52 protein-coding genes, 1 other RNA gene and 2 pseudogenes (2 of these 55 cut by a window edge) are annotated in these 55,925 nt (G+C 60.0%); 33 read left to right on the plus strand and 22 right to left on the minus strand.

The genetic code is table 11. From position 1 onward, the window contains the following. Together pheT and ihfA are read left to right on the plus strand one after the other, a co-directional pair. A protein-coding gene (gene pheT, locus K5R89_RS05710) for a phenylalanine--tRNA ligase subunit beta (protein ID WP_217259221.1) crosses the window boundary here: on the plus strand, window positions 1-1,177 show its 3' end. The gene continues 1,211 nt to the left of window position 1, outside the view; the window shows 1,177 of its 2,388 coding nt (coding positions 1,212-2,388); its start codon lies beyond the left edge, outside the window; the stop codon is at window positions 1,175-1,177. A 4-nt stretch (window positions 1,178-1,181) separates the two neighbouring features. Continuing rightward, window positions 1,182-1,481 carry an integration host factor subunit alpha gene (gene ihfA / locus K5R89_RS05715; RefSeq protein ID WP_002909098.1) on the plus strand — a complete coding sequence of 100 codons (300 nt, stop codon included), beginning with the start codon at window positions 1,182-1,184 and terminating at the stop codon, window positions 1,479-1,481. A 52-nt stretch (window positions 1,482-1,533) separates the two neighbouring features. Here ihfA and K5R89_RS05720 read toward each other — a convergent pair whose 3' ends face one another. Genes K5R89_RS05720 through K5R89_RS05730 form a run of 3 tightly spaced genes read right to left on the minus strand, consistent with a single transcriptional unit; the run spans window position 1,534 to window position 4,101 of the window. Then, entirely contained in the window at window positions 1,534-1,887 is a 354-nt protein-coding gene (locus tag K5R89_RS05720) for a RidA family protein (protein ID WP_217259222.1), read from the minus strand. Next, window positions 1,884-3,149 carry a D-amino acid dehydrogenase gene (locus K5R89_RS05725; RefSeq protein ID WP_322965994.1) on the minus strand — a complete coding sequence of 422 codons (1,266 nt, stop codon included), beginning with the start codon at window positions 3,147-3,149 and terminating at the stop codon, window positions 1,884-1,886. Before K5R89_RS05725 ends, K5R89_RS05720 begins: the two co-directional genes overlap by 4 nt. Before the next feature lie 37 nt (window positions 3,150-3,186). Beyond that, on the minus strand, window positions 3,187-4,101 hold the full coding sequence (locus K5R89_RS05730; protein WP_023290110.1) for a LysR family transcriptional regulator: 915 nt from the start codon (window positions 4,099-4,101) through the stop codon (window positions 3,187-3,189). Window positions 4,102-4,377: 276 nt separating this feature from the next. On the opposite strand from K5R89_RS05730, the gene K5R89_RS05735 reads away from it, so the two are divergent. Beyond that, on the plus strand, window positions 4,378-5,811 hold the full coding sequence (locus K5R89_RS05735; RefSeq protein ID WP_023290109.1) for a H+/gluconate symporter: 1,434 nt from the start codon (window positions 4,378-4,380) through the stop codon (window positions 5,809-5,811). Between the two features lie 121 nt (window positions 5,812-5,932). Further along, window positions 5,933-6,910, plus strand: a complete 978-nt coding sequence (gene btuC / locus K5R89_RS05740; protein ID WP_023290108.1) for a vitamin B12 ABC transporter permease BtuC — start codon at window positions 5,933-5,935, stop codon at window positions 6,908-6,910. A 45-nt stretch (window positions 6,911-6,955) separates the two neighbouring features. Here btuC and K5R89_RS05745 read toward each other — a convergent pair whose 3' ends face one another. Continuing rightward, window positions 6,956-7,756: a MetQ/NlpA family ABC transporter substrate-binding protein gene (locus K5R89_RS05745; RefSeq protein ID WP_004203125.1), complete on the minus strand. Its 801-nt coding sequence runs from the start codon at window positions 7,754-7,756 to the stop codon at window positions 6,956-6,958. Between the two features lie 236 nt (window positions 7,757-7,992). Between K5R89_RS05745 and K5R89_RS05750 the strand changes: the two genes are divergently transcribed. The 4 genes from K5R89_RS05750 to selO all read left to right on the plus strand — a co-directional run bounded on the left by K5R89_RS05750 (window position 7,993) and on the right by selO (window position 11,396). Next, window positions 7,993-8,544 (plus strand): glutathione peroxidase, encoded by a 552-nt coding sequence (locus K5R89_RS05750; protein ID WP_004203124.1) that lies wholly within the window; start codon window positions 7,993-7,995, stop codon window positions 8,542-8,544. Next, window positions 8,544-9,293 carry a vitamin B12 ABC transporter ATP-binding protein BtuD gene (btuD, locus tag K5R89_RS05755; RefSeq protein ID WP_032453263.1) on the plus strand — a complete coding sequence of 250 codons (750 nt, stop codon included), beginning with the start codon at window positions 8,544-8,546 and terminating at the stop codon, window positions 9,291-9,293. Before K5R89_RS05750 ends, btuD begins: the two co-directional genes overlap by 1 nt. Before the next feature lie 81 nt (window positions 9,294-9,374). Next, a complete protein-coding gene (locus K5R89_RS05760; protein WP_002909082.1) occupies window positions 9,375-9,839 on the plus strand; it encodes an NlpC/P60 family protein in 465 nt (154 codons plus the stop codon). 114 nt (window positions 9,840-9,953) lie between these two features. Then, the gene (selO, locus tag K5R89_RS05765; protein WP_049014395.1) at window positions 9,954-11,396 is read left to right on the plus strand and encodes a protein adenylyltransferase SelO; all 1,443 of its coding nucleotides are present in this window, start codon (window positions 9,954-9,956) and stop codon (window positions 11,394-11,396) included. Between the two features lie 29 nt (window positions 11,397-11,425). Here selO and hemP read toward each other — a convergent pair whose 3' ends face one another. The 4 genes and pseudogenes from hemP to K5R89_RS05785 all read right to left on the minus strand — a co-directional run. Further along, window positions 11,426-11,605 (minus strand): hemin uptake protein HemP, encoded by a 180-nt coding sequence (gene hemP, locus K5R89_RS05770; RefSeq protein WP_023290103.1) that lies wholly within the window; start codon window positions 11,603-11,605, stop codon window positions 11,426-11,428. A gap of 155 nt (window positions 11,606-11,760) precedes the next feature. Then, a complete protein-coding gene (gene aroH / locus K5R89_RS05775; protein ID WP_032453261.1) occupies window positions 11,761-12,807 on the minus strand; it encodes a 3-deoxy-7-phosphoheptulonate synthase AroH in 1,047 nt (348 codons plus the stop codon). 154 nt (window positions 12,808-12,961) lie between these two features. Next, window positions 12,962-13,795: a pyruvate, water dikinase regulatory protein gene (locus K5R89_RS05780; RefSeq protein WP_002909061.1), complete on the minus strand. Its 834-nt coding sequence runs from the start codon at window positions 13,793-13,795 to the stop codon at window positions 12,962-12,964. A 147-nt stretch (window positions 13,796-13,942) separates the two neighbouring features. Beyond that, a pseudogene (locus K5R89_RS05785) lies at window positions 13,943-14,059 on the minus strand (hypothetical protein); the annotation flags it as partial. Window positions 14,060-14,134: 75 nt separating this feature from the next. Here K5R89_RS05785 and ppsA point away from each other — a divergent pair. Further along, a complete protein-coding gene (gene ppsA, locus K5R89_RS05790) occupies window positions 14,135-16,513 on the plus strand; it encodes a phosphoenolpyruvate synthase (RefSeq protein WP_004203115.1) in 2,379 nt (792 codons plus the stop codon). Between the two features lie 86 nt (window positions 16,514-16,599). Here ppsA and rprA read toward each other — a convergent pair. Continuing rightward, window positions 16,600-16,707, minus strand: an RNA gene (gene rprA / locus K5R89_RS05795) — antisense sRNA RprA. A gap of 189 nt (window positions 16,708-16,896) precedes the next feature. Continuing rightward, complete coding sequence (ydiK, locus tag K5R89_RS05800) at window positions 16,897-18,009, minus strand: AI-2E family transporter YdiK (protein ID WP_023290101.1); 1,113 nt, start codon at window positions 18,007-18,009, stop codon at window positions 16,897-16,899. A gap of 218 nt (window positions 18,010-18,227) precedes the next feature. Between ydiK and K5R89_RS05805 the strand changes: the two genes are divergently transcribed. The 3 genes from K5R89_RS05805 (at window position 18,228) to K5R89_RS05815 (ending at window position 22,143) form a co-directional block, all read left to right on the plus strand. Continuing rightward, window positions 18,228-21,284, plus strand: a complete 3,057-nt coding sequence (locus tag K5R89_RS05805) for an FAD-binding and (Fe-S)-binding domain-containing protein (protein ID WP_101989408.1) — start codon at window positions 18,228-18,230, stop codon at window positions 21,282-21,284. Then, window positions 21,281-21,691: a 1,4-dihydroxy-2-naphthoyl-CoA hydrolase gene (menI, locus tag K5R89_RS05810; RefSeq protein ID WP_023290099.1), complete on the plus strand. Its 411-nt coding sequence runs from the start codon at window positions 21,281-21,283 to the stop codon at window positions 21,689-21,691. Before K5R89_RS05805 ends, menI begins: the two co-directional genes overlap by 4 nt. A gap of 203 nt (window positions 21,692-21,894) precedes the next feature. After that, complete coding sequence (locus K5R89_RS05815) at window positions 21,895-22,143, plus strand: GlsB/YeaQ/YmgE family stress response membrane protein (RefSeq protein ID WP_004203110.1); 249 nt, start codon at window positions 21,895-21,897, stop codon at window positions 22,141-22,143. A 98-nt stretch (window positions 22,144-22,241) separates the two neighbouring features. Here K5R89_RS05815 and K5R89_RS05820 read toward each other — a convergent pair whose 3' ends face one another. After that, complete coding sequence (locus K5R89_RS05820; protein WP_064154444.1) at window positions 22,242-22,562, minus strand: hypothetical protein; 321 nt, start codon at window positions 22,560-22,562, stop codon at window positions 22,242-22,244. A gap of 598 nt (window positions 22,563-23,160) precedes the next feature. Between K5R89_RS05820 and K5R89_RS05825 the strand changes: the two genes are divergently transcribed. Both K5R89_RS05825 and K5R89_RS05830 read left to right on the plus strand, forming a co-directional pair. Continuing rightward, window positions 23,161-24,141 (plus strand): DUF1852 domain-containing protein, encoded by a 981-nt coding sequence (locus K5R89_RS05825; protein WP_087827113.1) that lies wholly within the window; start codon window positions 23,161-23,163, stop codon window positions 24,139-24,141. A 23-nt stretch (window positions 24,142-24,164) separates the two neighbouring features. Next, window positions 24,165-25,196: a methionine synthase gene (locus K5R89_RS05830; RefSeq protein ID WP_023290096.1), complete on the plus strand. Its 1,032-nt coding sequence runs from the start codon at window positions 24,165-24,167 to the stop codon at window positions 25,194-25,196. A 64-nt stretch (window positions 25,197-25,260) separates the two neighbouring features. Here the strand turns inward: K5R89_RS05830 and K5R89_RS05835 are convergent, their stop codons facing one another. From K5R89_RS05835 to K5R89_RS05855, 5 genes are all read right to left on the minus strand, one after another. Then, complete coding sequence (locus tag K5R89_RS05835; RefSeq protein WP_217259223.1) at window positions 25,261-26,493, minus strand: MFS transporter; 1,233 nt, start codon at window positions 26,491-26,493, stop codon at window positions 25,261-25,263. A gap of 11 nt (window positions 26,494-26,504) precedes the next feature. Then, window positions 26,505-27,266: an ABC transporter ATP-binding protein gene (locus K5R89_RS05840; RefSeq protein ID WP_023290094.1), complete on the minus strand. Its 762-nt coding sequence runs from the start codon at window positions 27,264-27,266 to the stop codon at window positions 26,505-26,507. Beyond that, the gene (locus tag K5R89_RS05845; RefSeq protein ID WP_032453250.1) at window positions 27,266-28,303 is read right to left on the minus strand and encodes an iron ABC transporter permease; all 1,038 of its coding nucleotides are present in this window, start codon (window positions 28,301-28,303) and stop codon (window positions 27,266-27,268) included. The genes K5R89_RS05840 and K5R89_RS05845 overlap by 1 nt, the downstream gene beginning before the upstream one ends. Continuing rightward, the gene (locus K5R89_RS05850) at window positions 28,303-29,301 is read right to left on the minus strand and encodes an ABC transporter substrate-binding protein (protein ID WP_032453249.1); all 999 of its coding nucleotides are present in this window, start codon (window positions 29,299-29,301) and stop codon (window positions 28,303-28,305) included. Before K5R89_RS05850 ends, K5R89_RS05845 begins: the two co-directional genes overlap by 1 nt. A 157-nt stretch (window positions 29,302-29,458) precedes the next feature. Then, window positions 29,459-30,370, minus strand: a complete 912-nt coding sequence (locus tag K5R89_RS05855) for a LysR family transcriptional regulator (RefSeq protein ID WP_023290091.1) — start codon at window positions 30,368-30,370, stop codon at window positions 29,459-29,461. A 96-nt stretch (window positions 30,371-30,466) separates the two neighbouring features. On the opposite strand from K5R89_RS05855, the gene K5R89_RS05860 reads away from it, so the two are divergent. The 4 genes from K5R89_RS05860 (at window position 30,467) to K5R89_RS05875 (ending at window position 36,456) form a co-directional block, all read left to right on the plus strand. Continuing rightward, on the plus strand, window positions 30,467-31,462 hold the full coding sequence (locus tag K5R89_RS05860) for an NAD-dependent epimerase/dehydratase family protein (protein ID WP_087827111.1): 996 nt from the start codon (window positions 30,467-30,469) through the stop codon (window positions 31,460-31,462). Window positions 31,463-31,559: 97 nt separating this feature from the next. Then, window positions 31,560-32,174, plus strand: a complete 615-nt coding sequence (locus K5R89_RS05865) for a TetR/AcrR family transcriptional regulator (protein WP_065805468.1) — start codon at window positions 31,560-31,562, stop codon at window positions 32,172-32,174. Between the two features lie 74 nt (window positions 32,175-32,248). Next, window positions 32,249-33,358, plus strand: a complete 1,110-nt coding sequence (locus K5R89_RS05870; protein WP_087827110.1) for an efflux RND transporter periplasmic adaptor subunit — start codon at window positions 32,249-32,251, stop codon at window positions 33,356-33,358. Then, entirely contained in the window at window positions 33,355-36,456 is a 3,102-nt protein-coding gene (locus tag K5R89_RS05875) for an efflux RND transporter permease subunit (RefSeq protein ID WP_217259224.1), read from the plus strand. The genes K5R89_RS05870 and K5R89_RS05875 overlap by 4 nt, the downstream gene beginning before the upstream one ends. A 49-nt stretch (window positions 36,457-36,505) precedes the next feature. Here the strand turns inward: K5R89_RS05875 and lldD are convergent, their stop codons facing one another. Next, window positions 36,506-37,690 (minus strand): FMN-dependent L-lactate dehydrogenase LldD, encoded by a 1,185-nt coding sequence (gene lldD / locus K5R89_RS05880; RefSeq protein WP_048297731.1) that lies wholly within the window; start codon window positions 37,688-37,690, stop codon window positions 36,506-36,508. Between the two features lie 290 nt (window positions 37,691-37,980). After that, window positions 37,981-38,070, minus strand: a pseudogene (locus tag K5R89_RS27365) (hypothetical protein); the annotation flags it as partial. On the opposite strand from K5R89_RS27365, the gene K5R89_RS05885 reads away from it, so the two are divergent. The 8 genes from K5R89_RS05885 to K5R89_RS05920 all read left to right on the plus strand — a co-directional run bounded on the left by K5R89_RS05885 (window position 38,069) and on the right by K5R89_RS05920 (window position 45,357). After that, a complete protein-coding gene (locus tag K5R89_RS05885) occupies window positions 38,069-38,266 on the plus strand; it encodes a hypothetical protein (RefSeq protein ID WP_004203090.1) in 198 nt (65 codons plus the stop codon). The pseudogene K5R89_RS27365 and the gene K5R89_RS05885 overlap by 2 nt on opposite strands. Before the next feature lie 480 nt (window positions 38,267-38,746). After that, window positions 38,747-39,124, plus strand: a complete 378-nt coding sequence (sufA, locus tag K5R89_RS05890) for a Fe-S cluster assembly scaffold SufA (protein WP_044523821.1) — start codon at window positions 38,747-38,749, stop codon at window positions 39,122-39,124. 2 nt (window positions 39,125-39,126) lie between these two features. Then, complete coding sequence (gene sufB, locus K5R89_RS05895) at window positions 39,127-40,614, plus strand: Fe-S cluster assembly protein SufB (RefSeq protein WP_087827108.1); 1,488 nt, start codon at window positions 39,127-39,129, stop codon at window positions 40,612-40,614. 16 nt (window positions 40,615-40,630) lie between these two features. Then, the gene (gene sufC, locus K5R89_RS05900) at window positions 40,631-41,377 is read left to right on the plus strand and encodes a Fe-S cluster assembly ATPase SufC (RefSeq protein WP_048335957.1); all 747 of its coding nucleotides are present in this window, start codon (window positions 40,631-40,633) and stop codon (window positions 41,375-41,377) included. After that, window positions 41,352-42,626, plus strand: coding sequence for a Fe-S cluster assembly protein SufD (gene sufD, locus K5R89_RS05905; protein WP_087827107.1), 1,275 nt, complete (start codon window positions 41,352-41,354; stop codon window positions 42,624-42,626). The genes sufC and sufD overlap by 26 nt, the downstream gene beginning before the upstream one ends. Then, window positions 42,623-43,843 (plus strand): cysteine desulfurase SufS, encoded by a 1,221-nt coding sequence (gene sufS / locus K5R89_RS05910; RefSeq protein WP_044523815.1) that lies wholly within the window; start codon window positions 42,623-42,625, stop codon window positions 43,841-43,843. The genes sufD and sufS overlap by 4 nt, the downstream gene beginning before the upstream one ends. An 11-nt stretch (window positions 43,844-43,854) precedes the next feature. After that, a complete protein-coding gene (gene sufE, locus K5R89_RS05915; RefSeq protein WP_023290073.1) occupies window positions 43,855-44,271 on the plus strand; it encodes a cysteine desulfuration protein SufE in 417 nt (138 codons plus the stop codon). Window positions 44,272-44,370: 99 nt separating this feature from the next. Further along, window positions 44,371-45,357: a L,D-transpeptidase family protein gene (locus K5R89_RS05920; RefSeq protein WP_023290072.1), complete on the plus strand. Its 987-nt coding sequence runs from the start codon at window positions 44,371-44,373 to the stop codon at window positions 45,355-45,357. 61 nt (window positions 45,358-45,418) lie between these two features. Here the strand turns inward: K5R89_RS05920 and K5R89_RS05925 are convergent, their stop codons facing one another. Together K5R89_RS05925 and pykF are read right to left on the minus strand one after the other, a co-directional pair. After that, window positions 45,419-45,655 carry a major outer membrane lipoprotein gene (locus K5R89_RS05925; protein WP_002908860.1) on the minus strand — a complete coding sequence of 79 codons (237 nt, stop codon included), beginning with the start codon at window positions 45,653-45,655 and terminating at the stop codon, window positions 45,419-45,421. A 314-nt stretch (window positions 45,656-45,969) separates the two neighbouring features. Beyond that, entirely contained in the window at window positions 45,970-47,382 is a 1,413-nt protein-coding gene (gene pykF, locus K5R89_RS05930) for a pyruvate kinase PykF (RefSeq protein WP_087827106.1), read from the minus strand. A 137-nt stretch (window positions 47,383-47,519) separates the two neighbouring features. Between pykF and K5R89_RS05935 the strand changes: the two genes are divergently transcribed. Together K5R89_RS05935 and fumD are read left to right on the plus strand one after the other, a co-directional pair. Next, window positions 47,520-47,651: a hypothetical protein gene (locus K5R89_RS05935; RefSeq protein WP_032428887.1), complete on the plus strand. Its 132-nt coding sequence runs from the start codon at window positions 47,520-47,522 to the stop codon at window positions 47,649-47,651. A 236-nt stretch (window positions 47,652-47,887) separates the two neighbouring features. Then, a complete protein-coding gene (gene fumD / locus K5R89_RS05940; RefSeq protein WP_004203074.1) occupies window positions 47,888-48,100 on the plus strand; it encodes a fumarate hydratase FumD in 213 nt (70 codons plus the stop codon). A 17-nt stretch (window positions 48,101-48,117) separates the two neighbouring features. Here fumD and K5R89_RS05945 read toward each other — a convergent pair whose 3' ends face one another. Continuing rightward, window positions 48,118-48,756 (minus strand): TetR/AcrR family transcriptional regulator, encoded by a 639-nt coding sequence (locus K5R89_RS05945; protein WP_023290070.1) that lies wholly within the window; start codon window positions 48,754-48,756, stop codon window positions 48,118-48,120. A gap of 126 nt (window positions 48,757-48,882) precedes the next feature. Here K5R89_RS05945 and K5R89_RS05950 point away from each other — a divergent pair, with 126 nt between their 5' ends. The 3 genes from K5R89_RS05950 to K5R89_RS05960 all read left to right on the plus strand — a co-directional run bounded on the left by K5R89_RS05950 (window position 48,883) and on the right by K5R89_RS05960 (window position 52,982). Next, complete coding sequence (locus K5R89_RS05950; RefSeq protein WP_087827105.1) at window positions 48,883-50,736, plus strand: bifunctional sugar phosphate isomerase/epimerase/4-hydroxyphenylpyruvate dioxygenase family protein; 1,854 nt, start codon at window positions 48,883-48,885, stop codon at window positions 50,734-50,736. A gap of 71 nt (window positions 50,737-50,807) precedes the next feature. Beyond that, complete coding sequence (locus K5R89_RS05955) at window positions 50,808-52,130, plus strand: MFS transporter (RefSeq protein ID WP_023290068.1); 1,323 nt, start codon at window positions 50,808-50,810, stop codon at window positions 52,128-52,130. A gap of 15 nt (window positions 52,131-52,145) precedes the next feature. Next, window positions 52,146-52,982, plus strand: coding sequence for a shikimate dehydrogenase (locus K5R89_RS05960; protein WP_032453232.1), 837 nt, complete (start codon window positions 52,146-52,148; stop codon window positions 52,980-52,982). Between the two features lie 87 nt (window positions 52,983-53,069). Here the strand turns inward: K5R89_RS05960 and K5R89_RS05965 are convergent, their stop codons facing one another. Then, the gene (locus K5R89_RS05965) at window positions 53,070-53,882 is read right to left on the minus strand and encodes a DNA-binding transcriptional regulator (protein ID WP_217259225.1); all 813 of its coding nucleotides are present in this window, start codon (window positions 53,880-53,882) and stop codon (window positions 53,070-53,072) included. A gap of 177 nt (window positions 53,883-54,059) precedes the next feature. Between K5R89_RS05965 and K5R89_RS05970 the strand changes: the two genes are divergently transcribed. Both K5R89_RS05970 and mhpB read left to right on the plus strand, forming a co-directional pair. Further along, complete coding sequence (locus K5R89_RS05970; RefSeq protein WP_072419993.1) at window positions 54,060-55,724, plus strand: bifunctional 3-(3-hydroxy-phenyl)propionate/3-hydroxycinnamic acid hydroxylase; 1,665 nt, start codon at window positions 54,060-54,062, stop codon at window positions 55,722-55,724. A gap of 1 nt (window position 55,725) precedes the next feature. Continuing rightward, on the plus strand, window positions 55,726-55,925 hold the 5' end (the start) of the coding sequence (gene mhpB, locus K5R89_RS05975; protein ID WP_023290064.1) for a 2,3-dihydroxyphenylpropionate/2,3-dihydroxicinnamic acid 1,2-dioxygenase. Its footprint extends 745 nt past the window's final position; only the first 200 of its 945 coding nucleotides appear in the window; the start codon lies at window positions 55,726-55,728; its stop codon lies beyond the right edge, outside the window.

Raw genomic sequence — 55,925 nt, forward strand, 5'->3', positions numbered from 1 at the left:
CACCATCACTCTGCGTCGTAGCAAACTGGATCGCCTGATTGGCCACCATATCGACGACGCGCAGGTCACTGATATTCTTCAGCGCCTCGGCTGCGAAGTGACGGTGGGCGAGGGCGAATGGCAGGCGGTGGCCCCTAGCTGGCGTTTCGACATGGAGATCGAAGAGGATCTGGTCGAGGAAGTGGCTCGCGTTTATGGCTACAACAACATTCCTGATGAGCCGGTGCAGGCGGATCTGATCATGGGTACCCATCGTGAAGCCGACCTGTCGCTGAAGCGCGTGAAAACGCTGCTGAATGACAAAGGCTATCAGGAAGTGATCACCTACAGCTTCGTCGACCCGAAAGTCCAGCAGCTGATCCACGCCGGTGAAGAGGCGCTGATCCTGCCAAGCCCGATCTCCAGCGAAATGTCGGCGATGCGCCTGTCGCTGTGGACTGGCCTGCTGGGGACCGTGGTCTACAACCAGAACCGTCAGCAGAGCCGGGTTCGCATCTTTGAGAGCGGTCTGCGCTTTGTGCCGGACACCAATGCGCCGCTGGGCATTCGTCAGGATGTGATGCTGGCCGGGGCGATCTGCGGCAACCGCTACGAAGAGCACTGGACACTGGCGAAAGAGACGGTCGATTTCTATGATCTGAAAGGCGATCTGGAAGCCGTTCTGGATTTAACCGGAAAATTAGCGGATATCGAATTCCGTGCTGAAGCGACCACCGCGCTGCATCCGGGGCAATCCGCAGCGATTTATCTTAAAGGTGAACGCATTGGTTTCATTGGGGTTGTTCATCCTGAGCTGGAACGTAAACTGGATCTGAACGGTCGCACTCTGGTGTTTGAACTGGAGTGGAACAAGCTCGCAGACCGCGTGGTGCCTCAGGCGCGCGACATTTCCCGCTTCCCAGCGAACCGTCGCGACATCGCGGTGCTGGTCGCGGAAAACGTGGCTGCCGCCGATGTTTTAGCCGAATGTAAGAAAGTTGGCGTAAATCAGGTAGTTGGCGTAAACTTATTTGACGTGTACCGTGGTAAAGGTGTGGCGGAAGGGTATAAGAGCCTTGCGATTAGCCTGATCCTGCAGGATACCAGCCGTACACTCGAAGAAGAGGAGATTGCCGCTACCGTTGCCAGATGTGTAGAGGCATTAAAAGAGCGATTCCAGGCATCATTGAGGGATTGAACCTATGGCGCTTACAAAAGCTGAAATGTCAGAATATCTGTTTGATAAGCTTGGGCTTAGCAAGCGGGATGCCAAAGAACTGGTCGAGTTGTTTTTCGAAGAGATCCGTCGTGCTCTGGAAAACGGAGAACAGGTCAAACTCTCCGGGTTCGGCAACTTCGATTTGCGGGATAAAAACCAACGCCCGGGACGTAACCCGAAGACGGGGGAGGATATTCCCATTACAGCCCGGCGCGTGGTGACCTTCAGACCCGGTCAGAAGCTGAAAAGCCGTGTCGAAAACGCGTCGCCTAAAGACAAATAATCTGAACTAATTAAAAAGGCCGCATTGCGGCCTTTTTCTTTTCTGTCGAATCTTACGCTTTAACGGCGGTGAGCATGATCTCCACCAGGATGTCTGGTCGCGCCATCTCCGCCTGCACGGCCGCGCGCGCCGGGCTATGGCCTTCCGGCATCCACTCCACCCACGCCTCATTGAACGCGGCAAAGTCACGCTTGATATTTTTCAGCCAGATCTGCGCGGAGAGAATGTGCCGCTTATCGCTCCCGGCCGCCGCCAGCAGGGTGTCGATTTTCTCCAGCACTTCGCGGGTCTGCAAGGCGATGTCCTCCTTGTTGCTTTTCGGCGTCTGTCCGGAGAGGAACAGCAGATTGCCATACGCAACGCTGGCGGAAAGACGAGGTTGAGGATGATTGCGAATGATTGTCATGCGGTTTGTTTCCATGTGAGACCTTCTAAAGAAATGTCTGGCATCTGATTGTCGATTAACGCGCCCAGCACCACCGCGCTGCCGGCGGCGAGGGTAAAACCGAGGCTGCCCTGGCCGAGATTCATCCACAGGTTGGGGTAGCCGGCGCGTCCCAGTAGCGGTGGCCCGGCTGGCGTTGAAGGACGCATGCCGGTCCAGGCTTCGGCCTGGTCCAACCCCTCGAGTTCGGGAAAGCTGCGGGAGACGATTTTTTTCAGCGCCTGAATGCGGCTCTCGCGCAGTGTGTCGCCGTCGTAGCCGATGTCCACCATCGCCGCGATGCGCAGCTGCTGGCCCAGGCGGGCATAAACGATTTTGTGCCCGTAATCGGTGACGCTGATGTCCGGCGCAATGCCCGCCTGCTGCGGATAGGGAAGGGTCAGGCTGTACCCCTTCAGGGCGCAGAGCGGCACGCGAACGCCCATGTGCCCCAGCAGCGGACCGCTGCCGTTGCCGGCGGCGACGACGTACTCATCGCCGGTGATGGTCCCGCGACTGGTCTCCAGGGCGCTGACGCGTCCGCCGCGCCTGGCGAGCCGCTGCACCTCACAGTGGGTCAGCAGGCTGAAGCGGCTGCTGGCGGTGAGCTTGTCGATCAGCGCAAGGCAAAACTGATGGCAATCCGCCGTTTCATCCCCCGGCGAATAAATTCCGCCCTGCAGCGAAGGGCTGATATGTTTTAGCGCCGGTTCCAGCTGCAGGCAGGCTTCAGCATTCAGCGCCTGCTGATACTGAGGATCGATCCCTTTTGCCGCTTTAGTAAAATCATATTCCCGGCGATGGATAATTAATTTTCCGCTGCGCCGCCAGTGAAAATCGGCAAGATTATCCTCTTCCCGCCACGACTGCATGACCTGCCGGCTGAGCAGCGACAGACGCAATATATGAGCGCCGTTTATTTTATTGGTCTGGCTATTACAGGCGCGCAGGAACTGCAGCAGCCAGCGCCACTGCTGTAAAGAGATATTGAGACGCATATTGAGCGGCGAATCGGCTTTGCCCATCCATTTTATCCCCTGCAGGGGAACGCCGCTGTCGGCAAGGGGGGCGACGTAGCGGTAACTTAATTGTCCGCCGTTGGCAAAACTGGTGGCGCTGGCCGGTTCGCCGTTGCGCTCCAGTAATTGCACCTGATGGCCGCGCTTGATCAGTTCCCAGGCCGTGGCCAGACCGACCACGCCGCCGCCGATAATGACAATGCGTTTGTTCATAACCCGATATATCCACCGCTGTTCAATTTATCGGGTTATGTCAAAGCATTTACCCTGGCGGCGCAATTGACTTTTTATGGTCAGGGTATAACCGCAGGTTAATCTCCTTGAGCTGCTGGCGCAGGCGCTGGCAGAGAAAATCGACGAATTTTTGCGCCATCGGGCTCAGGGAAACGTCGGCCCGGCGCAGCAGGCAGAGGTTAATGGCCATCGGCGGCGTAATGGGATGGATCATCTCGGGAGCCAGGTTGTGCTGGGCGGAAAAGATATCGGTAATGCTGCAGCCCATGCCGCGCTTCACGAACTCGGTGGCCATGTAGTAGGTCTGGACATTCAGCCGGGTAGTGGAAAAGTCGCGACGGGTGGCGATGGCGGCGGAGAGCGAGTGCGGCCCCGGCGAGATCCAGCGCTGCTGGTCGATCTGGCTGATATCCACCGCTCCCTGACGATAATGACGGTCGATATAGACCAGCGGCACTTCGGCAATCAGGGTGGTAAGGATCTCTCCCTGCTGCACCGGCTGCAGCGTCAGCGCTAAGTCTATCTCGCGTAAATCCAGTTTTCTGACCAGCGTCTCGGTGTGCTCGGTGGTGAGCGTCATCACCAGGTTGCTGTTTTGCTGATAAAAATCGGTCACCAGCTCCGGCACCAGGCTTAACCCCAGGCTCGGCAGACAGCCTAAAGTGATTTTGGCGCGCGGATCGCGGGCCAGGTTATCGGCCAGCAGGCGCAGGTTATCAAGGTCCTGATAAATAGTCTGCGCTTTTTCGAAAAGTGTGATCGCCTCGCTGGTCGGCAGCAGCTTGCCGCGCACCCGCTGAAACAGGGTAAAGCCCAGCTTCAGTTCGGCGCTTTTTAACGCTTTGCTGGCCGCTGGCTGGGAGATATTGAGCGATTCCGCCGCCCGTGACAGAGAGCCGCAGGTCATGACGGCATAGAAGATTTCCAGATGACGCAGTTTCATGAACAGTTAACTCAGGGTTATAGCCTACCGATAAAAAGTCATTTTCTACTAACACTAAGTTAACATAAATTTAATCACCAATCAGCGCATTGGTTACATATTGTGCTGCTGGCCCCGCCTGATGGCGGAATAAAACGCTCTCAGAATCGTTTCCTTTGTACCCCAACAGACCCTCAGGCCGCGGCCAATAATGAAAAAGAGGGAGGATATTTTCTGAGCTGGCCCCCATACATCACTTGACCATCATGGTCGGATTGATTGGCATTAAGGAGTGTTATGAGTGACTCAACGCTCGCAGGCAATACGCCTGTCAGACGAAATATCACGCGAAAAAACGTTATTACCGGTCTGTTATTGCTGCTGTTCGTGTTGATTGCGCTGTGGTGCCACGGTCGACCGGGCAGTGAGCTTGGCCTGCTGGGATTTACGCCGCTGGTGGCGTTAGCGATATTATCGCTGATCGGCGTCGATATTGTGCTGGCGGTCATCTCCTCGATTATTATCGCCATGATCATGACCTCAACCGGTCTGCCGGAAATGGGCGCGATGCTGGCGAAATCCACCGGGTCATTTATTGCCACCGTCGGGCTTATCATTATGCTCGGCGCCGGCGTGGGGGAAGTGGCCACCCGCACCGGCGCGGCGGTTGAACTGGTGAAATTCGTGGTCCACCGTATTGGGCTGTCGAGCCAGACGCGGGTCAAGTTCGGCATTGTGGTGTCATCGATTTTAATTTGCGGTTCGCTGGGCACCATGGCCGGCGGCAATGCGATTATTGTCGCAGTGATTATTCCCGTAGCGGCGGCGGTACGCTTAACGCCGCCGACGGTAGCCGCGCTGATGATGACCGCCGGTTCCGTTGGACTCTTTACCGGGCCCTTCACCCCCAGCACCGTGACGATCCTCAGCCTCGGCGGTCTGAGCTATCCGGATTATCTGCTGTATGTCGGCCTGCCGATGAGCGCCGTCACCCTGTTAGCCGGCTGGATCATGGCCGGACGGATCCAGAAGATGACCGAAGGCAAACTGCGCTATGAGGTCGATCTCTCGGAAAAGCCGCAAGAGGACCTTAGCGCCGCGCAGCAGCGCCGGCGTAAATTAAGCGCGCTGGCTTTCGCCGCGACCATCATCGTGATGGCGGTGGTTGGGGTGGTGATTAAAGCCGGCTTCAGCTTTGCGATTATCGTCATGCTGCTGGTGGCGTTGATGACCGGGCTGGTGGGCGGCCTGCGGCCGACGCAGATCCTGCAGGCGCTGTATCACGGCTGCGGTCGTCTGGTGTGGATGTTTATTCTCTACTGGCTGTATAACCCGATCCTTGAGCTGATGGATGGCCTGCACGCCTATCAGGGGCTGCTGGAGTATACCCAGCCGCTGCTGGAGGGGATCTCCCCGGCCTGGCTGTGCTTTAGCATCTTCGCGTTCAATATTATCGGCCATGTGCCCGGCGCGGCGGTAGCCCAGATGACCTTTACGCATAAAATCTTTGGCCCGATGCTGATGGCCGCCGGCGTGCCGCCGCAGGGGACCACCGCGGTGCTGCTGGCCTCGTCTCAGGTGGACTGGTTCGGGCCGTTTCCCTCATCGGACATGTTCGGCCAGATGGGGCTGGCGCAGTCTACACATCTGAAGTATATGCTCTATAACGGCTGGGCAATCGTGGTGGCGAACATCATTCTCTTCGCGCTGCTGTTTCAGATTCTGGTGTAAAGCGGGATGGTCGACGGGGGGGAGCGTCCTCCGCGTCGACCTTTGGTCGTGAGGTTTTCCTTTTCTCACCGCGACACCCACCGTAAAATCAGCCTCTTGTTCCCACTGCGTAATGGAATCTATGCTGACTCTCGCCCATCTTCAACAGCGCCGCAGCCGGCGTTGGCTCCTTGGTTTAACGCTGTTGCTGCTGGTCACCCTGCTGATCAGCCTGTGCGCGGGGGATCAATGGATCCCGCCCGGCGAGTGGCTCAGCGCCAAAGGTCAGCTGTTTATCTGGCAGATCCGCCTGCCGCGGACCCTGGCGGTGCTGCTGGTGGGGGCGGCGCTGGCGCTCTCCGGGGCGATAATGCAGGCGCTGTTTGAAAATCCGCTGGCGGAACCGGGTCTGCTGGGCGTCTCCAACGGCGCGGGCGTCGGGCTGATTGCCGCCGTCCTGCTGGGTAAAGGCCTGTTACCGGGCTGGGCGCTCGGGCTGTGCGCGATCCTGGGCGCGCTGCTGATCACCTTTATTCTGCTGCGTTTTGCCCGCCGCCATCTTTCCACCAGCCGCCTGCTGCTGGCGGGGGTGGCGCTGGGGATCATCTGCAGCGCCCTGATGACCTGGGCGGTCTACTTCTCCACCTCTTTTGATCTGCGTCAGCTGATGTACTGGATGATGGGCGGGTTTGGCGGCGTCGACTGGCAGCAGCTGTGGCTGATGATAGCCCTCCTGCCAGCGCTCTGCTGGGTCTGTCTGCAGTCGCAACCCCTGAATTTACTGGCGCTGGGCGAAGTCTCCGCCCGTCAGCTCGGCCTGCCGCTGTGGCTGTGGCGTAAGCTGCTGGTGGTGGCGACCGGCTGGATGGTCGGCGTGAGCGTGGCGCTGGCGGGGGCGATTGGCTTTATCGGCCTGGTAATTCCGCACATTCTGCGGCTATGCGGCTTGAGCGATCACCGGGTCTTGCTCCCGGCCTGCATGCTGGCAGGGGCAAGCGCCTTGCTGGGGGCGGATATTATCGCCCGGCTGGCGCTTTCCGCCGCTGAGCTGCCGATTGGCGTGGTGACGGCGACGCTGGGCGCGCCGGTCTTTATCTGGTTGCTGCTGCGCTCGCGGTGACGGGAATAGCGCGACGCCGTCTGCAGGGACGGCGCCGGCTCGGGCTTACCAGCCTTTGATCGCGTCGCCTTTGTAGACTTCCTTCGCTTTTTCCGCGACTTCACTGGTCTGGAAGGCGGCTTTCAGTTCCTGAATTTTCTTGCTGTCCTTGTTATCCTCGCGGGCGACAATCGCATTCACGTAAGGGGAATCTGGTCCCTCCATGAACAGGCCGTCGCGGGCGGCCGACAGGCCCGCCTGGGCGGAGAAGTTGGTGTTAATGATTGACAGGCTGACGTTTGGGTCATCCAGGGTGCGGGTCAGCTGCGGGGTATCCACCTCCACAATCTTCAGCTGTTTCGGGTTGTCGATGATATCCAGCGTGGTGGGTAAATAGCCGACGCCCGGTTTCAGCTTGAGCAGCCCCTGCGCCTGAAGCAGCAGCAGGCTGCGGCCCAGGGTAGTGGTTTCATTAGAGATGGTCACCGTCGCTCCCTCGGGGAGCTCGCTGATATTTTTGATGCGATGTGAATAGGCGGCGATAGGGAAGACAAAGGTTTTACCGACCACCGCGAATTTATAGCCGCGCTCTTTCGACTGCGCCTCAAGGTACGGCAGGGTCTGGAAGGCGTTGGCATCCACATCTTTGTTGTTCAGCGCTTCGTTAGGCAGCACGTAATCATTGAAGGAGACCACTTCGACGTCGAGGTGATATTTATCCTTCGCCACTTGCTCCACCACTTTCCAGATGGCTTCGTCCGGCCCGGTATTGATAGCGACTTTCACTTTATTATCTTCATCCGGAGAGCAGGCGCTCAGCAGGGCGACAGAGGCGGCGATTAACGCCAGGCTAAACAACTTCTTCATCAACAAAACTCTCTTAAATTAACAAGTAACGAAACCATATTACATTCATGGAACACTGTACACGTAAATAGGTGCCTGCCCAATTGAGAGGATTTCATGTTGCCGACGGGCAGCGAAGCGCTGTTACATCATGCGACAACTCGCGGGGATTGGCAGTAGAATGGCGGGCGCTGAATCCGCTACAGTAGATAGGGATCACCTTCACCGGAAACCGGTTTATCCATTGAGGACAGGCTATGCAACATGACATTCTGAATACCGAAGTGACGACCATTGATGGCGAGAAGACCACCCTGGCATCCTTTGCCGGCAAGGTACTGCTGATCGTCAATGTGGCCTCCAAATGCGGCCTGACGCCGCAGTATGAGCAACTGGAGGACCTGCAAAAGCAGTTTGCCGGCGAGGGCTTCAGCGTGCTGGGCTTCCCCTGCAACCAGTTCCTCGGCCAGGAGCCGGGGAGTGAAGAAGAGATTAAGACCTTCTGCAGCACCACCTACGGCGTCACCTTCCCGCTGTTCAGCAAGATTGACGTCAACGGCGAGCATCGCGCACCGCTCTATCAAAAGCTGGTTGCCGCCGCGCCGAAGGCGGTGGCCCCGGAAGGTAGCGGTTTTTATGAGCGGATGGCCAGCAAGGGCCGCGCGCCGCTGTACGTGGACGACATTCTGTGGAATTTCGAAAAATTTCTCGTCGATCGCCAGGGCAACGTCATTCAGCGCTTCTCTCCGGATATGACGCCGGACGATCCGCAGCTGGTGGCGGCGATTAAAGGAGCGCTGGCGAAATAATGTCGTTTCTGATGCAGCTACAGGATGTAGAAGCGGCGGGGCGTCTGGCCCCGTTTTCTGCGGCCTTTCGCGCCGGGGAGATCGTTCACCTGGTGGGGCCGAACGGCGCAGGGAAGAGCACGCTGCTGGCCCGCATGGCGGGGCTGTCCGACGGCCCCGGCACGATTCATTTTAACGGACGGTTGCTTGACGAGTGGCCGGCGACGGAGCTGGCGCGCCGCCGCGGATATCTGTGCCAGCAGCAGACCCCGCCGTTCGCCATGCCGGTGTGGCATTATCTGGCGCTGCACAGGCAGCAGCAGGGCGACAGCGCCCGGGTGAACGATATCGCGGCCAGGCTTGGCCTTGACAATAAGCTGGGCCGTCAGGTCAATCAGCTGTCGGGCGGCGAGTGGCAGCGCGTGCGGCTGGCGGCAGTGATCCTGCAGATCGATCCCTTAAGCAATCCCGCGGGTCAGCTGCTGCTGCTGGATGAGCCGATGAACAGTCTGGATGTGGCCCAGCAGGCGGCGCTGGATCGGCTGTTACGCGAGCTGAGCGCGGCGGGAATTGCGGTGGTGATGAGCAGTCACGATCTCAACCACACTTTGCGCCATGCCGGACAGAGCTGGCTGCTCTGCCAGGGGGAAGCCATCGCCTGCGGGGAGACCGCCGAGGTGCTGAACGAGGAAAATTTAACCGCTGCCTATGCGATCCCGTTCCAGCGCGTGGAGGTGGCCGGTCATATTATGCTCATCGCGTCACAGTAGCACGCAGTTATCTTGTCACTATATTGATAAACAAGCTAAATTATTGCGATAAAGAGACTAGGGACAGAGGGATCATCTGAAATGCGCTTCTGGTTCATGTTGGCGGCGGCGTTAATTTTAGCCGGCTGCAGCAGCCATCGGGCACCGCCGCCGAATCCTCGGCTGGCTGACTCCATTACGGTGGTGGCGAATCTGAACGAGCAGCTGCGTAGCTGGCGCGGCGCACCGTATCGCTACGGCGGCATGACGCCGCGCGGCGTCGACTGCTCCGGCTTTGTGGTGCGCACGTTTCGCGATAAATTTGCCCTCCAGCTGCCGCGCGAAACCCGCGAGCAGGCGGAAATCGGCACCCGAATTGATAAGCGCGATCTGCTGCCCGGCGATCTGGTGTTCTTCAAAACCGGCTCAGGCGAAAGCGGCCTGCACGTCGGCATCTACGATACCGATAACCAGTTTATTCATGCCTCCACCAGTCAGGGCGTCACCCGTTCCTCGCTGGATAACGTCTACTGGAACAAAAAATTCTGGCAGGCGCGGCGTATCTGACGTCATTCAGCGGCCGGAGGGAAGCGAGCGCTTCCCTTTTTTTATGCCGATAACCCTGCACTCCGCCCGTGTTAATCCGCTGTTCCAGGCACTACACTGGAGAGAGGAGGAACCATGACCCTTTCTTTTACCACCCACTGGCGGGATGAACTGCCGGACTTTTACACTTCCCTGTCACCGACGCCGCTCGATAACGCCCGACTCATCTGGCGCAACGCTCCGCTGGCGCAACAGCTGGGCGTCCCTGACGCGCTGTTTGCGCCGGAAAGCGGGGCCGGCGTCTGGGGCGGCGAAGCGCTGCTCCCGGGCATGTCGCCGCTGGCGCAGGTCTACAGTGGCCATCAGTTTGGCGCCTGGGCCGGCCAGCTGGGCGACGGACGCGGGATCCTGCTCGGTGAGCAGCAGCTGGCGGATGGCCGCCGTTACGACTGGCATCTGAAAGGCGCCGGCCTGACCCCCTATTCACGGATGGGGGATGGCCGCGCCGTGCTGCGCTCGACGATCCGGGAAAGCCTGGCGTCGGAGGCGATGCACGCCCTGGGGATCCCGACGACGCGCGCCCTGGCGATGGTCACCAGCGATACCCCGGTCTACCGCGAGCGCGTGGAGCCTGGCGCGATGCTGATGCGGGTGGCCGAGAGCCATGTCCGCTTTGGTCATTTCGAACATTTTTACTATCGTCGCGAGCCGCAGAAGGTTCAGCAGCTGGCCGATTATGTCATTCGTCACCACTGGCCGCAGCTGCAGGATGAAGCGGACAAGTACCTGTTATGGTTCCGTGACGTTGTCACGCGTACCGCGCAGACCATCGCCAGCTGGCAAACCGTGGGCTTTGCCCATGGGGTGATGAATACCGACAACATGTCAATTCTCGGTTTGACCATCGACTACGGGCCGTATGGCTTCCTTGACGATTTTCAGCCGGACTTTATCTGCAACCACTCCGATTACCAGGGGCGCTACAGTTTTGAAAACCAGCCGGCGGTGGGGCTGTGGAATCTGCAGCGTCTGGCCCAGTCGCTGTCGCCGTTTATCAGCGCCGAAGCGCTGAACGCGGCGCTGGATGAGTATCAGCACGCCTTGCTGACCGCCTATGGCCAGCGGATGCGCGACAAACTTGGCCTGTTCAGCCAGCAGAAAGGGGATAACGATCTGCTCGACGGTCTGTTTGCCCTGATGATCCGCGAGAGAAGCGACTATACCCGAACGTTCCGCCTGCTGAGCCACAGCGAACAGCTCAGCGCGGCCTCGCCGCTGCGCGACGAGTTTATCGACCGAACGACATTCGACAGCTGGTTCGCCGGATATCGCGCGCGGCTTCGTGATGAACAGGTGGAGGATGCCCAGCGCCAGCAGCGGATGCAGGGCGTCAACCCGGCGCTGGTGTTACGTAACTGGCTGGCGCAGCGGGCGATCGAGCAGGCTGAGGCTGGCGATCTGGGGGAGCTGGAGCGTCTGCATGCCGCGCTGGCCAATCCCTTCACCGATCGCGAGGACGACTACGTCCGCCGGCCGCCGGACTGGGGGAAACGTCTGGAAGTCAGCTGCTCGAGCTAACTCGCCTCGCCCCGCGCGCTGCGGGGCGATTATTTGGTCAGGATCAACTTCCCGGCGTGGGTCTGGCGCAACAGATAGCGCTGGCCGCCATGCTCAATGACTACCCGTCCTTCGCTGCCTAACAGAACCCGACTGCTGATCTGTCTGTCCGTCGCCACGGGATAGGGGGCATTGTCTTTTGGTTTTTCAGCTGTGGCAGTGTTATCCATACGCGTCATAGCTCTCAAAATAAAAATCAAAGCAACAATGATAATCATTATCAATAATGTTGTTTTTGACGGCAAGCGTTATTTATCGCGTTACCGAATTTGGTAGGGGAATGTCAGAAGGGGATCGCCCACCGCAGGCGCGGCGGGCGGAGCGGTCACAGACGGGTGGCCGTGGCGGCCGCCAGTTCGCTCAATAAACGTTCGCTGTCTTCCCAGCTGAGGCAGGGATCGGTGATCGACTGGCCCCAGGCCAGCGGCTGGCCGGGAACCACTTTCTGGGTCCCTTCCTGCAGGAAGCTCTCCGCCATAATGCCGGCGATGGCGGTAGAGCCCGCGCGAATTTGCTGACAGATATCGGCGCACACCTCCAGCTGACGGCGATGCTGCTTTTGGCAGTTGCCATGGCTGAAGTCGACCACCAGCTGCTCCGGCAGATTGAATTCACGCAGCGCTTCGCCGGCGGCGGCGATATCCTCGGCGTGATAGTTCGGCCGTTTGCCGCCGCGCATAATGATATGCCCGTACGGGTTGCCGCTGGTCTGGTAAATCGTCATCTGCCCCTGCTTGTCCGGAGAGAGGAACATATGGCTGGCGCGGGAGGCGCGGATGGCGTCTACGGCGATGCGCGTATTGCCGTCGGTACCGTTTTTAAACCCGACCGGGCAGGAGAGCGCCGAGGCCATTTCACGGTGGATCTGGCTTTCCGTGGTGCGCGCCCCGATGGCTCCCCAGCTGATGAGATCGGCGATAAACTGACCGGTCACCATATCGAGAAACTCGGTGGCCGTCGGCACCCCCAGCTCATTAACCTGCAGCAGCAGGCGCCGTGCCAGTTCAATACCGTGGTTGACCCGATAGCTGCCGTTGAGGTCCGGGTCGGAGATTAAGCCTTTCCAGCCCACCACGGTACGGGGTTTTTCAAAGTAGGTGCGCATCACGATCTCCAGCTGCGGCTGGTAGCGCTCGCGCATGGTCTGCAGGCGGCGGGCATACTCCATCGCCGCGTCGGTGTCGTGAATGGAGCAGGGGCCGATAATCACCAGCAGGCGGCGGTCTTCGCCGTTGAGGATTTTTTCAATGCGGCGACGGGAGGCCGAGACGTGGGCGGCCACGTCGGCGGTGACGGGATGGCGCTGGGCCAGCTCCGCGGGCGTTACCAGGCTTTCAATGCGCGCGGTACGCAATTCGTCTGTTTTATTCATTGGGGTCTCAAAAATCTGTTTCTTCGCCAGCGAAAATGCCGGGAAGTGATGCGCATCACGATAAACCAATCCCTGCTTATTGCAAGAGCAGGGCATGATCCTGTATAGGCCACGGGTGATAGCATAAACAAATTTTTAATAATGTACTAGTGTGTTAGTACATTCTGCGATTCAGTCCCATGATGTCCATGATTTTTGTCGCTATTTCCTCAACGGAATAGTTGGTGCTGTTCAGGCAGGGGATTTTATTCTTGCGATACAGCGCCTCCACTTCGGTCACTTCCATCCGACACTGGCGCAGCGAAGCGTAGCGGCTGTTCTCCCGGCGCTCCTCGCGGATCGCCGCCAGACGCTCCGGATTGATGGTCAGGCCGAACATCTTATGCTGCAGGGGTTTCAGCGACGCCGGCAGAACCAGATTGTCCATATCGTCGGCGATAAACGGATAGTTGGCGGCGCGAATGCCGTACTGCATAGCGAGGTACAGACTGGTGGGCGTCTTGCCGCAGCGCGACACGCCGAGGAGGATCACCTGCGCCTGGTCAAGGTTGCGCAGCGAGATGCCATCGTCATGGGCGAGGGTGTAATCGATGGCGGCGATGCGCGCATCGTATTTGATCAGGTTCCCGGGGTTCAGGCCGTGGGTGCGGTGGGCCACTGGCGTCGGGTCGAGGTTGAGCTCCTGCTGCAGCGGGGCCACCAGCGCCTGAACGATATCCTGACAAAAGCCCTCGCTTTGCAGAATGATATCGCGGATCTCCGGAATAACGATGGAATAGAACACCAGCGGGCGGATGCCCGTTTGCTGATAAATGGCGTCGATCTGCTCTTTCACCGCCCGCGCGCGGCTGATATTTTCCACAAACGGCAGGGTCACGCTGCTGATGGCGACCGGGAATTGCGACATGACGGCATGCCCCAGCACCTCCGCCGTAATGGCGGTACCGTCAGAAATATAAAATACGTGGCGATCTACAGCACTTTCCATTTTGACCATCCGGTATAATGAGTTTAATTGCCTGAAAGCGGATATTAAATTTAAGCATATCCCTGTTTGATTTGTCTCTTCTTAAAATTGAAACACTATTTTTGTTTTTTATGAAAAGGGTGGTTCATTTTCTTTTTTTTGCCGTAATTTCCAGCGTTTTTCGTCATAATTCCTAAAAATCATTGAGTTATCTATATCGGGGGAACAGTCCGAAAAAAGAAAAAATAATTTGCTTGAACGATTCACCGTTTTTTTCAGCACCATAAATATGTCAGGATAATCTTGCAGTCGATCGTGAAATTTTTTTCACTGGTATTAAATCACAAAAGGATTGTCTCGATGTCCAACAATGGCTCGTCACCGCTGGTGCTTTGGTATAACCAACTCGGCATGAATGATGTAGACAGAGTTGGGGGCAAAAATGCCTCCCTTGGTGAAATGATTACGAATCTGTCCGGTATGGGTGTGTCCGTACCTAACGGGTTTGCCACCACCGCTGATGCTTTCAATCAGTTCCTGGACCAAAGCGGTGTTAACCAGCGCATTTATGCGCTGCTGGATGAAACCGACATTGACGACGTTTCCGCATTAGCGAAAGCGGGCGCGCAGATCCGACAGTGGATCATCGATACCCCCTTCCAGAGCGAACTGGAAAACGCGATTCGCGATGCTTATGACCTGCTGTCCGCCGATGACGCCGAGGCCTCATTCGCCGTGCGCTCTTCCGCCACCGCGGAAGATATGCCGGACGCCTCCTTCGCCGGACAGCAAGAGACATTCCTCAACGTGCAGGGCTTTGACGCCGTGCTCGTTGCCGTGAAGCACGTGTTTGCTTCACTGTTTAACGATCGCGCGATCTCCTATCGCGTGCATCAGGGTTACGATCACCGCGGCGTGGCGCTCTCCGCCGGGGTGCAGAGGATGGTCCGCTCCGATCTGGCCTCCTCCGGCGTCATGTTCTCCATCGATACCGAATCCGGCTTTGACCAGGTGGTGTTTATCACCTCGGCGTGGGGTTTGGGCGAGATGGTGGTGCAGGGCGCGGTGAACCCGGACGAATTCTACGTCCACAAACCGACGCTGGCCGCTGGCCGCCCGGCGATCGTGCGCCGCACCATGGGGTCGAAAAAGATCCGCATGGTTTACGCGCCGACTCAGGAGCACGGCAAGCAGGTGCGTATCGAAGATGTGCCGCAGGCGCAGCGCGATATCTTCTCGTTAACCAACGAGGAGGTGCAGGAGCTGGCGAAGCAGGCGGTGCAGATCGAGAAGCACTACGGCCGTCCGATGGATATCGAGTGGGCGAAAGATGGCCACACCGGTAAGCTGTTTATCGTCCAGGCGCGTCCGGAAACCGTGCGTTCCCGCGGCCAGGTGATGGAGCGTTATACCCTCCACGCTCAGGGGCAGATCATCGCCGAAGGGCGCGCCATCGGCCACCGCATTGGCGCCGGTCCGGTGAAGGTGATCCACGATATCAGCGAGATGAACCGCATTGAGCCAGGCGATGTGCTGGTTACCGATATGACCGACCCGGACTGGGAACCGATCATGAAGAAAGCCTCGGCGATCGTCACCAACCGCGGCGGACGTACCTGCCACGCGGCGATCATCGCTCGTGAGCTGGGTATTCCGGCGGTGGTCGGCTGCGGCGATGCCACCGATCGCATTCAGGAAAACCAGAACGTGACCGTCTCCTGCGCCGAAGGCGACACCGGCTATGTCTACGCCGAGCTGCTGGACTTCAGCGTCAAGAGCTCCAGCGTCGGCGACATGCCGGATCTGCCGCTGAAGGTGATGATGAACGTCGGCAACCCGGATCGCGCCTTCGACTTCGCCTGCCTGCCGAACGAAGGCGTGGGTCTGGCGCGGCTGGAATTTATCATCAACCGCATGATTGGCGTTCACCCGCGCGCGCTGCTGGAGTTTGACGACCAGGAGCCGGGCCTGCAGAACGAAATCCGCGAGCTGATGAAAGGCTACGATTCGCCGAGAGAGTTCTACGTTGGCCGCCTGACCGAAGGGATCGCCACCCTTGGCGCCGCGTTCTATCCGAAACGGGTGATTGTGCGCCTCTCTGACTTCAAGTCGAACGAATATGCCAACCTGGTGGGCGGCGAGCGCTATGAGCCGGAAGAAGAGAACCCAATGCTCGGCTTCCGCGGCGCCGGACGCTACGTTTCCGAAAGCTTCCGCGACTGCTTCGCGCTGGAATGTGAAGCGATGAAGCGCGTGCGTAACGACATGGGGCTGACCAACGTCGAAGTGATGGTGCCGTTCGTCCGTACCGTCGCCCAGGCGAAAGCGGTGGTCGAAGAGCTGGAGCGTCAGGGGCTGAAGCGCGGCGAGAACGGGCTGAAGATCATCATGATGTGCGAGATCCCGTCGAACGCGTTGCTGGCCGAGCAGTTCCTCGAGTACTTCGACGGCTTCTCCATCGGCTCGAACGACATGACCCAGCTGGCGCTCGGTCTGGACCGCGACTCCGGCGTGGTCTCTGAGCTGTTTGATGAACGCAACGACGCGGTGAAAGCGCTGCTGTCGATGGCGATCCGCGCGGCGAAGCAGCAGGGTAAATACGTCGGCATCTGCGGCCAGGGGCCGTCTGACCATGAAGATTTCGCCGCCTGGCTGATGGAGGAGGGGATTGATAGCCTGTCCCTCAACCCGGATACCGTGGTGCAAACCTGGTTAGGTCTGGCGGAACTGAATAAATAAGTTCGCCCTGACAGTACAGATCCCCGGCAGTGATGCCGGGGATTTTTTTTGCCGGTGTCAGGCCGCCCGGCGTCGCGATGCGCAGGACAAAAAAAAGCCCATCGTGGGAGATGGGCAAAGACTACACACAGCAATTCGTTGTTTCACTCAGGGGATTTCCATGCTTATAAATCAAGGTGTTGATTTATAACCGTGAGCTAATAGTAGGCAGCGGGGCCTTTGCCGTCGATCAGATTCCTCTCAATAGTTAAATTGTTGTGAAGGACCGGGAGGGTAAAAGCGGGTGCGGGGCATACAAGGCTGGCGTTTTGCCGGCGATCAATTAATTTTGCTTAACAATTGTCCTGGGGGGAGACAGGCGGGGCCCCCCGCCTGACAGGGCATTACTTGCGCCCGGCCTCCAGCTCGCTGAGCTCTTCGAGCACGACATCGGGGTCTTTCGGCGGCGGCGGCACTTCGTGCACCCAGGCGTCATACAGGCGCCAGGAGACGGCCAGCAGCACCGGACCGATAAACAGGCCGATCATGCCGAAGGCGATCAGGCCGCCAATGACGCCGGTAAGAATGAGGATCATCGGCAGGTCGGCGCCCATACGGATAAGCACCGGACGGATAACGTTGTCCATGGTGCCGACCACGCAGCTCCACACCAGCAGCACAGTGCCCCAGGTGGTGTCCCCGCTCCAGTAAAGCCAGATAATCGACGGCACCAGAACCAGCAAAGGCCCGAGCTGGACCAGACAGGTAAAGATCATCACCACGGTCAGCAGGGCGGCGTAGGGCACGCCGGAGATGGCAAGGCCGATCCCGCCCAGCACCGCCTGAGTGAGGGCCGTCACCACCACGCCCAGCGCCACGGCGCGCACGGCCTGGCCGGCCAGCAGCACGGCGGCGTCACCGCGTTTAGCCGCCAGGCGCGTGGCGAAATAGCGAAAACCATAGGCCACCTGCTCGCCGCGCCAGTAAAGCAGCGCGCTGAACAACAGCATCAGGCCGCAGTAGACCAGTAGCTTGCCGATGTGCGCCGCCTGACCGACAAACCAGCTGGTGGTGGTGCCAATGTAGGGGCGAACCTTGGCCATAATCGCCGAGCCGCCCATATCCAGCAGGCCATGCCAGGCGGCGTAGAGCTTATCGCCGACCAGCGGCACGCTGTTGAGCCAGGCGAAATCCGGTAGCGTCACATTTCCGCTGCTGATGAGTTTGATCAGCGGAACGCTGTTATCCACCAGGCTGTTGACCAGCAGAGCGATAGGAATCACGAATAGCAAAAACAGCAGCAGGGTCATCGCCAGCACCGCCAGCATCCGTTTGCCGAACAGCACGCGCTGCAGACGCAGCAGCACCGGCCAGGTGGCGATCACCACGGTGCCGGCCCAGGCGAAGGACAGAATAAACGGCTGCACAACCCACAGGCAGGATATGATAATCAGGGCCAGGAACAGCACCGACAGCAGTATTTGCGGTATGTCCCGAGGCTGATGGGGGTTAATCATAGAGAATTTTTACCTTTCCAGTCGCGCCAAAAAGCTGGCGCCGCGTAAATCCATGTACTGATAATAATATCAATAATTTTGCCGGGCTGATTTTGCACAGAAAACACGTGGGCGCATATGAAAAAAATGTGATAAAAAGTTGAATGCGCTACGCAAACGTTTAGTTAGCACCAACACAATATTTTCAAACACAACATAGTCAGGCAGGGTCAAGTGTGATGATCCCACAAATTTCTCAGGCGCCAGGGGTAGTTCAACTGGTGCTGAATTTTTTGCAGGTACTGGAGCAACAGGGTTTTACCGGCGATACCGCCACCAGCTATGCCGACAGGCTGACGATGGCCACCGACAACAGCGTCTATCAGCTGTTGCCGGATGCGGTCCTGTTTCCACGTTCCACGGCAGACGTAGCGTTACTGGCGCGGGTCGCCGCCGAACCACGCTTTAAATCGCTGATCTTCACCCCGCGCGGCGGCGGCACCGGCACCAACGGCCAGGCGCTGAACGGCGGAATTATCGTCGATATGTCCCGCTATATGAACCGCATTATTGAAATCAACCCCGAAGAGGGTTGGGTGCGCGTCGAAGCCGGAGTCATCAAAGATCAGCTGAACCAGTTTCTTAAACCCTATGGTTACTTCTTTGCACCTGAGCTCTCCACCAGCAACCGCGCCACCCTGGGCGGGATGATAAACACCGACGCCTCCGGTCAGGGATCGCTGGTGTATGGTAAAACGTCGGATCACGTGCTTGGCCTGCGGGCGGTGCTGATGGGCGGGGATATCCTCGATACCCAGGCGGTGCCGGTGGCGCTGGCGGAGACGCTTGGCAATACGCCCTCGACGATAGGGCGGATTTACAACACGGTCTACCAGCGCTGCAAGGCGCAGCGCGAGCTAATCATTGATAAGTTTCCCAAACTCAACCGCTTCCTCACCGGATACGATCTGCGCCACGTCTTTAACGATGAGATGAGCGAGTTCGACCTGACCCGTATTTTAACCGGTTCGGAAGGGACGTTGGCGTTTATCACCGAAGCGCGGCTGGATATTACCCGCCTGCCGAAGGTACGCCGGCTGGTCAACGTCAAATATGACTCCTTTGACTCTGCGCTGCGAAATGCGCCCTTTATGGTGGAGGCCAAGGCCCTGTCGGTGGAGACCGTCGACTCTAAAGTCCTCAATCTGGCGCGCGAGGATATCGTCTGGCACTCGGTGAACGAACTGATCACCGACGTACCGGATAAAGAGATGCTCGGGCTCAATATCGTCGAATTCGCCGGGGATGGCACGGCGCTGATTGACCAGCAGGTCACCACGCTGTGCCAGCGTCTGGACGAGCTGATGGCCCGCAGCGAGGCGGGGGTCATCGGCTGGCAGGTCTGTCACGATCTTGATGGTGTGGAGCGCATCTACGCCATGCGCAAGAAGGCGGTAGGCCTGTTGGGCAATGCCAAAGGCGCCGCCAAGCCGATCCCCTTTGCCGAGGATACCTGCGTCCCGCCCGAACACCTGGCGGATTATATCGTCGAGTTCCGCGCGCTGCTCGACAGCCACGGCCTGAGCTACGGCATGTTTGGCCACGTCGACGCCGGGGTGCTGCACGTGCGCCCGGCGCTGGACATGTGCGATCCGCAGCAGGAGGTGCTGATGAAGCAGATCTCCGACGATGTGGTAGCGCTGACGGCGAAATATGGCGGTCTGCTGTGGGGGGAACATGGCAAAGGCTTCCGCGCCGAGTACAGCCCGGCATTCTTTGGCGAGGCGCTGTACGGCGAGCTGCGGAAGATCAAAGCGGTCTTCGATCCGGATAACCGCCTGAACCCGGGGAAAATTTGTCCGCCGGAAGGGATTGACGCGCCGATGATGAAAGTCGACGCGGTGAAGCGCGGCACCTGGGATCGGCAGATCCCTATCGCGGTGCGCAGCGCCTGGCGCGGGGCGATGGAGTGTAATGGCAACGGGCTGTGCTTCAACTTTGACGTAAAAAGCCCGATGTGTCCGTCGATGAAGGTGAGCAACCAGCGCATCCACTCGCCGAAAGGGCGGGCGACGCTGGTCCGCGAATGGCTGCGTCTGCTGGCGGATCGCGGCGTCGACCCCAATCAGCTGGAGAAGGCGCTGCCGGAGCAGGGCGTTAGCCTGCGCTCGCTGGTGGCGCGCACGCGCAACAGCTGGCATGCGCGCAAAGGGGAATATGATTTCTCTCACGAGGTCAAAGAGGCGATGTCCGGCTGTCTGGCCTGCAAAGCCTGTTCGACCCAGTGCCCGATCAAAATCGATGTCCCGGAGTTCCGCTCACGCTTCCTGCAGCTGTACCACAGCCGCTATCTGCGGCCGGTGCGCGATCATCTGGTGGCGTCGGTGGAATCCTATGCGCCGCTGATGGCCCAGGCGCCGAAGACTTTTAACTTCTTCATGAACCAGCCGTGGCTGAAAAAGCTGTCGGAGAAGCATATCGGGATGGTCGATCTGCCGCTGCTCTCGGCGCCGTCGCTGAAGCAGCAGATGGCCGGCCACCGCTCCGCCAACATGACCCTTGAGCAGCTCGAAGCGCTGAGCGCCGAGCAGAAAGCGAAGATGGTGCTGGTGGTACAGGATCCCTTTACCAGCTATTACGACGCCCAGGTGGTGGCTGACTTTATCCGTCTGGTTGAGGCCTTAGGCTATCAGCCGGTGCTGCTGCCGTTCTCGCCGAACGGCAAGGCGCAGCATATTAAAGGATTCCTGACCCGCTTCGCGCGCACCGCGCAGAAAACGGCAGACTTCCTTAACCGCGTGGCGCAGCTGGGTATGCCGCTGGTCGGCGTCGATCCGGCGCTGGTGCTCTGCTACCGCGATGAATACAAGCAAACGCTTGGCGACAAGCGCGGCGATTTTCAGGTGCTGTTAGTCCATGAGTGGTTGCCGAAGGTCCTGACCGCCGACGCCCGTCCCGATCCGGGCGGCGAGCCCTGGTACCTGTTCGGTCACTGTACGGAAGTGACCGCGCTGCCGGCGGCGACGAAGCAGTGGGCAGAGATTTTTGCCCACTTCGGCGCGAAGCTGGAAAATGTCAGCGTCGGGTGCTGCGGGATGGCAGGCACCTATGGTCATGAAGTGAAAAACCATGCCAACTCGCTGGCCATTTACGCGCTCTCCTGGCAGCAGGCGATGCAGCGGCTGCCGCGTAACCGCTGTCTGGTGACGGGCTACTCCTGCCGCAGCCAGGTGAAGCGCATTGAAGGCAGCGGCGTTCGCCATCCGCTGCAGGCGTTACTGGAGATAATCGGATGATTTGGAAACGTCAGGCCACGCTGGAGCAGCTCAACCGGCTCGGTGAGGGAAACATGGTAGGGCTGTTGGATATTCGTTTTGAGACCTTTACCGACGATACGCTGGAGGCCACCATGCCGGTGGATGGCCGTACACAGCAGCCGTTTGGCCTGCTGCACGGCGGGGCGTCGGTGGTGCTGGCGGAGACGCTGGGGTCGGTGGCGGGTTATCTGTGCAGCGAAGGCGAACAGAAGGTGGTGGGGCTGGAGGTTAACGCCAACCACATTCGTTCGGCGCGCGGGGGCCGGGTGCGGGGCGTATGCAAAGCGCTGCACGTCGGGACTCGCCACCAGGTCTGGCAAATTGAAATCTTCGACGAACAGTCGCGATTATGCTGTTCATCGCGGCTAACCACCGCGGTAATATAAGCCGTAACCGGGAGGCGAATAGCCTCCCTTTTTTCAGGGGAATAAGCGGGGGCGGGGCCGCCAGCGCGAAACATCAGGCCAGCAGCGCTACCGCGCGGCGGCAAGAAATTATCTAATAAATAGATTATTACCGATCCAATCTCGTTATATATGCTACTCTTTTCAATACGAAATGCTTAAAGGTAACAAGAGGACGGTTAACCATGGGTATTCTTTCCTGGATCATTTTTGGACTTATTGCCGGTATTTTAGCCAAGTGGATTATGCCGGGGAAAGACGGCGGCGGGTTTATTGTAACCATTATTCTGGGGATCATCGGCGCCGTGGTCGGCGGCTGGATCAGTACCTTCTTTGGTTTTGGCAAAGTCGACGGGTTTAATTTCGGCAGCTTCGTGGTGGCGGTAATCGGTGCGCTGGTCGTGCTGTTTATCTACCGTAAAGTGCGCAGCTAATTTTCAGCATTCTGTTTTATTCAAGCTAACAAAAGCTGCCGCGATAAGCGGCAGCTTTTTTATTATCGCAGGACTCAGGCAGAGCCCCCACGCCAGGGCTATTTCCCGTCGGCATCCTCCGCAACCGGCACCACCTCAACGTGAACTTCGTAGTGCTTCGCCTGACCGGTGGGGATCAGGGCGGTCAGTTTGTTAATGGTTTCCGCCGGCGTATCGGTCGCGACCGTTGCTGAAAACAGCACCGGCTTGCGCGGCGGAAACGGTGGCGGGAACGGCGGTTGGGGGCCATGACCCATCTCCAGCGGAGGACGACCGCCGTTGTCGACAACGGGCGTCGGGGCGTCGGTTTTATCGGCGGCAAACGCGCTGGCGGCGGCCACGGCGGCGATAGCGAACAGGGCAAGGAGAGCTTTTTTCATCTGGTATTCCTCGATTAACAAGTACCAAAAGAGTAGAGGGCGGCGGCAGGCGGGACAATCCCGTGCGGCGCGAATCCTCTGAATCTCCTTTATTCCTCGCGAATGTGAAGGTCAGATGAGAGCGGGTGTCATTGTGTTCGGGAGCCTCTTAATTCAGCAGTACGCTCATAATCAGCAGCACGGCCATGCACATCGACATAATACTGATATCAACAATCATTCTGTACGACAAAAGCTCCAGCTAAACGGGTACGACGGCTATGTTAAAGCACGTATTATAGTGGTTAAAGATTGTACCCTGGCATACATTCACACCACAAACGTTTATTAGGCTGACGTGGCCTGAACTGCCGCACCTGACCATGGCATCATGACGATACCTCGAGTACACCTGGCGCTTAGCGGAGCAACATGAGGATAGCTCATGTTGCAATGAATTTAAGTCGCTTTCCCTCCATCACCGACTCTGGCAAAAATAGACCCATTAACGAATCAACAACATTTACCGGTTGAAGCGCGCCAGGTCTGACTCTGCGTCGCCTGTGGAAAATACTCCGCTTATTCCGCTTTATGCCCGACACCAGGATGGACAATCGCCATGAATAACGAATTTACCTATACGATTAAGCGCAGCCGGTTTGATGAAAATTATAACCCTGCGGAAAATACGCGTATTACCACCAACTTTGCCAATTTGGCCAGAGGGGAGAGCCGTCAGGACAATCTGCGCAATACGTTAATCATGATGAATAACCGGTTTAATACCCTGGCGCACTGGGATAATCCCTACAACGATCGCTATGCGGTGGAACTGGATATTATTTCTGTCGAGATGAATATTGCTCAGGATGCCGCCAGTTTTCCGGTGATAGAGATCCTGCAAACGCATATTGTCGATAAAAAAACCGGTGAGCGCCATGCCGGTATCGTCGGCAATAACTTCTCTTCGTATGTGCGGGATTATGATTTTAGCGTGCTGCTGCTGGAGCATAATAAAGACCAGAACCGCTTCAGCGTGCCCGAAAATTTTGGCGAGCTGCACGGCAATATCTTTAAGGATTTCGTGCAGTCCAGCGCCTATAAGACCAGCTTCAGCAAGGCGCCGGTGATTTGCCTGAGCGTATCCAGCAAAGATGTTTACCGTCGCACTGGCAACGAACACCCGGTCCTCGGCATTGAATATGCCCAGGAAGGCGTCTCGCTGACCGAGCGCTATTTCAGCAAAATGGGGCTGCAGGTGCGCTATTTTATGCCAAAACATAGCGTCGCGCCGTTGGCCTTCTATTTTTCCGGCGATCTGCTCAGCGATTACACCAGCCTGGAGCTGATCGCGACCATCAGCACGATGGAGACGTTTCAGAAAATATACCGACCGGAGATCTACAACGCGAATTCTGCGGCGGGGCAATACTATCAGCCCAATCTCAATCACCTGGATCATTCCGTCACCAAAATTGTTTATGACCGGGAAGAGCGCAGCCTGTTGGCGATAGAGCAGGGTAAATTTACACAACAACATTTTATCAACCCGCACAAGACGTTGCTTGAGCAATGGTCTGCTAACTTCGCGCGTTGCTAAACCAAAATAAAAGGCTACTGATTATGAAAACATGGCTTCCGACATCGACCGCCGGCAGTTTACCGAAACCTTCCTGGCTGGCGCAGCCAGAGACCCTGTGGTCGCCCTGGAAACTGTCCAGCGAAGAATTACTGGCCGGCAAGCGCGACGCCCTGCGTTTGTCCCTCGACGACCAGCTGCGGGCCGGGATCGATATTGTCAGCGACGGCGAGCAAACGCGGCAGCACTTTGTCACCACCTTTATTGAGCACCTCAGCGGCGTTGATTTTGCCAAACGCGAGATCGTGAAAATTCGTAACCGCTATGAGGCCAGTGTTCCAACCGTGGTGGGCGCCGTGGAGCGCCAGAAACCGGTCTTCGTTGAGGACGCGCGCTATCTGCGTCAGCTCACCAGTCAGCCGATTAAATGGGCGCTGCCGGGCCCAATGACCATGATCGACACGCTGTATGACAACCACTATAAAAGCCGGGAAAAGCTGGCCTGGGAGTTCGCCAAAATCCTCAATCAGGAAGCGAAAGAGTTAGAGGCCGCCGGGGTCGATATTATTCAGTTCGATGAGCCGGCCTTCAACGTCTTCTTCGATGAGGTGAACGACTGGGGGATCGCCGCGCTGGAACGAGCCACCGAAGGGCTGAAGTGCGAGACGGCGGTGCATATCTGCTACGGCTACGGCATCAAGGCCAATACCGACTGGAAAAAAACGCTGGGCTCTGAGTGGCGTCAGTATGAGGAGGCCTTCCCACAGCTGCAGAAATCGTCCCTCGATATTATCTCTCTCGAGTGCCACAACTCGCGGGTGCCGATGGATCTGCTGGAACTGATCCGCGGTAAAAAGGTGATGGTCGGAGCCATCGATGTGGCCAGCCATGCTATCGAAACCCCGGAAGAGGTGGCCGCTACCCTGCGCAAGGCGCTGGCGTTCGTCGATGCCGACAAGCTCTATCCGTCCACCAACTGCGGTATGGCGCCGCTGCCGCGCCAGGTTGCGACCGGCAAACTTCACGCCTTAAGCGCCGGCGCCGAGATCGTTCGCCGCGAGCTGGCGGCACAATAAGGCGGGCTGGCCTCCGTGCGCTTCTCCCGGTTAACTTCCTGAGCGGGCCGTTGCCCGCACAGCGTCAGGTTGCCGCCAGTGGGCGGCAGATCGCCCGCAGGGCCACGGCGCTGCACAACGGAAACAGCGCCAGCAGAAGCCAGGGATAGACCGCCTGCGGCGAGGGGGTGAGCGCCTGGTCCAGCATATGGCCGAGCAGCAAATTCCCGGCTAACACCGCGCAACCCCCCGCCGTGGCGAGCGCCCCGTAGTGGGCGCCCAGCGTCGACTCCTCGGCGAACAGCGGGATCAGATCCTTGGCTGAGGGCACCAGCAGCATCTGGCCGAGGGTGAGCAGCGTGACAAAGCAGGCCGACGGCAATAATCGCAGCCAGCCTTCGGCGGGCGACGAGGCGGCGAATAACGCCACGCTGACAAAAGAAGCCGACAGCAGCAGAAAGCCCACCGGCAGAATGCGCACGGCGCCAATACGTCGGGCGAAACGGGCGAGAGGAAGCTGCAGGGTAATAATCAATAGCGAGGCCAGCATAAAAAGCGGCGCCAGATCCTGCTCACGGCCGCCGGCGCGTTGGATCTCCACCGGCAGGGCGAGGTACAGCTGGTTATAGCTCAACAGCCATGAGCTGTAGGCGATAATAAACGCGACAAAGCGCGGCTGACGCAAAGGGGTCCACCACGGCACCCGGCTGCGCGTTTGTGTCCGCTGCCCGTCGGCGGGCAGACAGAAAAAGAGCACCAGCAGCGCCAGAAGAAATAGCCCCGCGCCGGCGAGGGCGATATGCCGAAAGCCGATCCCGCTCAGCAGCCCTCCGGCCACCGGGCCGATAACCGCCCCCAGTTCACCGCACACTGCAAACAGCGCAAACCACTCGGCGCGGCTGCGTTTTCCGTTGGCCTGGCTGTGGGTACCGGTCCGCGCCAGCAGGGCCTCGATCGACGGGGAAAACAGCGCTCCGCCGACGCCGGTCAGGCAGGCGCCGAGGATAATAGGCTCCAGCGTTGTGCCGTACGCCAGCAGCAGATAGCCGGCGACGCGAACCACGCAGCCGGCGAGGATGATCGCCTTAGCGCAATAGCGGTCGGCCAGCGTCCCGCCGATGATAAACATGCCCTGCTGGGAGAAGGTGCGCAGCCCGAGGATCAGGCCGATAAGCCCGCCGGAGAGCAGCATCTCGTCGCGCAGGAAGAGGGCAAGGAAAGGGACGACCGCATAAAAGCCAATATTAAAAACGAACTGGCTTCCCAGTAAAACGGGAGGCCAGAGGGTCGCCGCAGGGCGCAGGGAGAAGAGAGGCATATACGCCAAACCTAAACGATGAAATGAATGTGCTTTTTACCGTGGTACGGGGAGATCTCGATTTTGGTTTTCACCCGGAAAACGTCCCACAGCAGCGCTTCGGACAAAATCTCCTCCGGCGTCCCGCTGGCGAGGATCTGCCCCTGCTGCATCACGATCAGCGAATCGCAGAACATCGCGGCATGATTAAGATCGTGAATGGCCACAATGCTGGTCACCGGCAGCTCGCTGATCAACTGCATCAGCTGCATTTGATGGTGAATATCCAGATGGTTGGTGGGTTCATCCAGCAGGATCTCGCTTGGGTTCTGCGCCAGGGCGCGGGCGATATGCACCCGCTGCCGCTCACCGCCGGAGAGGCTCAGCCATCCCTGGTCGCTTTTCTCCAGCATCGCCACCCGCTGCAGCGCGGCGGTGACCGCCTCGTCATCCTGAGCGCTCCAGTTTGAGAACGGCGAGTGATGCGGAATACGCCCCAGGCGCACGACGTCGCGCACCCGCATATTGGCCTCGGTCATGCCGTGTTGCTCGACGAACGCCACCCGGCGGGCGAGCTGCTTTTTCGCCATCCTGGCGATGTCCTGGCCGTCGAGGGTGACGCGACCCGCATCCGGGCGGCGCAGGCCCGCGAGAACCCGCAGCAGCGAGGATTTGCCGCAGCCGTTGGGCCCCAGCAGTCCCACCGTTTCGCCGCGCGACACCCGCAGCGAGACCGTATTGACGATGACCTTTTTGCCTGCCTTCCAGGTGATATTTTCAGCGCAAATACTCATCACTTATTCCTTGAGCGGTAGATAATCACGGCGAAGAAAGGCACCCCAACCAGAGCGGTCACCACCCCGACCGGCAGACTTTGCGGGGCAATCAGCAGGCGCGAGGCAATGTCCGCTAGCACCATCAGGATCGCCCCCGCCAGCGCGCTGGCGATCAGCAACGTCCGGTGCAACGGGCCAAAGAAGAAGCGCATCACGTGGGGCACCACCAGGCCGACAAAGCCGATCGAGCCGGCCATGCTGACGATGGTGGCGGTGATCACCGCCGCAGTAGTGAAGAGGATCAGGCGCACGCGCGGCACGGCAATGCCCAGCGAAGCGGCGGCATCGTCGCCGAAGGTGAACGCGTCCAGCGCCCGGGCATACCACAGGCAGACCGCCAGGCCCGCAAGAACCACCACCAGGACCAGCTGGAATTCGGGCCAGCGGACGCCGCTGAAGCTGCCCAGCAGCCAGAACATCACATCGCGCGCCTGCTGCGCGCTGGCGGAGGTGCTGATGGTGTAGGCCGTGAGAGCGTTAAATAACTGCGAGGCGGCGACGCCCGCCAGGATGGTGCGCTCATTGCCGCCGCGCGCGCCGTTGGTCAGAAAGGCGACAAAGGCGAAGGCGGCGAAGGCTCCGGCAAACGCCCCGGCGGAGAGGGAGATCGCCCCGGCGCCAAGGCCCAGCACCACGATTGATACCGCGCCGGTGGAGGCCCCGGCGGAGACGCCGAGGACGTAGGGCTCCGCGAGGGCGTTCTTCAGGAGGCTTTGCAGCACGGCGCCGCAGATAGCCAGGCCGGCGCCGCAGCAGGCGGCGACCAGGGCGCGGCTGAGGCGGAAATCCCAGATGACGCTCTCGTAGATACGATTGAGAGGCACCGCGGTTAAGCCGGTTTTATTGCTGATAGCGTAAAAGACGTTGTGCAGCGGGATGGGCAGTTCGCCAACGCTGACGCCTACCGCTATCACCAGCGCCAGCACGAACACTGCCACGACGCACCAGCCGGTGAGCAGCATGCTGCGGCGCGTCTGAAGCACGGCGACGCTCATCAGTTAAGCCCCATTTTTCTCAGCTGTTCGCCCACCTGTTCCGCGCCGTAGAGGGTGCGGATGGTCGGATTCATCGCCTGGCCGTCCATCACCACGATATGGCCTTTTTTCACTGCCTCCAGCTGGCTGACGGCGGGATCGCTTTTGAGGAATTTGATCTTCTCCTCGGCCTTATCCAGCGCCCAGCGGTTACGATCCAGGCTTGAGACCACGATCACGTCCGGGTTGGCGGCAATGATGCTCTCCCAGCTCACCGTGGGCCATTCGGTCTCGGCGGTAATGGCGTTATGTCCGCCCAGCACGCTGGCGATAAAGCCGGAGGCGCTGTTTTTGCCGCCGACATAGGCATCGGCCGACGGCGAGGCGCTGGAGAACCAGAAGACGAAGGAGAGATCTTTTTTGCTTTTACCGAACTCCTGACGCAGGTCGGCTTCACGTTTTTTGAAATCGGCGATCAGCGCCTGGCCACGATCTTCCACGTTGAAAATGCGGGCAAAATCGCTAATTTCCTGATACAGCCAGGTCATGTCCCACAGCTTCTGCCGGCTGCCGTACATATCGCCGGTAGCCTTTTTGGTGGCGCACATCCCCGGCGACACGTAGCTGTTCACGCCGACGGTCGCGAGATCTTCACGCTTGGCGACTTTGCTTTCCGGCCCCAGCAGCAGCGGCAACTGGGCGGGAACGAAATCGGGATTTTGCGCCAGTACGGATTCCAGGCTCGGGATTTCCACCGTCAGGGTTTTAATCTTCGCGTTTTGCTCAGCCAGCTGCGGTAATACCCTGGTCGGCCAGAAGGCGCTGGCCACCACCTGCTTTTGCAGCCCAAGCAGCAGCAGGATTTCGACCGTATTTTGCCCCAGCGCGACCACGCGCTCCGGCGGCCGGGTGAAGGTCTCCTGATAGCCACAGTTTTCAATCGTCAGGGGGTAGGTTGTTGCCAGCGCGGAACTGACGGCGGTGAACATCAAGCCTAACGCGCAGAGGACCTTCTTCATTAAACGCTATCCTTGTAAACAGGCGAGTGGATGACCAGCAAATGGAAGTAATGCAAATGAAACTCATTATTGAGGCGGGGTTTTATACAATGCCGTATTTACAGTGTCAATGAGTGACTATTTCAGCAGGGAAGGAGTTACCCGCGAGGCGGGTGGCTCAGCGCGCCAGTGGGCCGCGAATATACGCCTGCAACCCCTCGGCGAGGAAATCAAATACTCGCTTACAGGCGGGGCTATGGCGCAGGTCCTCATGCATCACCAGCCAGGTCTCGAGATACAGAGAAAAGTCGGCCGCCAGCACTCGCCGCAGGGGAATGATGCCGTCGGCAAGGGGCGCCTGGCAGATGCCGATCCCCGCCCCGGCGCGGATCAGGCTCAGCTGGGCGAGGTCGCTATCGGTGCGCATCGCGAACGCCTCGCGCTGGAAACGGGGGTAGCGCTCAAGCGCCCGGCGAACGAGGGGCGTGGCGCTGTCGAAACCAATCAGCGCGTGACCGTCAAGCTCCTCAGGCGTAGCGGGCCGACCCCGGCGGGTCAGATAGGCATCGGCGGCATGCAGCCCGAGCTCGATCCTGCCGAGACGCCGCGCGATAAGCTGCTCCTGCTGCGGAGCGACCATCCGCACCGCGATATCCGCCTCCCGGTGAAGCAGATCCTGAAACCGATTGGAGAGCATCAGTTCGATGACGATATTCGGGCACGCCTGCCTGAGCCGGGCAATCAGCGGCGGCAGCACCTCGGCGCCGACCACCTCGCTGGCGGCCACGCGCACCACGCCACGCAGATCGGTTCTGTCGCGACTAAAGTTGGCCGCCGTGCGTGCCAGCGCCCGGGCGGTGTTGGCCATCGCCTCGGCGTGCACCCGCAGCGCCAGCGCCGCGTCGGTCGCCAGCAGGCCGGTCTGCGAACGGGTAAATAAGGCCTGGCCGAGGGCGGCTTCCAGCCCGGCGATATGGCGCCCCGCCGTCGGCTGGGTGATGTTCAAAGTGCGCGATGCGCCCGATAAAGAGCCTTCCTGCAGGACGGCGAGAAAGGTTCGGTACCACTCCCAGGGAATAGAGGTATTCATACAAAAATGTATAGCCGCTCGATGATGATATGCAATTTCATTTGATATGAGCCGCAGGTAGGCTGTCAAGCATCCATTAGCGAACGGGGAAAGACGATGAACAGCAGCGGCAAGGTCCTTATTCTGGGAGCAAGCGGGGGCATCGGCGGGGAAGTGGCCCGCCGGCTGGCGGCGGACAACTGGCAGGTTCGGGCGCTGAAGCGCGGCGCCCAAGTGCGCGATCCCGGAGAGGGGATGCAGTGGATAGCCGGCGACGCGCTGGATGCCGGGCAGGTGGCGGCGGCGGCTGCCGGTTGTGACGTGATCGTCCATGCGGTCAATCCGCCGGGCTACCGGCACTGGCGGCAACAGGTACTGCCTATGCTGCGCAACACCCTGCAGGCCGCCGAACAGCAGCGGGCGTTAGTTGTCCTGCCCGGCACGGTCTATAACTATGGACCGGATGCCTTTCCGCTGATTGCGGAAGAGGCCGCACAACAGCCGGTGACCCGCAAAGGCGCTATCCGGGTGGAGATGGAGCAGGCGCTGGAGGATTATGTGCAGCGCGGCGGCCGGGCGTTGATTGTCCGGGCGGGGGATTTTTTTGGTCCGCGCGCCGGGAATAGCTGGTTTTCCCAGGGGCTGATCAGGCCCGGTCAGCTTCCCGGCGTCATTCGCCGCCCGGGGGCGATCGGCGTGGGGCATCAGTGGGCCTGGCTGCCCGACGTCGCCGCCACCATCGCCGCGCTGCTGGCCCGCAGGCATGAGCTTGAGCCGTTTTCCCGCTTCCATATGCAGGGCCACTGGGACCCGGACGGCAGCGAAATGAGCCAGGCGATCCAGCGGGTGGTCGCCCGCTATGGCGGCAGGGCGGTAGTGAAGTCCTTTCCCTGGTGGCTGGTGAAGCTGGCGGCGCCCTTCAACGCCACCTTGCGCGAAATGGTCGAGATGCACTATCTCTGGCGTCTGCCGGTACGCCTGCGCAACGATAAGCTGGTGGCCTTTTTAGGCGCGGAGCCGCATACCCCACTCGATCGTGCCGTACATATGACGCTGCAAGGCCTGGGCTGTCTGCCCGCCGGCGCGATAAATAATGAGGCGCGTGAGGCGTAACGCGGCGAGAGAGAGGATCAGGGCGGGGCGTTATTGTGACCAAATCATAATAACGTCACTCGTTGTCAAACGATAGCGATCGCATTAAGCTAAACGGATGACGAAAAATACCTCCACCCCAGCAAGCCGTGGCCCCCTTGACCACAGCGTTCGCGACCAGATTCTTGACGCGGCCATGGCGCACTTTAGTCGCTATGGCTATGAAAAGACCACGGTCACCGATCTCGCCAAAGCAATAGGCTTTTCCAAAGCCTATATCTACAAGTTTTTCGACTCCAAGCAGGCGATTGGCGAGGCAATCTGCGCCAGCCGGCTGGAGAAGATCATGGTGGCCGTCAGCGAGGCCATCGCCGATGCCCCCTCCGCCAGTGAAAAGCTGCGCCGCCTCTTCCGGGCGCTGACCGAGGCCGGCAGTGAACTGTTTTTCGAGGATCGCAAACTGTACGACATCGCCGCCGTCGCGGCGCGCGATAAATGGCCCTCAACGGAGCAGTATGCCGGTCATCTGCAGCAGCTGATTGGTCAAATTCTTGTCGAAGGCCGCCAGGCGGGCGAGTTCGAGCGCAAAACTCCGCTGGATGAGGCGACCCTGGCGGTCTATATGGTGATGTGTCCTTTCATCAACCCGGTGCAGCTGCAATACAATCTCGACACCGCGCCTACCGCGGCGGTGCTGCTTGCCTCCCTGATCCTGAGAAGTCTCTCCCCCTGATTAGTGACTATTGACTTTATTGGTCACTCGTCTGAGAATGCGCTCACCAACCGGTCTTTTCATTAAGGTGACCCATGCTCAGGCTCAACGCCGTCCATTTTGCCGTCTGCCTCCTGCCGCTGGCCCTCGCGGGCTGCGGCGAACCTGCCGACCATGACGATCCCCGCACGCGGCCGCCGCTGGTGCGGGTGGCCACTGTCGAGCGCGCGGAGGCCAGCTCGCGAGCCTTTACCGGCGTGGTGGTGGCTCGTACCCAAAGCGACCTCGGCTTCAGGGTGGCGGGAAAAGTCCTTGAACGGCTGGTAGAGACCGGGCAGAGCGTCCGGCGCGGTCAACTGCTGTTGCGCCTCGATCCGGCTGATCTTGCCCTGCAGGCGCAGTCCCAACAGCGGGCGGTCGACGCCGCGCGGGCACGAGCCAAAAAGGCGGCTAACGATCTGGCCCGCTATCGCGGCCTGGTGGCCAGCGGCGCCGTCTCGGCGGCGGAGTTCGATCAGTTCAACGCGGCGGCAGAGGCGGCGAGAGCCGACCTCAGCGCGGCCCAGGCGCAGGCAAACGTGGCGCAAAACGCCACCGGCTATGCCGGACTGCTGGCGGACGCTGACGGCGTGGTAGTGGAAACGCTCGCCGAGCCGGGGCAGGTGGTCAGCGCCGGGCAGGTGGTGATCCGCCTGGCGCGAGCGGGGCAGCGCGAAGCGCGGGTGCAGCTTCCGGAGACGCTGCGCCCGGCGGTCGGCAGCGAGGCGCTGGCGACACGCTATGGCAGCGAATCTCAGCCGGTCACCGCAACCCTGCGCCTGCTTTCGGACGCGGCTGACGCCGCCACCCGCACCTTTGAAGCGCGCTATGTGCTGAACGGCGCGCTGGCGAACGCCCCGCTGGGGTCTACCGTAACCCTGCGCATCGGCAACGACCAGGGGCCAGGCGAGGTGCTGGAGGTGCCCCTGGCGTCGGTCTACGATCCGGGCAACGGCCCTGGCGTCTGGCGCGTTGCCTCCCGCCCGGCCACCGTCTCCTGGCAACCGGTGACGGTGGTCGGCCTGAATGATGAAACGGCGCGGGTGACCGGTCCGCTGAAGCCCGGGGAGCCGATCGTCGCTCTGGGCGCCCATCTTCTGCACCAGGGCGAGGCGGTGCGGCTGGCGGAACGACGCGAGCATACTGCCGCCGGGAGCCAGCCATGAGCGACGGACGTTTTAATCTCTCCGCGCTGGCCGTCCGCGAGCGGTCGGTGACCCTGTTTTTGATTATCCTTATTTCGGTCGCCGGGCTGGTGGCCTTCTTCGGGCTCGGGCGGGCGGAAGATCCGCCCTTCACGGTCAAGCAAATGACGGTCATCACCGTCTGGCCGGGCGCCACCGCGCAGGAGATGCAGGATCAGGTCGCCGAGCCGCTGGAGAAACGGCTCCAGGAGCTGAAGTGGTACGATCGCACCGAGACCTATACCCGCCCCGGGATGGCGTTGATCACCTTATCGCTGCAGGATCAGACCCCGCCTTCCGAGGTGCCGGAGCAGTTTTATCAGGCGCGCAAGAAGCTGGGCGATGAGGCGAAAAACCTGCCTGCCGGCGTCTCCGGTCCGATGATGAATGACGAATTCGCCGATGTCACCTTTGCCCTTTTTGCGATGAAGGCGCGGGGAGAGCCGCCCCGGCAGCTGGTGCGTGACGCCGAAACCCTGCGCCAGCAGCTGCTGCATGTTCCCGGGGTGAAAAAAGTGAATATTCTCGGCGAACAGGCGGAGCGCATTTATCTCTCGTTTTCTCATGACCGTCTCGCCACCCTGGGGCTCTCGCCGGAGGCGATTTTTGCCGCGCTGAACAGTCAGAATGTGCTGACCGCGGCCGGGGCTATCGAGACCCGCGGCGGGCAGATCTTTATCCGCCTCGACGGGGCGTTCGACCGCCTGCAGCAGATCCGCGACACGCCGATAATTGCCGGGGGCAGAACGCTGAAGCTCGCCGATGTCGCCACGGTTGAGCGGGGGTATGAAGATCCCGCCACCTTCCTGATCCGCAATCAGGGCGAACCGGCGCTGCTGCTCGGCGTGGTGATGCGCGAGGGCTGGAATGGACTGGCGCTGGGGAAAGCGCTGGACGCCGAAACGGCCAGCATCAATCAGAGCCTGCCGCTCGGCATGTCGTTGACGAAAGTGACCGATCAGTCGGTGAATATCAGCGCCGCGGTCGATGAGTTCATGATCAAATTCTTTGTCGCCCTGCTGGTGGTGATGGCGGTGTGCTTTGTCAGCATGGGGTGGCGCGTGGGGGTGGTGGTCGCGGCGGCGGTGCCGCTCACCCTGGCCGTAGTGTTTGTGGTGATGGCGGCCACCGGCAAAAACTTCGACCGCATCACCCTCGGGTCGCTGATCCTCGCCCTGGGGCTGCTGGTGGATGATGCCATTATCGCCATCGAAATGATGGTGGTCAAAATGGAGGAGGGGTACGACCGCCTCAAAGCCTCGGCTTATGCCTGGAGCCATACCGCGGCGCCGATGCTGGCCGGCACCCTGGTGACGGCGGTGGGCTTTATGCCCAACGGGTTTGCGCAATCCACCGCCGGGGAGTATGCCAGCAATGTGTTCTGGATCGTCGGTATCGCGCTAATTGCCTCCTGGATTGTGGCGGTGATTTTTACCCCCTGGCTGGGCGTGCACCTGCTGCCGGAGAGGAAGTCCGCGGCGGCGGGCCACGCCGCGCTGTACGACACCCCACGCTATCAGGGCTTTCGCCGGCTGCTGACCCGGGTTATCGCCCGCAAATGGCGCGTGGCCGCCGGGGTGGTGGTGCTGTTTATGGTGGCGTTACTGGGAATGAGCGTGGTGAAAAAGCAGTTTTTCCCCACCTCCGATCGCCCGGAAGTGCTGGTTGAGGTGCAGATGCCTTACGGGTCGTCGATTATCCAGACCAGCGCCGCGACGGCGAATATTGAGCGCTGGCTGCAGCAGCAGCCGGAGGCGAAGATTGTCACCAGCTATATCGGCCAGGGCGCGCCGCGCTTTTACCTGGCGATGGCCCCGGAGTTGCCGGATCCCTCCTTTGCCAAACTGGTGGTATTGACCGACGGCCCGGCCTCTCGCGAGGCGCTTAAGCTGCGGCTGCGGGAGGCGGTGGCCAATGGCCTGGCGCCGCAGGCGCGGGTGCGCGTCACGCAGCTGGTTTTTGGTCCTTATTCGCCGTATCCGGTCGCCTGGCGGGTGATGGGGCCCGATCCGCATACCCTGCGCGACATCGCCGATCGGGTGAAATCGGTGCTGCAGGCCAGTCCGCTGATGCGCACCGTCAATAGCGACTGGGGTTCGCGCGTGCCGGTGATGCATTTCAGCCTCAATCAGGACCGGCTGCAGGCGAGTGGGCTCAGCTCCCAGGCCGTCGCCCGGCAGCTGCAGTTCCTGCTGTCAGGGATCCCCATCACCACCGTCCGGGAAGATATTCGCGCCGTGCAGGTCATCGGCCGCGCGGCGGGGGATATCCGTCTGGATCCGGCGAAAATCGCCGATTTCACCCTGGTGGGCAGCGACGGGCAGCGAGTTCCCTTGTCGCAGATCGGTGAAGTCGAGATCAGGATGGAAGAACCCCTGCTCCGTCGTCGCGACCGCACGCCGACCATTACCGTCCGGGGCGATGTCGCGGATAAACTGCAGCCGCCGGATGTCTCCACCGCGCTGATGACGTCGCTGCAGCCCATTATCGACTCCCTGCCGCCGGGGTATCGCATCGAGACGGCGGGGTCAATCGAGGAGTCCGGCAAAGCCACCCGGGCGATGGTGCCGTTATTTCCGATCATGATCGCCCTCACGCTGCTGATCATTATCCTGCAGGTGCGCTCCCTGTCGGCGATGGTCATGGTCTTCCTGACCGCCCCGCTGGGGCTGATTGGCGTGGTGCCGACGCTGCTGCTGTTCAATCAGCCGTTTGGCATCAATGCCCTTGTGGGCCTGATCGCCCTGTCGGGGATCCTGATGCGAAATACGCTGATCCTGATTGGTCAAATCCACCATAACCAGCAGGCGGGGCTCGATCCGTTCCACGCGGTGGTGGAGGCGACGGTGCAGCGAGCCCGTCCGGTTCTGCTGACCGCGCTGGCGGCGATCCTGGCGTTCATTCCGCTGACGCATTCGGTTTTCTGGGGGACGCTCGCCTATACGCTGATTGGCGGGACGCTGGGGGGAACCATCATGACCCTTATCTTCCTGCCGGCCATGTATGCGATCTGGTTCCGCATCCGCCCGGCGCGCCCGGCTGACGCAGCGCAACGGCCGGCGCTGGACCCGCAGGGGTAATTTCGGTTGCCGGGTCAAGGCACGCGGTCAGGCCCGGCCCCGGGCTGCGTCAGGCAGATAAGGATACCGGGACCGCACGGCTGCGCTGTTGATCTTTTTCCAGCCGGTCGAGGCAATCGAGGCTGATGGCCGAGGGGGAGGTGGCGCCGGTGAGGGTCATGGTGACCTTCATATCCTCGGCAAATAAGCGCAGCAGGTGCGCCACGCCCGCTTCGCCCGCGGCGGCCAGGGCATAAATATAGGCCCGACCAAGCAGGACCCCCTTCGCGCCGAGGGCGAGCAGGCGAATAACGTCCACGCCGGAGCGCACTCCGGAGTCGGCAAGGACCGTCAGATCGTCGCCGACCGCCTCCGCCACCCGCGGCAGCGCCCGGGCGGTGGGGATGGCGCCATCGAGCTGTCTGCCGCCGTGATTGGAGACCACAATGCCGTCGGCGCCCAGCCGCACGGCATTGCGCGCATCCTCGGCATCAAGGATCCCTTTGATGATCAGCTTTCCTGGCCAGCTGTCGCGGATCCACTCCAGATCGTGCCAGGCGATGGACGGGTCGAAGTTGTTGCTGATGAACCCCATATAGTCGTCCATGGTCATTTTGTGGCCGGTATAGGCTTCGATATTACCGAACGACAGGGGCCTGCCCGCCAGGCCGACGTTCATTGCCCAGCGCGGGTGGGTGCAGGCCTGAAGATACTGTCGCAAGGTGGCGTGCGGCCCGGACATTCCTGAGCGGTTGTCCCGATACCGTGAGCCGGGGATCGGCATATCGACAGTGAATACCAGGGTTTTCATGCCGGCGGCCCAGGCGCGCTCCAGCGCGTTACGCATGTAGCCGCGATCTTTCAGGACGTACAGCTGGGACCAGAGCGCGCCGCTGGCGTGGCTCGCCACCTCCTCAATGGAGCAGACCGACACGGTGGACAGCGTGTAAGGGATCCCGGCGCGGGAGGCGGCGCGGGCCGCCTGGACTTCGCCGCGGCGGGCATACATGCCGGTGGCGCCGACCGGCCCCAGCGCCACGGGCATCGCCCATGGGGCATCAAGGATGGTGGTGGCCAGCGTCGGTTCACCCGCCCCGCACAGCACGCGCTGGCGAAGGGCGACCGAGGCGAGCTCGGCGGCATTGGCGTTCATGGTATTTTCCGCCACCGCGCCACCGTCAATATAGTCAAAAAGGAAACGGGGCAGACGGCGACGAGCGGCTTCGCGATAATCGCTGGGGGCTGAAACAATCATAATTATATCCTTATGTCTTTTAACCTAAGTGGATGTTCTGCAGGCAAAAAAACTATAGGCTTCTTAAAATCGTTGGGGAAATGAAATATTAGCATCTCAGCCATTCCCTAATGGAATAATCTGGATTCGTCGCTTAAAGGGTTATTTCTTTTTTTTTCCTCAGGCACGCGCGTTATTTTTATTTATTTACGCGAAGCGTGAATTCGGCCAAATAAAAGACCCGACGTGGTGCGATAGCGTTATGCGCTATCGCCATAGCAAGGAAGCGAGGTCAACTCGGCGCCTGCCTTTTCCAGCAGGCGTAAAGAAAGTGAATTTGAAATGGAGCAGTGGCTATCTTTTGCTAGCCTTTCTGAGGAGGACAGACGGAGCGACACCATGAAAGATAAAGATGAACAAACGGCATTGATTGGCATGGCTATCGGCGCGGCGGTCATTAGCTTAGTGGCGACCCAAAAGCAGATTAATCAGGGGAGTATCGTGGATGAGCTGGTGCGGCTGGGCAGACAGAAGGGGGATGGGGTGGAGGATGAGGTCTTTGTCCAGGCCGCCCGCCTGGTGAGAAAAGGGACCTAGCCAACCGATAGCCTTCCTGACTACCCGTTTCATCGCGGTTTACATCCCCCCCGATCGCGGCCACGTCCCCGCCAGGCCGCGACCGCCCCTGCCGAAAGCGTCGCGCCTTGACGCTTTCTTCTCACGCTTTCTCATTCCGCAGGCCAGCGCCTGTTCAGCGCGCATGGCCGCTTAGTGACGTCGTCACTTTTTCCGTTTCTGCGCCAGGGTGAATCAGGAAGGTGGTCTGCTGCTATCGCATAAATCGGTATTTTCGATACATCTTTGCCATTGCGTGCGGTAACAGAACAATATCAGAATAACATATTATAAATCATATGATTAGGTTCGACTTGCGTACCCTGATAATCCCCGGGCAAGGGTCTATGCTTATAAAAAGCGCTAAATGAGGCAATACCCCTGCTGGAGAAGGGTTGAAGTGATAATCATTATCACTAACATGGCGGTATGCCTTGATGGCGCCAACCTGGAGGTCTATCGATGGAAGTACAAGCAGGAACCTTTAATCCCGCCGATTTCAGCTGGCAGGGACTGACCATGACGCCGGCCGCTGCCGCGCATATTCGCGATCTGATGCGTAAGCAGCCGGACAAAAAGGGGCTACGGCTGGGTATCAAAACCAGCGGCTGCGCCGGTTTTGGCTATGTGCTCGAAATGATTGCCGAGCCGGCGCCCGACGATCTGCTCTTTGAATCTGAAGGGGCGAAGCTGTTTGCGCCGCTGCAGGCGATGCCGTTCATTGACGGCACGGAGCTGGATTACGTCCGGGAAGGTTTAAATGAAATCTTTAAATTTCATAACCCGAAAGCGCAGCACGAGTGCGGCTGCGGCGAAAGTTTTGGGGTGCAGGCGGAGTAACTATGTCGCGTAATACTGAAGCAACAGACAATGTCAAAACCTGGACCGGCGGCCCGCTCAATTATAAAGAGGGCTTTTTCACTCGCCTGCAGACCGATGAGCTGGCCAAAGGCATTAATGAAGAGGTGGTTCGCGCCATCTCCGCCCGCCGCAATGAGCCGCAGTGGATGCTGGAGTTCCGGCTCAATGCCTACCGGGCGTGGCTGGAGATGGAAGAGCCGCACTGGCTGAAGGCGCATTACGATAAGCTGAATTATCAGGATTACAGCTACTATTCCGCCCCCTCCTGCGGCAACTGCGATGAGACCTGCGCCTCCGAGCCCGGCGCGGTGCAGCAGACCGGGGCCAACACCTTCCTGACCAGCGAGGTGGAAGAAGCCTTTAACCAGCTGGGCGTGCCGGTGCGCGAAGGGCGCGAGGTGGCGGTGGACGCGATATTCGACTCGGTGTCGGTGGCGACCACCTACCGTGAAAAGCTGGCGGAGCAGGGGATCATCTTCTGCTCTTTCGGCGAGGCGATCCACGACCATCCGGAACTGGTGAAAAAGTATCTGGGGACCGTGGTGCCGGGCAATGACAACTTCTTTGCCGCGCTGAACGCCGCGGTGGCTTCGGATGGCACCTTTATCTATGTGCCGAAGGGCGTCCGCTGTCCGATGGAGCTGTCGACCTATTTCCGCATCAACGCCGAAAAGACCGGCCAGTTTGAACGCACCATTCTGGTGGCCGATGAAGGCAGCTACGTCAGCTACATTGAGGGCTGCTCGGCGCCGGTGCGCGACAGCTATCAGCTGCACGCCGCGGTGGTGGAAGTCATCATCCATAAAGACGCGGAAGTGAAATACTCCACGGTGCAGAACTGGTTCCCGGGGGATAACAACACCGGCGGGATCCTCAACTTTGTCACCAAGCGCGCCCTGTGCGAAGGGGAGAACAGCAAAATGTCATGGACCCAGTCGGAAACCGGCTCGGCCATCACCTGGAAATACCCCAGCTGCATCCTGCGCGGCGATAACTCGATCGGCGAATTCTTTTCGGTGGCGCTGACCAGCGGCCATCAGCAGGCGGACACCGGCACCAAAATGATCCATATCGGCAAGAACACCCGCTCGACCATCATCTCGAAAGGGATCTCCGCCGGACACAGCCAGAACAGCTATCGCGGGCTGGTCAAAATCATGCCGACCGCCACCAACGCCCGCAACTACACCCAGTGCGATTCGATGCTGATTGGCCCGGACTGCGGGGCGCATACCTTCCCGTATGTGGAATGTCGCAACAACAGCGCCCAGCTGGAGCACGAAGCGACCACCTCGCGGATCGGTGAGGACCAGCTGTTCTACTGCCTGCAGCGCGGGATCAGCGAAGACGATGCCATCTCGATGATCGTCAACGGCTTCTGTAAAGACGTCTTCTCCGAACTGCCGCTGGAGTTCGCCGTCGAAGCGCAAAAATTGCTGGCCATTAGCCTTGAGCATAGCGTCGGCTGATTATTAAGGAAAAAAGATGTTAAGTATTCAAGATTTACACGTCGCCGTCGAAGATAAAGCGATCCTGCGCGGGCTGAACCTTGCGGTGCGTCCGGGGGAGGTCCACGCCATTATGGGGCCGAACGGCTCGGGGAAAAGTACGCTTTCGGCCACCCTGGCCGGGCGCGAAGATTACGAGGTCACCGGCGGCAGCGTCGAATTTAAGGGCAAAAACCTGTTGGAGCTCGCCCCGGAAGATCGCGCCGGGGAAGGCATCTTTATGGCCTTCCAGTATCCGGTGGAGATCCCCGGCGTCAGCAACCAGTTCTTCCTGCAGACCGCGCTGAATGCCGTGCGCAGCTATCGCGGCCAGGAGCCGCTGGATCGCTTCGACTTTCAGGATTTAATGGAAGAGAAAATCAGGTTGCTGCAGATGCCGGAAGATCTGCTGACCCGTTCGGTGAACGTGGGTTTCTCCGGCGGCGAGAAAAAGCGCAACGACATTCTGCAGATGGCGGTGCTTGAGCCGGAGTTGTGCATTCTCGATGAATCGGATTCCGGGCTCGACATCGATGCCCTGAAAATCGTCTCCCAGGGCGTGAACGCGCTGCGCGACGGCAAACGCGCCTTCATCATCGTCACTCACTATCAGCGCATCCTTGACTATATCAAGCCGGATTATGTCCATGTGCTGTATCAGGGGCGGATTGTGAAGTCGGGGGATTTCACTCTCGTCAAACAGCTGGAGGAGCAGGGCTATGGCTGGCTTACCGAACAGCAGTAATGCGCTGCAGCAGTGGCACCATCTGTTTGAAGCGCAGGGCGACCAGCGTACGCCGGAGGCCAGCCAGCATCTGCAGCAGCTGTTGCGCCTGGGTCTGCCGACGCGCAAGCAGGAGGACTGGAAATACACCCCGCTGGACGCGCTGATTAACGGCCGCTTCGTCGCCGATGAGGGAGCGTCGATCAGCGCCGAACAGCGTGACGCGCTGGCGCTGCCGCTGGACGCCTGGCGACTGGTGTTTATCGACGGTCGCTATCATCCTGAGCTGAGCGACGATCTTGCCGCCAGCGGCGTGGAGGTCAGCGTCGATAACCAGCGCCAGCAGCTGCCGGATGCCCTCCAGCCGGAGGTGTTTCTCCATCTGACCGAAAGCCTGGCGCAGACGGTGACCCGCCTGCGCGTGCCGCGCAACCGCCGCCTGGATAAGCCGCTGCTGCTGATGCATATCACCCGCGGCCTGGCCGGCGATGCGCTGAATACCGCTCACTATCGTCACCACCTGGCGCTGGAGAGCGGGGCGGAGGCGACGATTATCGAGCACTATCTTAGCCTTGATGAGCAACCGCACTTCACCGGCGGGCGGCTGACCATGACGGTGGCGGACAACGCGCGCCTGCAGCACATCAAGCTGGCGTTCGAGAACGCGCACAGCTACCACTTCGCCCATAACGACCTGCTGCTGGGCCGCGACGCCTCGGCTTTCAGCAGCAGTTTCCTGCTCGGCGGTCAGGTACTGCGTCATCACACCAGCACGCGTCTGGGCGGCGAAAACAGCGACCTGCGTCTTAACTCGCTGGCGATGCCGGTGAAAAATGAGGTCTGCGACAGCCGCACCTGGCTGGACCACCAGGTGGGGTACTGCACCAGCCGCCAGCTGCATAAAACCATTGTCAGCGATAAGGGCCGGGCGGTGTTTAACGGGCTGATCAACGTCGCGCCGCATGCGCTGAAAACCGACGGCCAGATGACCAACAACAATCTGCTGCTCGGGCGGCTGGCGGAGGTCGACACCAAACCGCAGCTGGAGATTTACGCCGATGACGTGAAATGCAGCCACGGGGCGACGGTAGGGCGCATTGACGAAGAACAGCTGTTCTATCTGCGCTCGCGCGGGATTGAACAGCAGGCGGCGCAGCAGATGATCCTCTACGCCTTCGCCGCCGAGCTTACCGAAGCTATCCGCAGCGACGCGCTCAGAGAGCAGGTGCTGGCGCGGATTGGAGAGCGTTTGCCGGGAGGCACAGCATGACATTTTCAGTAGAACGGGTTCGCGCCGATTTTCCGGTACTGAGCCGGGAGGTCAACGGCCAGCCGCTGGTCTATCTTGACAGCGCCGCCAGCGCCCAGAAACCGGAGGCAGTGATTGGCGCCGAAGCGGAATTCTATCGCCACGGCTACGCGGCGGTGCATCGTGGGATCCATACCCTCAGCGCGGAAGCCACCGCGCGGATGGAGGCGGTGCGCCAGCAGGCGGCCATCTTCCTTAACGCCGGCTCGGCGGAGGAGCTGGTATTCGTGCGCGGCACCACCGAGGGCATTAACCTGGTGGCCAACAGCTGGGGAAACGCCAACGTCGGCGCCGGGGATAACATCATCATCAGCGAGATGGAGCACCACGCCAACATCGTACCGTGGCAGATGCTCTGCGCCAGGGTAGGGGCTGAGCTGCGGGTGATCCCCCTCAACCCGGACGGCACCCTGCAGCTGGACGTGGTTCCCGGGCTGTTTGACCAGCGTACCCGCCTGCTGGCGATAACCGAAGTCTCCAACGTGCTGGGGACGGAAAACCCGCTGTCGGCGCTGATTGCCCTTGCGCATCAGCATGGCGCGAAAGTGCTGGTGGACGGCGCCCAGGCGGTAATGCACCACCCGGTGGACGTTCAGGCGCTGGGCTGCGATTTTTATGTCTTCTCCGGCCATAAACTGTACGGCCCGACCGGGATCGGCGTGCTCTACGCCCGGGCCGAGCTGCTGCAGACAATGGCGCCATGGGAAGGGGGCGGGTCGATGATCGCCACCGTCAGCCTGACGGAGGGCACCACCTGGAACCAGGCGCCCTGGCGCTTTGAGGCCGGCACGCCGAATACCGGGGGGATCATTGGCCTCGGCGCGGCGCTGAGCTACGTCAGCCAGCTGGGACTGACCCAGATCGCCGAATACGAGCAGACGCTGATGCGCTACGCGCTGGAGGCCCTGCGCGCGGTGCCGGATCTGATCCTCTACGGTCCGGCGCAGCGCAAAGGGGTGATTGCCTTTAACCTCGGCCAGCATCACGCCTATGACGTCGGCAGCTTCCTCGATAACTACGGGATCGCCGTGCGGACCGGGCATCACTGCGCCATGCCGCTGATGGCCCGCTATCAGGTACCGGCCATGTGTCGGGCGTCGCTGGCGATGTACAATACCACGGAAGAGGTGGACCGCCTGGTGGCCGGCCTCCAGCGGATCCACAAACTATTAGGGTAAAGGACGTGACGATGGCGGCATTACCGGACAAAGACAAACTGTTGCGCAATTTTAGCCGTTGCGCCAACTGGGAAGAGAAGTATCTCTATATCATTGAGCTGGGCCAGCGGCTGCCGCCGCTGAGCGCCGAGGAGCACAGCCCGCAGAACATTATTCAGGGCTGTCAAAGCCAGGTGTGGATCGTGATGGCGCAGGATCCTTCCGGCGTTGTCACCCTGCGCGGCGACAGCGATGCGGCGATTGTCAAAGGGCTGATTGCGGTGGTGTTTATCCTTTATGACCGGATGACCGCCCAGGACATCACCGAGTTCGACGTCCGCCCGTGGTTTGAAAAAATGGCCCTCACCCAGCATCTTACCCCCTCCCGCTCGCAGGGCCTCGAAGCCATGATCCGCGCGATACGCGCGAAAGCCGCAAATATTAGCTAGAATAAACAGGTAGATTTCATTCTGTTACGTCCGGCAGGGCGCTGCCCCTGCCGCCGTTCAGTCTCCTGGCGTTTTATCAGCGAAAGAAGGAATCTCAGTATGAAACGCAAAACGATGATCGCTTTAGCCCTTCTCGGCGCCCTTGGCGCCACCCCGGCCGCCTGGGCCGTCGATTACCCGCTGCCTCCGGCCAACAGCCGGCTGATTGGCCAGAACCAGTACTGGACGGTTCAGGAGAGCGATCGCAACCTGCAGGCGATTGCCCGCCATTTCGATACCGCGGCGATGCTGATCCTTGAAGCCAACGATACCATCGCGCCGGTGCAGCCGAAGCCCGGGACCCAGGTGCTGATCCCTTCTCAGATGCTGCTGCCCGACGTGCCGCGGGAGGGGATTGTCGTCAACCTCGCGGAGCTGCGGCTGTACTACTTCCCGCCGGGAGAGAATCAGGTCCAGGTTTATCCCCTGGGCATCGGCCAGTTAGGGCTGGAAACGCCGGAGATGACCACCCGCGTCGGGCAGAAGATCCCTAACCCGACCTGGACACCCACCGCCGGCATCCGCGCGCGCTCGCTGGAGAAAGGGGTGACGCTCCCGGCGGTGGTGCCGGCCGGGCCGAATAACCCGCTGGGCCGCTATGCGCTGCGTCTGGCCTACGGTAACGGCGAATATCTCATCCACGGGACTAACGCGCCGGACAGCGTTGGGCTGCGCGTCAGCTCGGGCTGTATGCGGATGAACGCCGATGACATCAAGGCGCTGTTCAGTCAGGTGAAAACCGGGACGCCGGTGCGGATCATCAATCAGCCGGTGAAGTTTGCCGTCGAGCCGGATGGTAAACGTTACGTAGAGGTCCACAGGCCGCTGTCGCAGACGGAAGGGGAAAACACCCGGACCATCGCTTACACGCTGCCAGCGGCGTTTCACGCCTTCGCTGAGGATAAAGCGGTGGATGACCTGCAGCTGAAAAAAGCGATGTCGAGAAGGGCGGGCTATCCGGTGGTGGTATCGACGGGGGCGGGTAGCGCGGCGACGTCGCTGTCGGCGCAGAACAGTTCGTCTGACAACGGCCTGCTCACCCAGTAGCCCTCAGCGCGAGGGCAAAAAAAATGGCGCACAGAGTGCGCCATTTTTATTACCAGAACTCTTACTTACGGTAAGAGTGAGCCTGGTTGTCCAGACGCTGGTTAGCGCGAGCTGCGTCGTCTTTAGCAGCCTGAACGTCGGAACGCATTGCGTTCACGTCGTTGCTCAGCTGGTCAACTTTAGCGTTCAGAGTCTGAACGTCAGAAGACAGCTGATCGATTTTAGCATTGCTGGAGCAACCAGCCAGCAGAGTAGAACCCAGGATTACCGCGCCCAGTACCAGTTTAGTACGATTCATTATTAATACCCTCTAGATTGAGTTAATCTCCATGTAGCGTTACAAGTATTACACAAACTTTTTTGGGATGAGAATATTTTTTTTACCTGAACGCACTTATTTTTGATCGTTCGCTCAAAGAAGCATCGAATTGGTCAAAATCGCTGAAAAAGGCGAGTGAAAACAGCGCGCTTCCATCGGATTCATCTTAGATAATCTCTTATTAAATAGTAAATTCCGATTTGCATTTTTAATAGGAAGAGCTAGTCGATGAATAAAAAAAAAGCGCCCCGAGAGGCGCTTTATTAAAAAAAAACCAATTAACCTGTAAATTATTACAGCACGTGCACGGAAGCGGTATTAGTGGTGCCGCTCGGGACTAATGCGCCAGAGACCATCACCACCACGTCGCCTTTGCGCGCGAGGCCGCTCTTCAGCGCCAGATCTTTACCCAGGTGATAGAAATCATCCGTAGAGGCAATCTCTTCCACCAGCTGCGGCACAACGCCCTTGCTCAGCACCAGCTGGCGAGCAGTGGTTTCGTTGGTGGTCAGCGCCAGGATGGTGGCATCCGGGAAGTATTTGCGCACAGCGCGTGCGGATTTACCGCCCTGGGTGGCGACCACGATCAGCGGCGCTTCCAGTTTCTCAGCGGTTTCTACCGCGCCGCGGCACACCGCTTCGGTGATGCGCAGTTTACGGTTGTCGTTGTTGAAATCCAGACGGCTGGTCATGACGCGGTCGGTACGTTCGCAGATGGTCGCCATGATGGTGACCGCTTCCAGCGGGTATTTACCTTTCGCCGATTCGCCGGACAGCATTACCGCATCGGTGCCGTCGAGGATGGCGTTGGCCACGTCGCCGGCTTCAGCGCGGGTCGGACGCGGGTTTTTGATCATGGAGTCCAGCATCTGGGTCGCGGTGATAACCACTTTGCGCGCGCGGATACATTTTTCGATGATCATTTTCTGCGCGAAGATAACTTCTTCAACCGGGATCTCAACGCCCATGTCGCCACGAGCAACCATGATGCCGTCAGAGGCTTCGAGGATTTCGTCGAAGTTGTTCAGGCCTTCCTGGTTTTCGATTTTGGAGATGATCTGGATGTTTTCGCCGCCGTGGGCTTTCAGGTGCTCACGGATCTCGACGACGTCGGAACGCTTACGGATGAAGGAGGCCGCGACGAAGTCCACGCCCTGTTCGCAACCGAAGATCAGGTCCTGTTTGTCTTTTTCCGCCAGCGCCGGCAGGGCGATAGAGACGCCCGGCAGGTTCACGCCTTTGTTCTCGCCAAGGTCGCCGTTGTTCAGCACTTTACAGATAACTTTGTTACCTTCGATAGCGGTCACTTCCATGCCGATCAGGCCATCGTCCACCAGAACGGTGTTGCCGACGCTCAGGTCAGAGGTGAAGCCTTCATAGGTTACCGCAACGATTTCGTTGTTGCCGATGACCGATTTATCGGTGGTGAAGGTGAAAGTCTGGCCCGCTTTCAGGGAGACGTCGTTGCCGCCTTCCAGCTTGATGGTACGAATTTCCGGTCCTTTGGTGTCCAGCAGAATAGCGGCTTTCTTACCGGTTTTGCTCATCACATTGCGCAGGTTCTGGATGCGCTGACCGTGTTCCGCATAGTCACCGTGGGAGAAGTTCAGACGCATCACGTTCATGCCGGCTTCCAGCATTTTGGTCAGCATCTCTTCAGATTCGGTTTTCGGACCGATGGTGCAAACAATTTTGGTCTTTTTCATGACAGTTTTAGTCTTTAAGTTGTGAAGGATATGGAATTCTCGCTCCGCGGGCGCACTGCCGGGGAGCCAAACCTGTATTACGAAAGTTGCTAAGCCACGCCCTAAGGATAGGTGACAACCCCGAAGCGTGCAGAAGAATGTGTGCTGGCGGTTCAGCCCATGAAATGTGGCAAGGTGTTATGCGTTTTATCATGCAGTCCAATGCGCTGAAACCATTCAAGAAAGAATCGAAGCGCATTATACGCTGGCGAAATCAAAAAGGAAAATAAAAACCTCGTTTCAAATTATGGACAAAACGCGTAACAAAACCGGCACGTTATGCATAAAACTATGCAACACATTTTTTCATCAGGCGGGATGAAAAGGGGCGGCGGAAAGGGAATTTTTTCCCGTCATTAAGCGGTAAAATGCGCCATTGACCCGGTAACGGGAGGATGATTTGCGTTGCCGGAAAAATCTATCAATAATGATTTGATTGATAATGAGAAAATGCGAGCCAGACTCAATGGGAAATAAAGCGAAAGACGACGAGCTGTACCAGGAAATGTGCCGCGTGGTGGGCAAAGTGGTGCTGGAGATGCGTGACCTTGGCCAGGAGCCGAAACACATTGTCATCGCCGGCGTGCTGCGCACCTCGCTGGCGAACAGCAAAATCCAGCGTTCACCCCTCACCGAGGAGGCAATGGCGAAGGTCATTCACGCCCTCTCCGGACACTGACGCCTTTCGCCGGCGGGTCAGGAAATCACGAAGCGGACCACCGCCCGGACGGCAATGTCGCAGTGGTGGGCCACCATCGCTTCATCGTCAATGGCGGGCAGCGGATCGTCAAGGTACAGACTGCTGAAGGTGTAGAAATTCGACACCTGATAAAAGCTAAAGCTGCTGATTAACCGGTGCACATCGCGCGCTTCCAGCCCCGCCTGAAAGACCCCCTGCTGCTGGCCGCGCTGCAAAATGTCTTCCAGAATCGACAGGGCGGTACGATTCAGCGGCTTCAGCTCTCCCGAGGTCTTCAGCCACTTGCCGCGCTGCATGTTCTCCATGCAAATCACCCGCATATAGTCCGCGTGGGTGGCGTGATAGCGCACGCTCCAGCGCACCAGCCGCACCAGCGCCTCTACCGGCGGCACATTCTCCAGCCCCAGCTGCTGCTCGGTTTCGCGGATCCGCGCATACACATGCTGCAGCACCTCCTGATAGAGCTGCTCTTTGCTTTTGAAGTAGTAGACCACCATGCGCTTGGTGGTCTGCGCCTCGGTGGCGATCTGCTCCATGCGGGCGCCTGACAGCCCGTGTTCGGCAAAGACGGCGATAGCGGCGCTGAAGATCCGCTCCTTCAGAGATTGTGCTTCATCATGAGCAACGGCGGTCATGGCAACTCCTTTTTCTTGGGTGACAAAAAATACACATAATGATCACAATTTAGCAACCTGGTATGGCGAAAATGAACCAAATGATACATATTCAAGGCTCACGTCAGCTGTTGACCCGAGGACCTTATGCTGCGCTCTATCGCCACCGTTTCGATTTCCGGCACCCTGCCAGAGAAGCTGCACGCTATTGCGGCGGCGGGGTATCAGGGTGTGGAAATTTTCGAGAACGATTTGCTCTATTATACGGGGACGCCGGCGGAAATCCGCCAGCTGGCCGCCGATTTAGGGTTAAAAATCACGCTTTTTCAACCCTTTCGCGATTTTGAAGGCGCCAGCCGGGCGCAGTTTGCGGCCAATATGGCCCGCGCCAGACGCAAATTTGCGCTGATGCGCGAGCTGGGCTGCGACACGCTGCTGCTGTGCAGCAATGTGCAGCCGGACTGCTCGGCGGATAGCGAACTGCAGGTGGCGGACCTGCGGGCGCTGGCCACGCTGGCGGAAGAGGAGGGGATCGCTATCGGCTATGAGGCGCTGGCCTGGGGAACCCATGTGAACCGCTGGCAGCAGGCCTGGGAGCGGGTGCAGCGGGTGGACAGCCCGGCGCTGGGCCTGGTGCTCGACAGCTTCCATATCCTGGCCCGGGGCGACACCCTCGACGCGCTGCCATCGGTGCCGGTGGAGAAAATCACCTTCGTTCAGCTCGCCGATGCGCCGTATATGAAAATGGATCTCCTGGAGTGGAGTCGCCATTTCCGCTGCTTCCCCGGGCAGGGGGAGCTGCCGCTGGAGGCGTTTGCCGAGCAGATCACCCGCTGCGGCTATCGCGGCCCCTGGTCGCTGGAGATCTTTAATGACGGTTTTCGCGCCTCGCCGAACGGCGCGACGGCCAAAGATGGCTATCGTTCGCTGCTGTGGCTGGAGGAGCAGACTCGTCGCCGGCTCCCGGCGTGCGATGCCGATCTGTTTTCACCGCCGCCACCGCCGGTCTGTCATGGGCTGGAGTTTATCGAATTCGCCGCCAGCGTCGCCGAGGCGCAGCGCCTGGGGCAGCACCTGCAGGCGCTGGGTTTTCAGCACGAGGGAAGCCACCGCTCCAAACAGGTCACGCTGTGGCGCAACGGCGGGGCGCGGATCGTGATAAACCATCAGTCGCACAGCTGGGCCGATCACTTTTATCAACGCCACGGGGTATCGCTCTGCGCGATGGCGCTGCGGGTCGACAGCAGTGCGCCGATTGTCGCTCGCGCCCGCGCGCTGGGGTATGCCACCTGGCAGGGCGACGCCGGGCCGAACGAAACGCCGATCCCGGCGATCTGCGCCCCTGACGGCAGCCTGGTCTATCTCATCGATGCCGGGGAGGCGATCTACGAGCGCGACTTTCTCCTGCGCGATGGCGTGACGGTGCGCGAAGATTACCTCGGCATCGACCATCTGGCGCTGGGGATGGAAGCCGACAGCCGCGACAACTGGGTGATGTTCTTCCGCACGGTGTTTGGTTTTACGCTCGAACATGAGCAGACGCTGCCGGATCCCTATGGGCTGGTGCGTAGTCTGGTGGTGCGCAGCCCGCAGGGGGAGATCCGCCTGGCGCTGAATATCTCCCAGAGCCGGGCGACGCAGATCGCCCGCTCGGTCGCCTGCTACCAGGGGGCGGGGCTGCAGCATGCCGCCTTTGCCTGCCGCGATCTGCCGGCCACCTGCGACCAGCTCGCCGCGGTTGCCGATCATGCGCTGCCGATCCCGGCCAATTACTATGACGATCTGCTGGCGCGCTTTGGCGGCGAGCTGGACGTCGGGCAGCTCCAGCGGCGGCAGCTCCTCTACGACCGCGATCCGCAGGGCGGAGCGTTCCTGCATCTGTATACCCGGCCCTTCATCGCCGGGCGCTTCTTCTTTGAATTAACCGAACGACGGGCAGGCTACGCGCTCTATGGCGCGACGAATGCGGCCGTCCGTCTGGCGGCGATGCAGTATTGTTAGCCTGAATCAAATGGTTCATTATGCCTGAAACACAATAACAACACCCTCTGTACCCGAGACAGGAACCGACTATGAGCTCATATAGCCCTAACCCGACGGCCGCCGCCCAGCCAGCCGTCACCGCGCGCCGCTCCCGGCGGCGCATCGGCATTCTTGCGCTGCTGGCCATCGGCACCATGATCAACTACCTCGATCGCACCGTGCTGGGGATCGCCGCCCCAAAGCTGACCGGTGAGCTGGGGATCGACCCTGCGCTCATGGGGATCCTCTTCTCCGCTTTCGCCTGGACCTACGCTCTGGCGCAGATCCCCGGCGGGCTGTTTCTCGACCGTTTTGGCAACAAAGTGACCTATTTTCTGTCGCTGACCCTGTGGTCGCTGTTTACCCTGTTCCACGGCATGGCGGTGGGGCTGAAGACGCTGCTGCTGTGCCGTTTCGGGCTTGGCGTCAGCGAAGCGCCGTGCTTTCCGGTGAACAGCCGGGTGGTCAGCGCCTGGTTCCCGCAGCAGGAGCGCGCGAAGGCCACGGCGGTGTACACCGTGGGGGAATACCTCGGGCTGGCCTGCTTTGCCCCGCTGCTGTTCTGGATCATGGACGGCTTCGGCTGGCGGGTGCTGTTCGTCAGCGTCGGCGTGGTCGGCATTCTGTTCGCCCTGGTGTGGTGGCGCTGCTATCGCGAACCGCATGAAGACCCTCGTCTCAGCCAGCAGGAGCGCGAGCATATCGAAAACGGCGGCGGCCTGAGCGCCCCAGCCGACCAGCAGGTGGCGTTCAGCTGGCCGCTGGTCCGCCAGCTGCTGAGCAAACGTCAGATCATCGGCGCCAGTATCGGCCAGTTTGCCGGCAATACGGTGCTGGTGTTCTTTCTCACCTGGTTTCCCACCTGGCTGGCCACCGAACGCCATATGCCGTGGCTGAAGGTCGGTTTCTTTTCCATCCTGCCGTTTGTCGCCGCCGCCGGCGGGGTGATGTTTGGCGGCTGGATCTCCGACAAGCTGCTTAAAGCCACCGGGTCGGCCAATCTGGGGCGTAAGCTGCCGATCGTCGCCGGCCTGCTGATGGCCAGCTGCATCATCTCCGCCAACTGGCTGCAGAGCGACCTGGCGGTGATCCTGGTGATGTCGTTTGCCTTTTTTGGCCAGGGGATGGTGGGCCTCGGCTGGACGCTGATCTCCGACATCGCCCCGAAGGGGCTGGGCGGGCTCACCGGCGGCCTGTTCAACTTTTGCGCCAACCTCGCGGGGATCCTCACCCCGCTGGTGATCGGCTTTATCGTCGCCGGGTTCGGCAATTTCTTCTACGCGTTGATCTACATCGGCGGCGCCGCGCTGCTGGGCGTGGCGGCCTATCTGTTTATCCTCGGCGACGTCAAACGTATCGAGTTATCGCAGTAAGCAAAGGAGCAAGGCATGGTGATTAGTGGGAATACGCGGCTGATAGCGCATCTTGGCTATCCGACCGCCAGTTTTAAGGCGCCGATGATCTACAACCCGTGGTTTGTCGACCAGCAGGTGGACGTGAAGGTGGTGCCAATGGGCGTCAGGCCGGAGGACTATGCAGCGTTTATTCCGCCGCTGTTTACGATGACCAATATCATCGGCGCGCTGGTGACGATGCCGCATAAAATCGCCACCTGCGATCTGGTGCAACGCCTGAGCCCGACGGCGGCTATCGCCGGCGCCTGCAACGCCATCCGTCGCGAGGCGGACGGTAGCCTCTCCGGGGACATGTTCGATGGCGACGGCTTTGTGCTGGGCCTGCGCCGTAAGGGATTTCAGCCTGAGGGGACGCGGGCGCTGGTGGTCGGCAGCGGCGGGGTGGGGTCGGCTATCGCCGCCTCCCTTGCGGCTGCAGGGGTCAGCGCCCTGACCCTGTACGATACCCGTCCCGAGGTGGCGCACGCTCTCGCTGGACGGCTGCATCAGCACTATCCACAGCTCGATATCACTCTGATGCAGCACGATCCTGCCGGACACGAGCTGGTGGTCAACGCCACGCCGCTGGGGATGAAGGTCAGCGATCCGCTGCCGCTGGACGTAGACCGTCTGGCGCCAGGCACCTGGGTGGGGGAGGTGGTGATGACCCAGGAGTATACTCCGCTGCTGAGAGCCGCCCAGGCGCGACAGTGCCACATCCAGCGCGGGACCGACATGCTGTTTGAAATGATCCCTGCCTATCTGCGCTTTTTCGACCTGCCGGTAGCCACCCCCGAACAGCTGCGGGCGCTGGCGGAAATTCGCTACTGACGCGACGCCCATCCGGCCGCACCGCGCAGTGTGGCCGGGTTTATCATCACGTTATCTGCAGGCGGTTTCTCACACGCCAGCGGACGTTCAGGGCATTTCGTACCACACTTCTTCATCCTCCATGCGGGCTTCTATCTGGCCCGCCACCCTCTGCAGCGCGGAGAGATGTTTCTGCGCCGCCTGCTCAATGGTCATGGCGCTGGCGATATAGACCAGGTTGAGGCAGCCGATGACCCGCTGCTGGCTGCAGACCGGCACGGCGATAGAGGCGATTTTCCCCTCCTGCCGCCAGCCGCGGAAATTTTCGCCATAGCCGTTCTGGCGGGTGCGGGCGAGGATCGCCGCCAGCCGTTCCGGTTCGCGAGCCAGCTGATACTCCGCTTCCGGACGGGCGGCCAGCATGCTGAGAATGGCGTCGCGCTCCGCGTCGGGGGCAAAGGCCAGCCACGTCAGACCGGAGGCGGTGAGCAGCAGCGGCAGTCGCCGTCCGACCATCGCCCGGTGAAACGACAGCCGACTGAAGCGGTGGGTGGTTTCGCGCACCACCATGGCGTCGACGTCGAGGGTGGTGATATCCGTCGGCCACTGGACCTCGCGCAGCAGTTCCCCGAGCAGCGGCGTGGCGAGGGCAGAAATCCAATGTTCGTCACGAAATCCGTCGCTCAGCTGGCGGACGTTAATGGTCAGACGAAAGCTGTCATCGGAGCGGCTGCGGCGGACAAAACCTTCCTCCTGCAGCGTCTCCAGCAGCCGGCGCACGGTGGTGCGATGCAGGCCGCTAAACTCCGCCAGCAGGCCGGGCGTCGCGCCGCCGTCGAATTTATTTAACAATTTTAATAACAATAAACCCCGGCTTAATCCGCGCACCGTTTTGTACTCAGTGGCCCCATCATCACGCATAAATCCTTCCTTAAAATCCTTTATAAACAGCGATGTGCACCTGGTGCACATTCAGCGATGTTTTGATTGTAGCCGAAAACACCCGCCCTATACTCAGCCCATTATAAAAATACGTTTACACATGATTAACAAATTGCCTGTCAGCCGGGCAGTTTCCGAGTCGTGAGGTCGCTAAGAATGACAACATCTACACCCGATATTCAACCCGCCGTGCAGCATACCGCCCAGGTCGCCATTGCCGGCGCCGGTCCGGTAGGCCTGATGATGGCCAACTACCTTGGCCAGATGGGCATCAGCGTGCTGCTGGTGGAAAAGCTCGACAAACTGATCGATTACCCGCGGGCCATCGGTATTGACGATGAATCGCTGCGGGCGATGCAGGCGGTGGGGCTGGTGGATGACGTGCTGCCGCACACCACGCCGTGGCACGCCATGCGCTTTCTGACCCCGAAGGGCCGCTGCTTTGCCGACATCCAGCCGATGACCGATGAGTTTGGCTGGTCGCGGCGCAATGCCTTTATTCAGCCGCAGGTGGATGCGGTGATGTATCACGGCCTGCAGCGTTTCCCGCAGGTCCGTTGCCTCTTCTCCCGCGAGGTGGAAGCCTTTAGCCAGAGCAGTGACAGTGTCACGTTAAATATCAAAGGACCGGACGGCGAGCGGGAGACAGTGCGCGCTGACTGGCTGGTGGCCTGCGACGGCGGCGCCAGCTTTATTCGCCGCACGCTGAACGTCCCTTTCGAAGGCAAGACCGCGCCGAACCAGTGGATCGTCATCGATATCGCCAACGATCCGCTGGCCACCCCGCACGTCTACCTGTGCTGCGACCCGGTGCGGCCCTACGTTTCCGCCGCGCTGCCCCACGGCGTGCGCCGCTTTGAATTTATGGTGATGCCCGGGGAAACCGAAGCCCAGCTCAGCGAGCCGCACAATATGCGCCGTCTGCTGAGCAAAGTGCTGCCGGACCCGGATCGCGTCGAGCTGATCCGCCAGCGGGTCTACACCCATAACGCGCGCCTTGCCGAGCGCTTTCGCATTGACCGGGTGCTGCTGGCCGGCGACGCCGCGCACATCATGCCGGTCTGGCAGGGCCAGGGATACAACAGCGGCATGCGTGACGCCTTCAACCTGGCGTGGAAGCTGGCGCTGGTGGTCAACGGCAAAGCGGGAGAGGCGCTGCTTGACAGCTACCAGCAGGAGCGTCGCGACCACGCGAAGGCGATGATTGACCTGTCGGTCACCGCCGGTCACGTGCTGGCGCCGCCGAAGCGCTGGCAGGGCGCGGCGCGCGATGGCCTCTCCTGGCTGCTGAACTACCTGCCGCCGGTGAAACGTTACTTCCTCGAAATGCGCTTTAAGCCGATGCCGCAGTATCGCGAAGGGGCGCTGCTGACCGACGGCGCAGGCAAAGCCTCGCCGGTGGGCAAAATGTTTATTCAACCGCAGGTGACGCTGGAGAACGGCGAGAGTCTCCTGCTCGATGAGGTTATCGGAGCGAATTTCGCCATTATCGGCTGGGGCTGCAACCCGCAGTGGGGGCTCGACGCCGGGCAGATCGCCCGCTGGCGCGCGATAGGGGTGCGCTTTATCCAGGTCGTGCCGGAGGTGCAGATCCATCGCGAGCAGGATAACGCCCCGGGCACGCTGCGGGTGGGGGATAAGCAAAACCGTCTGAAGAGCTGGTTTGCGCAACATAACACAGCCATCGCCGTGGTCAGGCCGGACCGCTTTGTCGCCGCTCTCGCTATCCCGCAAACCCTCGGCGCGCAGCTGACCGCCCTGGCGGAAAAAATGACCCTTGCGGCCGGGGATACCGGCCACGCTGAAGAGAAGGTGGCCTGATATGCATGCCTATTTACACTGCCTGTCGCACACCCCGCTGGTGGGATTCGTTGACCCGGAGCAGGCGGTCCTCGATGAGGTGAACGGGGTGATTGCCGACGCCCGGCGGCGGATCGCTGAATTCGATCCCGAGCTGGTGGTGCTCTTCGCCCCCGATCACTACAACGGTTTTTTCTATGACGTGATGCCGCCGTTCTGCCT

The organism is Klebsiella sp. TF21-TM, assembly GCF_019753495.1.
Lineage (GTDB): Bacteria > Pseudomonadota > Gammaproteobacteria > Enterobacterales > Enterobacteriaceae > Klebsiella > Klebsiella quasipneumoniae.

Bases quoted from the DNA above. Each gene is read 5' to 3' on its own strand.
- ihfA (WP_002909098.1), top strand. From the start codon at position 1,182: ATGGCGCTTACAAAAGCTGAAATGTCAGAATATCTGTTTGATAAGCTT.
- K5R89_RS05720 (WP_217259222.1), bottom strand. From the start codon at position 1,887: ATGACAATCATTCGCAATCATCCTCAACCTCGTCTTTCCGCCAGCGTT.
- K5R89_RS05730 (WP_023290110.1), bottom strand. From the start codon at position 4,101: ATGAAACTGCGTCATCTGGAAATCTTCTATGCCGTCATGACCTGCGGC.
- K5R89_RS05735 (WP_023290109.1), top strand. From the start codon at position 4,378: ATGAGTGACTCAACGCTCGCAGGCAATACGCCTGTCAGACGAAATATC.
- btuC (WP_023290108.1), top strand. From the start codon at position 5,933: ATGCTGACTCTCGCCCATCTTCAACAGCGCCGCAGCCGGCGTTGGCTC.
- K5R89_RS05745 (WP_004203125.1), bottom strand. From the start codon at position 7,756: ATGAAGAAGTTGTTTAGCCTGGCGTTAATCGCCGCCTCTGTCGCCCTG.
- K5R89_RS05750 (WP_004203124.1), top strand. From the start codon at position 7,993: ATGCAACATGACATTCTGAATACCGAAGTGACGACCATTGATGGCGAG.
- btuD (WP_032453263.1), top strand. From the start codon at position 8,544: ATGTCGTTTCTGATGCAGCTACAGGATGTAGAAGCGGCGGGGCGTCTG.
- K5R89_RS05760 (WP_002909082.1), top strand. From the start codon at position 9,375: ATGCGCTTCTGGTTCATGTTGGCGGCGGCGTTAATTTTAGCCGGCTGC.
- selO (WP_049014395.1), top strand. From the start codon at position 9,954: ATGACCCTTTCTTTTACCACCCACTGGCGGGATGAACTGCCGGACTTT.
- hemP (WP_023290103.1), bottom strand. From the start codon at position 11,605: ATGGATAACACTGCCACAGCTGAAAAACCAAAAGACAATGCCCCCTAT.
- aroH (WP_032453261.1), bottom strand. From the start codon at position 12,807: ATGAATAAAACAGACGAATTGCGTACCGCGCGCATTGAAAGCCTGGTA.
- K5R89_RS05780 (WP_002909061.1), bottom strand. From the start codon at position 13,795: ATGGAAAGTGCTGTAGATCGCCACGTATTTTATATTTCTGACGGTACC.
- ppsA (WP_004203115.1), top strand. From the start codon at position 14,135: ATGTCCAACAATGGCTCGTCACCGCTGGTGCTTTGGTATAACCAACTC.
- ydiK (WP_023290101.1), bottom strand. From the start codon at position 18,009: ATGATTAACCCCCATCAGCCTCGGGACATACCGCAAATACTGCTGTCG.
- K5R89_RS05805 (WP_101989408.1), top strand. From the start codon at position 18,228: ATGATCCCACAAATTTCTCAGGCGCCAGGGGTAGTTCAACTGGTGCTG.
- menI (WP_023290099.1), top strand. From the start codon at position 21,281: ATGATTTGGAAACGTCAGGCCACGCTGGAGCAGCTCAACCGGCTCGGT.
- K5R89_RS05815 (WP_004203110.1), top strand. From the start codon at position 21,895: ATGGGTATTCTTTCCTGGATCATTTTTGGACTTATTGCCGGTATTTTA.
- K5R89_RS05820 (WP_064154444.1), bottom strand. From the start codon at position 22,562: ATGAAAAAAGCTCTCCTTGCCCTGTTCGCTATCGCCGCCGTGGCCGCC.
- K5R89_RS05825 (WP_087827113.1), top strand. From the start codon at position 23,161: ATGAATAACGAATTTACCTATACGATTAAGCGCAGCCGGTTTGATGAA.
- K5R89_RS05830 (WP_023290096.1), top strand. From the start codon at position 24,165: ATGAAAACATGGCTTCCGACATCGACCGCCGGCAGTTTACCGAAACCT.
- K5R89_RS05835 (WP_217259223.1), bottom strand. From the start codon at position 26,493: ATGCCTCTCTTCTCCCTGCGCCCTGCGGCGACCCTCTGGCCTCCCGTT.
- K5R89_RS05840 (WP_023290094.1), bottom strand. From the start codon at position 27,266: ATGAGTATTTGCGCTGAAAATATCACCTGGAAGGCAGGCAAAAAGGTC.
- K5R89_RS05845 (WP_032453250.1), bottom strand. From the start codon at position 28,303: ATGAGCGTCGCCGTGCTTCAGACGCGCCGCAGCATGCTGCTCACCGGC.
- K5R89_RS05850 (WP_032453249.1), bottom strand. From the start codon at position 29,301: ATGAAGAAGGTCCTCTGCGCGTTAGGCTTGATGTTCACCGCCGTCAGT.
- K5R89_RS05855 (WP_023290091.1), bottom strand. From the start codon at position 30,370: ATGAATACCTCTATTCCCTGGGAGTGGTACCGAACCTTTCTCGCCGTC.
- K5R89_RS05860 (WP_087827111.1), top strand. From the start codon at position 30,467: ATGAACAGCAGCGGCAAGGTCCTTATTCTGGGAGCAAGCGGGGGCATC.
- K5R89_RS05865 (WP_065805468.1), top strand. From the start codon at position 31,560: ATGACGAAAAATACCTCCACCCCAGCAAGCCGTGGCCCCCTTGACCAC.
- K5R89_RS05870 (WP_087827110.1), top strand. From the start codon at position 32,249: ATGCTCAGGCTCAACGCCGTCCATTTTGCCGTCTGCCTCCTGCCGCTG.
- K5R89_RS05875 (WP_217259224.1), top strand. From the start codon at position 33,355: ATGAGCGACGGACGTTTTAATCTCTCCGCGCTGGCCGTCCGCGAGCGG.
- lldD (WP_048297731.1), bottom strand. From the start codon at position 37,690: ATGATTGTTTCAGCCCCCAGCGATTATCGCGAAGCCGCTCGTCGCCGT.
- K5R89_RS05885 (WP_004203090.1), top strand. From the start codon at position 38,069: ATGAAAGATAAAGATGAACAAACGGCATTGATTGGCATGGCTATCGGC.
- sufA (WP_044523821.1), top strand. From the start codon at position 38,747: ATGGAAGTACAAGCAGGAACCTTTAATCCCGCCGATTTCAGCTGGCAG.
- sufB (WP_087827108.1), top strand. From the start codon at position 39,127: ATGTCGCGTAATACTGAAGCAACAGACAATGTCAAAACCTGGACCGGC.
- sufC (WP_048335957.1), top strand. From the start codon at position 40,631: ATGTTAAGTATTCAAGATTTACACGTCGCCGTCGAAGATAAAGCGATC.
- sufD (WP_087827107.1), top strand. From the start codon at position 41,352: ATGGCTGGCTTACCGAACAGCAGTAATGCGCTGCAGCAGTGGCACCAT.
- sufS (WP_044523815.1), top strand. From the start codon at position 42,623: ATGACATTTTCAGTAGAACGGGTTCGCGCCGATTTTCCGGTACTGAGC.
- sufE (WP_023290073.1), top strand. From the start codon at position 43,855: ATGGCGGCATTACCGGACAAAGACAAACTGTTGCGCAATTTTAGCCGT.
- K5R89_RS05920 (WP_023290072.1), top strand. From the start codon at position 44,371: ATGAAACGCAAAACGATGATCGCTTTAGCCCTTCTCGGCGCCCTTGGC.
- K5R89_RS05925 (WP_002908860.1), bottom strand. From the start codon at position 45,655: ATGAATCGTACTAAACTGGTACTGGGCGCGGTAATCCTGGGTTCTACT.
- pykF (WP_087827106.1), bottom strand. From the start codon at position 47,382: ATGAAAAAGACCAAAATTGTTTGCACCATCGGTCCGAAAACCGAATCT.
- K5R89_RS05935 (WP_032428887.1), top strand. From the start codon at position 47,520: ATGTGTGCTGGCGGTTCAGCCCATGAAATGTGGCAAGGTGTTATGCGT.
- fumD (WP_004203074.1), top strand. From the start codon at position 47,888: ATGGGAAATAAAGCGAAAGACGACGAGCTGTACCAGGAAATGTGCCGC.
- K5R89_RS05945 (WP_023290070.1), bottom strand. From the start codon at position 48,756: ATGACCGCCGTTGCTCATGATGAAGCACAATCTCTGAAGGAGCGGATC.
- K5R89_RS05950 (WP_087827105.1), top strand. From the start codon at position 48,883: ATGCTGCGCTCTATCGCCACCGTTTCGATTTCCGGCACCCTGCCAGAG.
- K5R89_RS05955 (WP_023290068.1), top strand. From the start codon at position 50,808: ATGAGCTCATATAGCCCTAACCCGACGGCCGCCGCCCAGCCAGCCGTC.
- K5R89_RS05960 (WP_032453232.1), top strand. From the start codon at position 52,146: ATGGTGATTAGTGGGAATACGCGGCTGATAGCGCATCTTGGCTATCCG.
- K5R89_RS05965 (WP_217259225.1), bottom strand. From the start codon at position 53,882: ATGCGTGATGATGGGGCCACTGAGTACAAAACGGTGCGCGGATTAAGC.
- K5R89_RS05970 (WP_072419993.1), top strand. From the start codon at position 54,060: ATGACAACATCTACACCCGATATTCAACCCGCCGTGCAGCATACCGCC.